At 61.9% G+C, this 55,863-nt stretch carries 53 protein-coding genes, 1 tRNA gene and 1 pseudogene (1 of these 55 only partly in view); 27 read left to right on the plus strand and 28 right to left on the minus strand.

Annotated elements, in window-relative coordinates:
* Positions 1-311: 311 nt before the first annotated feature.
* Positions 312-1,073, plus strand: coding sequence for a nickel pincer cofactor biosynthesis protein LarB (gene larB, locus CAY53_RS11550; protein ID WP_104937222.1), 762 nt, complete (start codon positions 312-314; stop codon positions 1,071-1,073).
* Positions 1,074-1,188: 115 nt separating this feature from the next.
* A complete protein-coding gene (locus tag CAY53_RS11555) occupies positions 1,189-2,796 on the plus strand; it encodes an NADP-dependent glyceraldehyde-3-phosphate dehydrogenase (RefSeq protein ID WP_104937223.1) in 1,608 nt (535 codons plus the stop codon).
* Between the two features lie 258 nt (positions 2,797-3,054).
* Here CAY53_RS11555 and CAY53_RS11560 read toward each other — a convergent pair whose 3' ends face one another.
* The 8 genes from CAY53_RS11560 to CAY53_RS11595 form a co-directional block, all read right to left on the minus strand.
* Entirely contained in the window at positions 3,055-5,685 is a 2,631-nt protein-coding gene (locus CAY53_RS11560) for a PEP/pyruvate-binding domain-containing protein (RefSeq protein WP_104937224.1), read from the minus strand.
* A gap of 61 nt (positions 5,686-5,746) precedes the next feature.
* Positions 5,747-6,133, minus strand: a complete 387-nt coding sequence (locus tag CAY53_RS11565; protein ID WP_104937225.1) for a response regulator — start codon at positions 6,131-6,133, stop codon at positions 5,747-5,749.
* An 8-nt stretch (positions 6,134-6,141) separates the two neighbouring features.
* Complete coding sequence (locus CAY53_RS11570) at positions 6,142-7,833, minus strand: sensor histidine kinase (protein WP_104937226.1); 1,692 nt, start codon at positions 7,831-7,833, stop codon at positions 6,142-6,144.
* A gap of 83 nt (positions 7,834-7,916) precedes the next feature.
* Entirely contained in the window at positions 7,917-8,765 is an 849-nt protein-coding gene (locus tag CAY53_RS11575; protein WP_104937227.1) for a hypothetical protein, read from the minus strand.
* A complete protein-coding gene (locus CAY53_RS11580) occupies positions 8,762-8,983 on the minus strand; it encodes a hypothetical protein (protein WP_104937228.1) in 222 nt (73 codons plus the stop codon). Before CAY53_RS11580 ends, CAY53_RS11575 begins: the two co-directional genes overlap by 4 nt.
* A gap of 55 nt (positions 8,984-9,038) precedes the next feature.
* Positions 9,039-9,665, minus strand: coding sequence for a DUF4881 domain-containing protein (locus CAY53_RS11585; RefSeq protein WP_104937229.1), 627 nt, complete (start codon positions 9,663-9,665; stop codon positions 9,039-9,041).
* Between the two features lie 29 nt (positions 9,666-9,694).
* Positions 9,695-10,756 (minus strand): sulfite exporter TauE/SafE family protein, encoded by a 1,062-nt coding sequence (locus tag CAY53_RS11590; protein ID WP_104937230.1) that lies wholly within the window; start codon positions 10,754-10,756, stop codon positions 9,695-9,697.
* A gap of 39 nt (positions 10,757-10,795) precedes the next feature.
* Positions 10,796-11,095 (minus strand): DVU0150 family protein, encoded by a 300-nt coding sequence (locus CAY53_RS11595; protein ID WP_104937231.1) that lies wholly within the window; start codon positions 11,093-11,095, stop codon positions 10,796-10,798.
* A gap of 384 nt (positions 11,096-11,479) precedes the next feature.
* Here CAY53_RS11595 and CAY53_RS11600 point away from each other — a divergent pair, with 384 nt between their 5' ends.
* Positions 11,480-14,008, plus strand: coding sequence for a sigma 54-interacting transcriptional regulator (locus tag CAY53_RS11600; RefSeq protein ID WP_104937232.1), 2,529 nt, complete (start codon positions 11,480-11,482; stop codon positions 14,006-14,008).
* A gap of 367 nt (positions 14,009-14,375) precedes the next feature.
* Here the strand turns inward: CAY53_RS11600 and CAY53_RS11605 are convergent.
* The 9 genes and pseudogenes from CAY53_RS11605 to CAY53_RS11645 all read right to left on the minus strand — a co-directional run bounded on the left by CAY53_RS11605 (position 14,376) and on the right by CAY53_RS11645 (position 23,396).
* Positions 14,376-15,521, minus strand: a pseudogene (locus CAY53_RS11605) (IS4 family transposase).
* Positions 15,522-15,643: 122 nt separating this feature from the next.
* On the minus strand, positions 15,644-15,823 hold the full coding sequence (locus tag CAY53_RS12795; RefSeq protein ID WP_146106514.1) for a hypothetical protein: 180 nt from the start codon (positions 15,821-15,823) through the stop codon (positions 15,644-15,646).
* A gap of 177 nt (positions 15,824-16,000) precedes the next feature.
* Positions 16,001-16,588: a hypothetical protein gene (locus CAY53_RS11610; protein ID WP_104937233.1), complete on the minus strand. Its 588-nt coding sequence runs from the start codon at positions 16,586-16,588 to the stop codon at positions 16,001-16,003.
* 502 nt (positions 16,589-17,090) lie between these two features.
* Entirely contained in the window at positions 17,091-18,791 is a 1,701-nt protein-coding gene (locus CAY53_RS11615; protein WP_104937234.1) for an ABC1 kinase family protein, read from the minus strand.
* Positions 18,792-18,809: 18 nt separating this feature from the next.
* Entirely contained in the window at positions 18,810-19,124 is a 315-nt protein-coding gene (locus CAY53_RS11620; RefSeq protein ID WP_104937235.1) for a phasin family protein, read from the minus strand.
* A 21-nt stretch (positions 19,125-19,145) separates the two neighbouring features.
* Complete coding sequence (locus CAY53_RS11625; RefSeq protein ID WP_104937236.1) at positions 19,146-19,523, minus strand: RapZ C-terminal domain-containing protein; 378 nt, start codon at positions 19,521-19,523, stop codon at positions 19,146-19,148.
* Positions 19,524-19,538: 15 nt separating this feature from the next.
* On the minus strand, positions 19,539-21,326 hold the full coding sequence (locus CAY53_RS11630; RefSeq protein ID WP_104937237.1) for a chloride channel protein: 1,788 nt from the start codon (positions 21,324-21,326) through the stop codon (positions 19,539-19,541).
* Between the two features lie 337 nt (positions 21,327-21,663).
* Positions 21,664-22,965, minus strand: coding sequence for a radical SAM family protein (locus CAY53_RS11640; RefSeq protein ID WP_104937239.1), 1,302 nt, complete (start codon positions 22,963-22,965; stop codon positions 21,664-21,666).
* An 8-nt stretch (positions 22,966-22,973) separates the two neighbouring features.
* Entirely contained in the window at positions 22,974-23,396 is a 423-nt protein-coding gene (locus CAY53_RS11645) for a hypothetical protein (protein ID WP_104937240.1), read from the minus strand.
* Positions 23,397-23,643: 247 nt separating this feature from the next.
* Between CAY53_RS11645 and pal the strand changes: the two genes are divergently transcribed.
* From pal to CAY53_RS11695, 10 genes are all read left to right on the plus strand, one after another.
* The gene (gene pal, locus CAY53_RS11650) at positions 23,644-24,168 is read left to right on the plus strand and encodes a peptidoglycan-associated lipoprotein Pal (RefSeq protein ID WP_245874820.1); all 525 of its coding nucleotides are present in this window, start codon (positions 23,644-23,646) and stop codon (positions 24,166-24,168) included.
* A 146-nt stretch (positions 24,169-24,314) separates the two neighbouring features.
* Positions 24,315-24,845 carry an OmpH/Skp family outer membrane protein gene (locus tag CAY53_RS11655; RefSeq protein WP_104937242.1) on the plus strand — a complete coding sequence of 177 codons (531 nt, stop codon included), beginning with the start codon at positions 24,315-24,317 and terminating at the stop codon, positions 24,843-24,845.
* A 15-nt stretch (positions 24,846-24,860) separates the two neighbouring features.
* Positions 24,861-25,850, plus strand: a complete 990-nt coding sequence (locus tag CAY53_RS11660) for a bifunctional heptose 7-phosphate kinase/heptose 1-phosphate adenyltransferase (protein WP_104937243.1) — start codon at positions 24,861-24,863, stop codon at positions 25,848-25,850.
* A 21-nt stretch (positions 25,851-25,871) separates the two neighbouring features.
* Positions 25,872-26,753 carry a YicC/YloC family endoribonuclease gene (locus tag CAY53_RS11665; RefSeq protein ID WP_104937244.1) on the plus strand — a complete coding sequence of 294 codons (882 nt, stop codon included), beginning with the start codon at positions 25,872-25,874 and terminating at the stop codon, positions 26,751-26,753.
* Positions 26,754-26,875: 122 nt separating this feature from the next.
* The gene (locus CAY53_RS11670) at positions 26,876-27,172 is read left to right on the plus strand and encodes an extracellular matrix/biofilm biosynthesis regulator RemA family protein (RefSeq protein ID WP_104937245.1); all 297 of its coding nucleotides are present in this window, start codon (positions 26,876-26,878) and stop codon (positions 27,170-27,172) included.
* 38 nt (positions 27,173-27,210) lie between these two features.
* The gene (gene gmk, locus CAY53_RS11675; RefSeq protein ID WP_104937246.1) at positions 27,211-27,822 is read left to right on the plus strand and encodes a guanylate kinase; all 612 of its coding nucleotides are present in this window, start codon (positions 27,211-27,213) and stop codon (positions 27,820-27,822) included.
* Positions 27,816-28,700, plus strand: a complete 885-nt coding sequence (gene rlmB, locus CAY53_RS11680) for a 23S rRNA (guanosine(2251)-2'-O)-methyltransferase RlmB (protein ID WP_104937247.1) — start codon at positions 27,816-27,818, stop codon at positions 28,698-28,700. The genes gmk and rlmB overlap by 7 nt, the downstream gene beginning before the upstream one ends.
* A gap of 138 nt (positions 28,701-28,838) precedes the next feature.
* Entirely contained in the window at positions 28,839-29,312 is a 474-nt protein-coding gene (locus tag CAY53_RS13265; RefSeq protein ID WP_219842674.1) for a twin-arginine translocase TatA/TatE family subunit, read from the plus strand.
* Positions 29,309-30,037, plus strand: coding sequence for a twin-arginine translocase subunit TatC (tatC, locus tag CAY53_RS11690; RefSeq protein WP_104937248.1), 729 nt, complete (start codon positions 29,309-29,311; stop codon positions 30,035-30,037). Before CAY53_RS13265 ends, tatC begins: the two co-directional genes overlap by 4 nt.
* 165 nt (positions 30,038-30,202) lie before the next feature.
* Positions 30,203-30,279: transfer RNA gene (locus CAY53_RS11695), tRNA-Pro, on the plus strand.
* Between the two features lie 78 nt (positions 30,280-30,357).
* Here CAY53_RS11695 and CAY53_RS11700 read toward each other — a convergent pair.
* Genes CAY53_RS11700 through CAY53_RS11745 form a run of 10 tightly spaced genes read right to left on the minus strand, consistent with a single transcriptional unit; the run spans position 30,358 to position 39,288 of the window.
* Entirely contained in the window at positions 30,358-30,729 is a 372-nt protein-coding gene (locus CAY53_RS11700) for an ankyrin repeat domain-containing protein (protein WP_104937249.1), read from the minus strand.
* 8 nt (positions 30,730-30,737) lie between these two features.
* A complete protein-coding gene (locus tag CAY53_RS11705; protein ID WP_104937250.1) occupies positions 30,738-31,667 on the minus strand; it encodes a lysophospholipid acyltransferase family protein in 930 nt (309 codons plus the stop codon).
* Positions 31,664-32,380, minus strand: a complete 717-nt coding sequence (locus CAY53_RS11710; RefSeq protein ID WP_104937251.1) for a glycosyltransferase family 2 protein — start codon at positions 32,378-32,380, stop codon at positions 31,664-31,666. The genes CAY53_RS11705 and CAY53_RS11710 overlap by 4 nt, the downstream gene beginning before the upstream one ends.
* Positions 32,380-34,059, minus strand: a complete 1,680-nt coding sequence (locus CAY53_RS11715) for a DegV family protein (protein ID WP_104937252.1) — start codon at positions 34,057-34,059, stop codon at positions 32,380-32,382. The genes CAY53_RS11710 and CAY53_RS11715 overlap by 1 nt, the downstream gene beginning before the upstream one ends.
* Entirely contained in the window at positions 34,056-35,420 is a 1,365-nt protein-coding gene (locus tag CAY53_RS11720) for a class I adenylate-forming enzyme family protein (RefSeq protein WP_104937253.1), read from the minus strand. The genes CAY53_RS11715 and CAY53_RS11720 overlap by 4 nt, the downstream gene beginning before the upstream one ends.
* Positions 35,417-36,679 (minus strand): B12-binding domain-containing radical SAM protein, encoded by a 1,263-nt coding sequence (locus CAY53_RS11725; protein ID WP_104937254.1) that lies wholly within the window; start codon positions 36,677-36,679, stop codon positions 35,417-35,419. Before CAY53_RS11725 ends, CAY53_RS11720 begins: the two co-directional genes overlap by 4 nt.
* A 1-nt stretch (position 36,680) precedes the next feature.
* Entirely contained in the window at positions 36,681-37,352 is a 672-nt protein-coding gene (locus CAY53_RS11730; protein ID WP_104937255.1) for a hypothetical protein, read from the minus strand.
* Positions 37,349-37,951, minus strand: a complete 603-nt coding sequence (locus tag CAY53_RS11735; protein WP_104937256.1) for an outer membrane lipoprotein carrier protein LolA — start codon at positions 37,949-37,951, stop codon at positions 37,349-37,351. Before CAY53_RS11735 ends, CAY53_RS11730 begins: the two co-directional genes overlap by 4 nt.
* Positions 37,948-38,682: a 3-oxoacyl-ACP reductase FabG gene (gene fabG, locus CAY53_RS11740; RefSeq protein ID WP_104937257.1), complete on the minus strand. Its 735-nt coding sequence runs from the start codon at positions 38,680-38,682 to the stop codon at positions 37,948-37,950. Before fabG ends, CAY53_RS11735 begins: the two co-directional genes overlap by 4 nt.
* Positions 38,683-39,288: a hotdog family protein gene (locus tag CAY53_RS11745; RefSeq protein WP_104937258.1), complete on the minus strand. Its 606-nt coding sequence runs from the start codon at positions 39,286-39,288 to the stop codon at positions 38,683-38,685.
* A 42-nt stretch (positions 39,289-39,330) separates the two neighbouring features.
* On the opposite strand from CAY53_RS11745, the gene CAY53_RS11750 reads away from it, so the two are divergent.
* From CAY53_RS11750 to CAY53_RS11805, 12 genes are all read left to right on the plus strand, one after another.
* Complete coding sequence (locus tag CAY53_RS11750) at positions 39,331-39,600, plus strand: phosphopantetheine-binding protein (RefSeq protein ID WP_146106516.1); 270 nt, start codon at positions 39,331-39,333, stop codon at positions 39,598-39,600.
* Between the two features lie 11 nt (positions 39,601-39,611).
* Entirely contained in the window at positions 39,612-41,756 is a 2,145-nt protein-coding gene (locus CAY53_RS11755) for a beta-ketoacyl synthase N-terminal-like domain-containing protein (RefSeq protein ID WP_219842675.1), read from the plus strand.
* Positions 41,753-43,099 (plus strand): B12-binding domain-containing radical SAM protein, encoded by a 1,347-nt coding sequence (locus CAY53_RS11760; protein WP_104937260.1) that lies wholly within the window; start codon positions 41,753-41,755, stop codon positions 43,097-43,099. Before CAY53_RS11755 ends, CAY53_RS11760 begins: the two co-directional genes overlap by 4 nt.
* 91 nt (positions 43,100-43,190) lie before the next feature.
* The gene (locus CAY53_RS11765) at positions 43,191-44,381 is read left to right on the plus strand and encodes an AAA family ATPase (protein ID WP_104937261.1); all 1,191 of its coding nucleotides are present in this window, start codon (positions 43,191-43,193) and stop codon (positions 44,379-44,381) included.
* Positions 44,378-44,815, plus strand: a complete 438-nt coding sequence (locus tag CAY53_RS11770) for a DUF4276 family protein (protein ID WP_219842676.1) — start codon at positions 44,378-44,380, stop codon at positions 44,813-44,815. The genes CAY53_RS11765 and CAY53_RS11770 overlap by 4 nt, the downstream gene beginning before the upstream one ends.
* Before the next feature lie 257 nt (positions 44,816-45,072).
* Positions 45,073-45,696 carry an ApeI family dehydratase gene (locus CAY53_RS11775; RefSeq protein ID WP_104937262.1) on the plus strand — a complete coding sequence of 208 codons (624 nt, stop codon included), beginning with the start codon at positions 45,073-45,075 and terminating at the stop codon, positions 45,694-45,696.
* Positions 45,693-46,739: a radical SAM protein gene (locus tag CAY53_RS11780; RefSeq protein WP_104937263.1), complete on the plus strand. Its 1,047-nt coding sequence runs from the start codon at positions 45,693-45,695 to the stop codon at positions 46,737-46,739. The genes CAY53_RS11775 and CAY53_RS11780 overlap by 4 nt, the downstream gene beginning before the upstream one ends.
* 4 nt (positions 46,740-46,743) lie before the next feature.
* Entirely contained in the window at positions 46,744-47,742 is a 999-nt protein-coding gene (locus CAY53_RS11785; protein WP_104937264.1) for a radical SAM protein, read from the plus strand.
* 3 nt (positions 47,743-47,745) lie between these two features.
* Positions 47,746-48,996 (plus strand): beta-ketoacyl-[acyl-carrier-protein] synthase family protein, encoded by a 1,251-nt coding sequence (locus CAY53_RS11790; protein WP_104937265.1) that lies wholly within the window; start codon positions 47,746-47,748, stop codon positions 48,994-48,996.
* 9 nt (positions 48,997-49,005) lie between these two features.
* Positions 49,006-50,271 (plus strand): beta-ketoacyl-[acyl-carrier-protein] synthase family protein, encoded by a 1,266-nt coding sequence (locus tag CAY53_RS11795; protein ID WP_104937266.1) that lies wholly within the window; start codon positions 49,006-49,008, stop codon positions 50,269-50,271.
* The gene (locus CAY53_RS11800; RefSeq protein ID WP_104937267.1) at positions 50,271-50,753 is read left to right on the plus strand and encodes an acyl-CoA thioesterase; all 483 of its coding nucleotides are present in this window, start codon (positions 50,271-50,273) and stop codon (positions 50,751-50,753) included. The genes CAY53_RS11795 and CAY53_RS11800 overlap by 1 nt, the downstream gene beginning before the upstream one ends.
* Before the next feature lie 2 nt (positions 50,754-50,755).
* Positions 50,756-51,646, plus strand: a complete 891-nt coding sequence (locus CAY53_RS11805; RefSeq protein ID WP_181040298.1) for a polyketide synthase dehydratase domain-containing protein — start codon at positions 50,756-50,758, stop codon at positions 51,644-51,646.
* 47 nt (positions 51,647-51,693) lie between these two features.
* Here CAY53_RS11805 and CAY53_RS11810 read toward each other — a convergent pair whose 3' ends face one another.
* A complete protein-coding gene (locus CAY53_RS11810) occupies positions 51,694-52,059 on the minus strand; it encodes a hypothetical protein (protein ID WP_104937269.1) in 366 nt (121 codons plus the stop codon).
* Between the two features lie 104 nt (positions 52,060-52,163).
* On the opposite strand from CAY53_RS11810, the gene CAY53_RS11815 reads away from it, so the two are divergent.
* Together CAY53_RS11815 and CAY53_RS11820 are read left to right on the plus strand one after the other, a co-directional pair.
* Positions 52,164-55,220 carry a methyltransferase domain-containing protein gene (locus CAY53_RS11815; protein ID WP_104937270.1) on the plus strand — a complete coding sequence of 1,019 codons (3,057 nt, stop codon included), beginning with the start codon at positions 52,164-52,166 and terminating at the stop codon, positions 55,218-55,220.
* 153 nt (positions 55,221-55,373) lie between these two features.
* Positions 55,374-55,863, plus strand: partial view of an efflux RND transporter periplasmic adaptor subunit gene (locus CAY53_RS11820; RefSeq protein WP_104937271.1) — the start only. Its footprint extends 701 nt past the window's final position; 490 of the gene's 1,191 nt are visible here — the first part of the coding sequence; its start codon is at positions 55,374-55,376; the stop codon falls past the right edge of the window.

The raw sequence follows: 55,863 nt of genomic DNA on the forward strand, positions 1-55,863 counted from the left end.
GGTGTGAAGCCAGTGGCGGGTACAAGGCAGCAACAGCACGGCAGATGCCAGCAGGAAGTGCCCTGCACTTCGCCTGGGTCTGAGTCTCGGTCGCGCTTTGCCGAGGGATCCCATGCGTGGCCTCGCGTCAAGTCCTGCGGGCCGCGCCGCAGCTTGCGGATTCCAGGAAAAACTGGACAAGGGCCGGAAAATTCCTGTGTCGTCATCGCCTGCCTCGCCTTGCCAGGGAGGCACAGCGCACCGGGCCGGCCCGTTTCGTAAACCGGCAGCCTGTAGTACAGTGCCGGGGAGCCCTGACAGAGGAGAACAACATGAACGAGGCATCCCTGCTGACCCTGCTGACCCAGGTACGGGCTGGCGCGCTCAGCCCCGATGAGGCCCTGGCGCGGCTGCGCCTTTTGCCGGTGCAGGAACTGGACGGCGTCCGGCTGGACCATCACCGCCGCCTGCGTACCGGCCTGCCCGAGGCGGTATTGGGCGCATCCAAGACCGTAGCCCAACTGGTGCGCATCCTGCGCGCCATGCTGGCACAACAGGATGTGGCGCTGGCCACGAGAGTCGCCCCAGAAAAGGCGGAGGCGGTCTGTCGCGAGCTCAGCGGGCTCTCGTACCACGCGGAGGCCCGCATCCTGAGCGGCAATGAGCAGTACGTCAAAGCAGCGGGCGAGGGCCTTATTACCATCGTCACCGCCGGCACCTCGGACATTCCGGTGGCCGAGGAGGCGCGGGTGACACTGAGTCTGTTCGGCCACGAGACGCAGTGCGTGTATGACGCCGGCGTGGCGGGCATCCACCGCATTCTGGCCCAGGCGGATCTCCTGCAGGAAAGCCGGGTGGTCATCGTGATAGCGGGGATGGAAGGCGCGCTGCCTTCGGTGGTGGCAGGTCTCACGCCGGCCCCGGTCATCGCCGTGCCGACCAGCGTGGGCTATGGCGCAGGCGCAGGCGGCGCTGCCGCGCTTCTGGGCATGCTCAACAGTTGCGCACCGGGACTTGCGGTCGTGAACATCGACAACGGCTTCGGGGCGGCCTGCATGGCAGCCGCCATCAACCGGCCGGCAAAGCGGCGCTAACCCGGCCGCTGCCCAGTGCCGCGAAAAGGCAAAAAAATCCGGCCGCATTGCAGCAGTCCGGTCGTGCCGACAGCAATGGCCGGGCCTTCAACACAAATCCAGCAAGGAGCAAAGCATGGACGACATGAACAAGCTTTTCCCGGCCGGGCCGGAAGCCGTGCCGGCGGCGTATCGGCTGCCGGACCTAGTGGAGCAGCGAGAGTATCTGGTGGCTGGCAAGCTGCGCAACTGGAACGGCCCCTTTCAGGAGGTTCTCTCACCCATCGGCGTGCAGGGGCAGCCCACGGTTATCGGCCGCTATCCGCTGCAAGGCGAAGAGGAGGCATTGGCAGCTCTGGACGCCGCGGCCCGGGCCTATGACCACGGCCGTGGTTCCTGGCCGACCTGCGGCGTGGAGGAACGGATCCGCTGCATGGCCGGATTTGCCGCGGGCATGAAGGAGCGGCGGGAGGAAATCGTGCGGCTCATCATGTGGGAAATCGGCAAAAGCCTAGAGGATGCGGGCAAGGAATTCGACCGCACGGTGGACTACATCGTGGCGACCATCGATGCGCTGAAAAACCTGGACCGCCTGTCCTCCCGCTTTGTGATCGAGGAAGGCGTGGTGGGCCAGATCCGCCGTGCCCCCCTGGGCGTGGTGCTCTGCATGGGGCCCTTCAACTATCCTCTGAACGAGACCTTTACCACCCTGATTCCGGCGCTCATCATGGGCAACACCGTGGTTTTCAAGCCGCCGAAACTGGGTGTTCTGCTGCACCGGCCCCTTCTGGAGCTGTTCCAAAGCTGCTTCCCGGCAGGGGTGGTCAACACGGTCTACGGCAGCGGCCGGCAGGTCGTCGGCCCGCTCATGGCCTCGGGGCGGGTGGATGTGTTGGCTTTTATCGGCAGCAGCAAGGCCGCGGACGCCATCAAAAAGCAGCATCCGAAACCGCACCGGCTGCGCTGTGCGCTGGGACTGGAGGCGAAAAATCCGGCCATCGTGCTGCCGGACGCGGATCTGGAGGCCACGGTCAGGGAATGTGTGCAGGGGGCGCTGTCCTTCAATGGCCAGCGCTGCACTGCGCTCAAGATGCTCTTTGTGCACAGGAGCATTGCAGACCTTTTTGTCGGCAGACTCTGCACTGCGGTAAACAGCCTGAAGCCTGGCATGCCCTGGGATGAGGGCGTGCAGATTACGCCGCTGCCGGAGCCCGACAAATGCGGCTGGCTCACCGAACTGATCGAGGATGCCAAAGCCCATGGGGCCAGGGTGATGAATGCGGGCGGCGGCGAGGTGGCCGGCACTTTGCTGCGACCCGCGGTGCTGTATCCGGTGAACGATGCAATGCAGTTGTACCGCGTGGAGCAGTTCGGGCCCCTGGTGCCGGTTGCGGTCTTCGACGACCTGGAGGAACCGCTGGACTATGTGGTGGCCTCGGACTACGGTCAGCAGCTCAGCATCTTTGGCCGCGATCCCAGACAACTGGCCGGGCTGATCGACCGCCTGACCAATCAGGTCTGCCGGGTGAACCTGAACAGCCAGTGCCAGCGGGGGCCGGATTCGTTTCCGTTTACCGGTCGCAAGGATTCGGCGGAAGGCACGCTCTCGGTCTCCGATGCACTCAGGGTCTTCAGCATCCGCACCCTGGTGGCTGCCAAGGGCACGGAGGCCAACCGGGAAATCCTCTCCCGTATCGTCCGCGGACGGGAATCCACCTTCCTGTCCACGGATTTTATTCTCTAGGCCCGGGGGCCTTTTGCCCGCCGGAGAGAGGCGCAGGCTTAAACGCTGCCCTGCCGCCCGGCACCCAGGAGGTACCGCGCCTGCCGGCAGCCGTTTCATGCAGACTGCCGGCAGCGCCTGTGGCGTCCACGCTCTATTGACCCTGCCGCTTTTTCCGGTCGCGCAGGCGGCGGAGCCGGTTGCCAAGCACCGCGCCGATAAGCAGAGAACCCACGATGATCAGAAAGGTATAAAAAAGGCCAAACACCCTGCCCTCCTTCAATCCGGTGTCTGTTCGGACATGGCTTCGAGTTTGTAATTACCCGCGATAAAATTTTCGGCTGCCCACTGGATGCTCCGCTCGCTGGTCATCAGCATGTCGAGCTGGCGGGTAAAGATGAGCAGCCGCCCCAGCATGTCCACCCGCTCCATAATGTAGGCCCTGGGATACTTCTGGAGGCGGGCATGCACCCGGTCGGACTTGACATCGACCTTGAAGCCCTGGCGCTCCAGAATCAGGGCAATGGCCCGCACCCGCCGGTTTTTCCGCACCGAATCCGCAGCCCCGCCCTTGAAGGTAAAGGTGATGTAGTTCTTGTTGACCGTCTCCCCGCAGTAGACATCCACCACACTGTAGTGGTAGCCCACACGGGAGCTGAAGTTGAGGTACTTGTCCGCGATAATGACATAGCTGCGGTCGCCGAAGCGCTCGCCCACATGGCCGGCTTCCAGACCCTGCTGCATCATGACCGACATGAAGCCACGGAAATTGACCGGCCGGGGCTCCAGGTTGTGCACATCCCGGTTGAGCATGCCGGTGAACAGGGCGCGGCCAGGCGCCGAATCGATGTGCTCCAGCTTCACCGACTGCCAGTTGTCCTGCACCACGCTGGACAGGCCGCCGCCCAGATCGATCAGGTGAATGTCCATGGGCAGGGTGGCGTCGAGGCGATACGACCAGCCGTGCAGCTTCGAGGCCATATCGCTGATCCGAAACATTTCCTGATAGGACAGCTCGTGGCAGAAACGGGCGAGGTCATGCAAGGTCTTGCAGTGCTCCGGAGTGAACTCCGGAGATAAAGGATTGGTGAGATTCAGGGGCACAACATGTTTGGCGATGCGCTGCAGTTGTTCGTGCACCGGCGTGCCGATGATGTGGGTCGTTTTGGTTTTGGCGCCGGCATTGAGGAGTTCCTGCACCAGCCCGCCATATACCCGGCCCGCATAGGCGTCCACCGTAACGACGGTACCCGCCGCAATGCGGCTCATGACCGGCTCCGGGCTGATCAGGGTGGGCACGTCGAATTCCCTGGCCAGAGCCGCCATGTGCCCGCTGACGCTGCCGGCCTCCACCACAATGGCGCTGCAAGTCCGCATGACCGCCACAAATTCCGGCGACGAATGGTGGGCGATGAGTACGCCCTTTTCCGGAAAGTTCTCCAGATCGTCCAGAGCATTGACCAGCACCGCCGGTCCTGCACCCACGCCCTGCGAGGCAATGTCGCAACCGTCGAGCAGCAGTTCGCGGCCCGGCAGGGGCGCTGCTCCCAACTGGCCAAAATGCCTGGCGTTTTCGATTCTGAGCGGCCGCGACTGCAAAATCAGGAGTTCGCCCTGCCCTGTCAGCGCCCATTCCACATCCTGCGGGCACTGGTAGTGTTCCTCCAGCGCCTGCCCGTAGGCGGCGAGTTCGAGGATCTGCGCATCGCTCAGGCAGGGCTGGTCCTGCTCGCCTGCGGGCACCGGTCGCTCCTCGGTGCCGCCCCCGGCCTTGAGTTTCAGTTGCACCGTCTTGCTGGTGACGGTTTTCTCCAGAATGAGCGGCGGCTCGCCCTTGCTGACCGAATAGGAATCGGGAATGATGACGCCGTCCACCGCATAGGGACCAAGGCCCCACACCGCGTTGATCAGAATATTCTCATCCACGATGTTGTAGGGATGCCGCGTGTAGAGCACGCCGCTGGCCAGGGAATCCACCATTTCGAGGCAGGCCACGGCCATGGCCAGATGCTCGTCCAGCACGCCCTTGGCGCTGCGGTAGACCAGTGAACGGGTGGAGTACAGACTCGCAATCACCTGCTTGTAGGCCTCGCCCAGTTCCGAAAAGCGCACGCCCAGCACGGTGAGATACTGGCCGGCGTAGGACAGCTCCCCATCCTCGCCCACGGCGCTGCTCCGCATGGCCAGGAGGCAGTCCTGCTCATCGCCCCAGATCTCCTGACAGCAGGCCGCAAATTCCCGCGTCAACTCGGGCGGCATGGGTTTGGAGCGGATGAGCTGGCCAGCCTCCGCACTGAAGCGGTTCAGGTGCTCGAGCTCGTTCGCGTACACCACGTTTTTCCGGCCGGCGATAGCCTCATCCAGCCCGTTGTAGTCAAAAAAGGTTTGGAAGGCCCTGGTGGTGATGGCAAAGCCGCGCGGTACCGGAATGCCCAGCCTGTTCCTGATTTCACCCAGGTTGGCATTCTTGCCGCCAGCCCAGTCGGCATCCCTGAGGGTGATCTGCGCATAGGGCACCACGTTGGCCGGCGCCTGCACGGCCTGGTGCTCGGCCATGATGGCCTTGATGCTTTCGTTGATCTGCTCCAAGGCCGTATACAGTGCCCGGTACCTGGAGCCGGACATGACATCCAGGCTTTTCACCATCACAAAGGCCTGCCGCATGGCCTTGTCCATCTGGTTCTTGAGATAGGGAAAGCCAAAGACCTGCTCGCCCTTGAGCTTGAGGTCGATGTCGGCCAGAATGTTGAGCAGTTCGGTGTTGGCATTCAGGAGATCCTTGAACAGGGCGTAGCGAAAGCGGAACTGCTCGTTCATGCTTGTGGCCGGGTTGCCCTCGACGGAATCCTGGCTGCGCCGGTTGCGCAGAGACAGGAACAGACTTTTCAGATTGCCAAGAATGGTGGACATAGACGACAGGACCTATGGAGGAGGAGTGGGGCTGCAGACGGAACAATCGGCCGCACGGCACTCAGGTCGGGGCGCCGCTTTTCTTGCGATAGGCCTGGCCGATGGTGTTCAGCAACTCGTTGATGGGGGCTGGCTTCATGATGTAGTCAAAGGCGCCCAGTTGCATGCCCTTCAGGCCGAACTCCACGGCAGCATGGCCGGTCAGCATGATGACTTCCGGACTGGACGACCTCTGCTTCATGAGACGCAGGGTCTCGATGCCGTCCAAACCGGGCATTTTGACATCCAGCACCACGACATCGAATTCCTGTGCCTGCAGCACTTCCAGGGCGCGGGTTCCGCTCTCGACGCCTGCCGCCTGGAGTTTGCGGGCATTGAGTCGTTTGACGACCGTTTCCCGGAAGTCGTCTTCGTCATCAACGACAAGCACCCGAATGGCCTTTTCCATGGCAGACCTCAGTTTTTGGGCAAGGTGATGGTAAAGGTCGTGCCCTTGCCGACAGCACTTTGCACCCGAATCGTCCCGCCCAGCTTTTCGATAATGCTGTACGAAATCGACAGGCCCAGTCCGGTTCCCTTGCCAATGGCCTTGGTGGTGAAGAAGGGATCGAAAATTTTGCTCAACTCGGCTTCCGACATGCCCTTGCCCGTATCGGCCACCCAGAGTTCCACCTGCCCGCTTTTGGCCAGATAACGCGAACCCACGGTAATGATACCGTCCTTGCCAATGGCATCAATGGCGTTATTGAGCAGATTCAGCACCACCTGCTGAATCTGGGAAAGATCGCTGGTAATGACCGGCACATCGTCGGCATATGCCTTCTCTATTTTGATATTGACATAGCGGGCTTCATTATCCAGAAAGCCCGTGGTTTCATCCAGCAGGTTGTTGATATTGATCTTCTCCTTGGCCGGTTCCATTCTGCGGGCAAAACCCAGCAAATTCTGAATGACCTTGCGCGCCCGCACAACGTGGTGCTCGATCTTGTCAATGGCAGTGCTGAACTCCTGAAAGTTCGGACTGGCGGCCAGTTCCTCTTCCTGCAAAAGGTCTTTCATCCATCCGGCATTTTCGGCAATGGAAGCCAAAGGATTGTTGACCTCATGGGCGACACCGGCCGCCATCTTGCTCAGGGCTATCATCTTGTTGGCCTGCATCAGCATATCCGACTGGTTCGCGTTCTCCCGGTCCATCTGCTTCATACGATTGACAAGCACATTGGTGAACAGGGCCGCTCCGGTACAGATCGCCAGCAGGCCCAGGGCGGTAAACAGAATCATCCATGCCCGGCCCTTGGCCAGCGGAGAAAGAATCTCGTCCGGGTCTTCCTTGATCACCAGAATCCACTTGGTATTGCGGATCGGCGCGGCAGCGAGAAACACATCGTGCCCGCCAATGGTGCGCCGGTCAACCCGGGTTTTGACGACTGAACTGAATTCGGGATAGGGGTCCGGCTCCGCCCTGTTATTGGGATCATGGACGAAAACAGGCTTACTGAGGTACTCGCCGCCAAAGCGGGGCAGGGTCTGCAGGAGATTGTTGCGGGTAATGATAAAAGAATCGCTATGGGTGCCGGTCCAGGCTTTCTGAACAATATCATCCAGATTTTCCAGATTGATGGTCAGGCGGAGAATATAGGGTTCTTTGTTAGTCTGAATCAATACTGCAATGATAAAATGGGGAAAATTGCGATACCCCATGAAGATGTCGCTGATGAATATACCGTGAGCAATGACGGCATTGAACCACTTTTCATTTTTATAGTTGGCTGACTTCAAAACTTCATAATATGGCCCGACATAGGCCAAATGATTGCCCTCTTTGTCAATCAGGCCAATATCCACATAAGAATCGGATTTGGTGTGCATGATCGAAAAGATCCGATTCAGATAGGCCTCGTCGGCAAGATCCTGAACCTTGTTGGTCTGCGCTACGGTATAGATCTGCGCAACCCGTTCATTCAGGAACAGATCTACAGTATCACGCCGGCCCTCGACCCGGTTCTGCAAATTCTCCGAAACCTTGTCCGTGTAAATCCGGTTGAAGAGCAAGAAGAGGGCAATATTGACGATCAGCAGTGGAATGACGGAAAAGCCAATAATGGCCAGGCAGTGCTGCCACCAGATTTTCGTGTAGTTTCTTTCCATTGCAGGTCCTCTGGTTGATTCTGCACAGGTCTTTGTTGCTCTTGCAGGCTGCCGGGATAATACCGTAAAAGACCGGGGATTGTCTACCCCGGATGCGGCGCCTGTCCGCCGCCCTGCCCTGGCTCTCCCGCCCTTTCGCCCAGACAGACGACATCGCCCAAACCTGCCCTGGCATCGTGTTCCGCAACCAGCACGAGATCTTTGGCCTGCACGGCAAGCACCGTTGCGCGGCCCACTGCTTCGCCGGTGTACCGGTACAAGCGGCACTCCTGACCGACACGCACATCTGGCCAGGCGGGCCGTTCACACATGAGCCTGAGTCCCTGCTCGCTGTGTTCCAGCCTGTAGATTTCAGCGCATGCCGCCTCGCTCAGGACCAGCGCCCAATACCGCCCCAGTACAAAAGTCACCCCGCCGGCCATCAAACCGCAGAGTGCAAAAGCGGCAACGAAAAAGGAGGGCTTGTACCCGGTTTGCCGGGTCAGCCAGGAAGGGGCATGGGCATCCCGGGTCTTCTGATCGGGCCAGATCTGGATGGTGAAGACCAGCGCGGGATTCTGCTTCGCCCCGATGCGATCTTTAACTGTCACCGTATACCGCGCCTCCCGGGCTGTGGGGGCGACCTCCACAGAGCCGCGCCACATGGCTCCGCCAAACCAGAATCCGGAAAAAACCTTCCTGGGCACGAGACGCACCGAAGCGTCTTCCGGCTCGCCTTCTATGCGCATGTCCGCAATGCCTGTGGCCCCCTGGGGCAAGGGGCCGCTGATGGCGTAGCTGCTGCCCGGAAGCAGGGTAATGATCCCCTGATTGCCCAGAAAGCCGCCCTTCAGCAGGTCAAACAGTGCGAGGCAGGCGAGGCAGAAACAGAGCGCGGCCAGCCAACCCGTCCGGGTCTGCCAGCCGCGGACTCTACGGCACCGGGCATTCACGGCTCAGGCGGGCGATAACGGTTGAGGAGGCGTCTGCCTCCCAGAAAAAGGGTCAGGATGACAGCGATAAGCGAAAAAACTGTTTTGAAGAAGGTGATGTTGAAATTTTCCGGCGTGAGCGAGGCACGGTACATGGCCACAAAGAGCGAGGCCAGGAGCATGAGGTTCATGCCCACGGTCAGAAGACTGCGCAAGAAGGAAAACTTATATTCCGACATGTGCCCCCCATAAGTGGGCCTGCGGGCGGAAACCCGCCCGCAGGGATGGATAGCTCTATTTCTTGTAGATGTTGGTCTGAGTGATATTCATGAAGCGCCGTGCCTGGAACGGGGATTCCCGGGTTCCGGCCTGACCGCTTTCGGGCTTGAAGTAGATGCGCACTTCGTCGCCGGTGGTCCAGGTTTCGGGCGGATAGTTCTCGTAGCCGGCCGGGATACCGAAGGTGCAGAGCGCCTTCAAACGGCCGGAATACACTGTGATCGTGCCCTTTTCGCTGTCAATCTTCGGGAAGCTCTGATCTTTCACCAGCGCGTGTTCCTTGCCGATGTCCTTCTGCACATCGGCGTCCGGGATGTCGATATATACCAGAGTCTGTTTCTGGGCATCATATATTTCCAGCTTCTTTTCCTCCAGGTTCAGCTGCAGGCGCTGACCGACCTTGGGCAGCGGGCCGATTTCCTTGGGGTTGGCGGGCAGCTTGAAGACCACAGGCGGCATCTTGTCATATTTCGGGTTGCTGGGGTCAATGTTGGTGTCGTGCACCACGGTCACAATCTGGGCGTCTTTGTCAAAGGCAATGACCTTGCCCTGTTCCACCTGACCATATTTGGAAGTGTCGCAGCCTGCAACGCCCAGCATGAGAGCAGCGGCGGCAATCAGCAGTACGGGTTTCATGTTCATGGGGATTCTCCTTGTACGTCGTGGAATGATCATTGCCGCTGACTCTGTTTCTTCTGGGCCAGTTCCTCACGCGCGCCCTGCACCATACGGACAAAGATGTACAGGGACATCAGGCTGACCAGGGCCAGAACCAGAACCGTGGCGCAGTTGCCAAGAATGGCCTTCGCTGCGGGGAATTGACCCTGGAGAAGCTTCAGGATGATAGAGAGCATGCAGCCGATAACCGCCAGGCCAAAGGCGATGCGGATGCCATAGCCCTTGATGTACTTGGTGGCCACTGCGCCGATCTGTGCTCCAACCGCAGCGCCAACCAGCATGATCAGGGCGGCGACCAGCTCGGTGCGGCCCTTGAAGGTGTAGGAGGCTGCGCCGTACAGACCGGAGATAGCCACCTCGAAGAGGTCGGTGCCGACGGCCACGTGGGTCGGGCAGCCAACCAGGTAAACCAGAGCGGGCATACGGATGAGACCGCCGCCAATGCCCAGAATGCCTGCGAGCACGCCGGTGAAAAAGCTGACCAGAACGGGCACCCACGCAGAGCAGGTGATGCCGGCGGCCTTGAAGTGCATCATCGGCGGAATCTTCATCTTGTGCAGGGTCTTGTGCCACTCGATGCCGGTGGCGCCAGCGTCAAGCTGTTCGCCCTTGGCAGCGGCTGCGGCTTCCTTTCTCTTGCGTTTGGCCACATCCGCAAAGACTGTCCAGGCGATGAAGGCCAAAAGCGCGATGTAGATCCAGCGGACCACCTTTTCCAGGTTGCCGATGCGCTCGAGCTGCAACACGATCTGCGCGCCCACCTCAAAGCCCAGGATGGTGCCGACCAGCATAATCAGACCCAAGGTGTAGTCCACGTTGCCGAATTTGCCGTGGCGCATTGTGGAGATGAGCGACTTGCCGGCCATGTGGGAAATGTCGGTGCCAATGGCAAAGGCCATGGGGAAGCCAAGGATGTTGAGGCCGGGGGTCACCATCCATGCGCCACCCATGCCGAAGAAACCGCCGATAATGCCCACGCCTACGCCCAGAATAACAAGACCGGGCCAGAAGATCGTCACGCCCGAGATGGGCATAAGGATATATAACCAATCCATGGATTGCTCCTTTGATGAAGTGAAAGGTGCGGAGGCATCTCAGCCTTCGGAGGTTTTGCGGGTTTTCAGATCAATACCGATATGGCTCATGACGGCATCGGCCAGAATGCCGAAGATCAGGCCGGTCACCGGAATGATGATGATGGTCAGAATGGTGAATTCCAGGTGACTTTCGTTGTACATGTTTGCCCACCAGGCCATGATGCCGTCCAGCTTGCGGGTGTCAGCCACAATCACTACGTTGCCCCCCCCGCCTTTGGCCGCAGCCAGCGCCCAGCCCGGGGCAAAGAGAACGAGTGCCGTGAGTGCCCACCAGATTCGTGACAAGCGTTGCTTCATCGTGATCTCCTCCACGTGTTAATATTGCGGCTTTGCAGTGCTTCTGCGAAAGCCAGGCTCCCTGGCAACCGGTACGCTCCGATGCCATGCCATTTTGGCAATTACGTAAAAAGCAGTGTTAAAAAAACCGGCGCCCTGGAGCGCTTCCATCCCATCTTTTTAGCACAGACTGTGCCATTGCACAGCCGAGCACAGGGTTGCGTGATTTATTTTTCTTCTTAGCCGTTTGTTTTCATGTTCCTTTTCCATTTTCAAAAAATTTGTGCTACGCTATCATAATTAATGAAAAGCAATTGCGCAAAGCCTGGAGCATAATCCGCTTGCGCGCTTACCTCAATCCGGCAGGACAGCCCTGCCCTGTTTCCGCAGGTCACTGGAGGCACCATGCGTTTGTTTTTCCCGCTCCAACCCACTTCCCTGCTGGGCCCGGACAGCCTTTTCGGCCGTTGGACCATCGGCAGGTTTCAGGCCTTTCTGGGCGCAGGCGGGCTGCTCTGCATCCTGGGCTTTTCCTTTGCACTCATCTACCAGATGGTCACATCCAGCCTGAGCGAAGCTTTCGCGCGAAACGCGCAATTGCGCGCAATGGCCCAGGCCAACGCGATCAGCCGTTTGCTGGATGACGCCTATCTCGAACTGGAATATCTGGCGCAACGACCCCTTTCCGAGGCAGGCGTCATAGCGCATTTTAATGCCATGCCTGCAGAAAAACGAAATCGTTATGGCGAGGTGGCCTTCCAGGGCAGGACAAGCGGTGAGTATTTTGTCCTGGTCAATGTCGCCAATACCTTTGTTTCGCTGCCAGCCGGACAGGTTCACGGGAATAATGGCGGCATCTTTTCCAGCATCGGCAGCGGGAGCAAGGCCAAAGAAGGCGAGGTACGGGTAGGAGAACCGGTCGAGGCTGCCTATGTGGCCCTGCCGGCTCCAGGCGGCGCCCGCAGCGTCGCCATGCACGTCATCCGGCTGAGCATGCCGGTGCTTGGGCCGGATCAACAATATCAGGGGCAGTTGGTACTGTCGGTCAATTTGCAGGACATGCGCAATATTCTTTCCCTATACACCTCGGACCAGTCGCCGCTCTACCTGCTGCCGCAGAACAACCTCCATAAAAAAAGTTTCATGTTCGACCTTGCCGGTTGGCTGCTGTTTGAATCGGCCAATGTGGAGGAGCCGGGCATGCCGCTGGCAGTGGACAGGCTGCGCGCGGGTTTGCGGGGCGACGTCGGCCGGCCCGGGTTTCAGGAAGCCTTCCGGCCGGCCTCCGACTATCATCTGTACTGGACTCTGGTGGCCGATGTGCAGGCCGGGCATGCAGGAAAGATGTTGAGCTCGGAAGTTTTTGGCAAACCTGATGGCAACAAGCAGGAGTTCTTCCTCAATTACGCCCCCATCGTCTTTCACGGCCACGAGCGTACAGAAAAAATTGTGGGTGGTATCGGCTGTTTTGACAGCAGCTCTGTACTTGCTGCCGTAAAAGGCAAAATAGTCGTTCATCTCTTCCTGATTTTTCTGGGCATATTTTTTGTTTTAGTTTTCGTTCTCTACCTTATGGGGCGGCGTATCAGTAAAATTATTGGGAAAATGGCGGGTGAACTGGAAAATAAGATTCACTCCGATGACAGTACGCCCTTTGCTCCTGCATCGCCTTATGCAGAATTGAACCGTTTTCAGAAATCGATCAATATTCTGCTCTTACAGTTGTATATGATACGACGGGAAATTCGTCGGCGGGATACCACAGATGCCGACGAAAGAATGCGGGAAAAGGTCAATCTCGACAAGGTGATTGCCAAAGATCCTGCGCTGAACCCGGTCATGGCGGCCTCCCCCCTGCACGGTCTGGTGGGTGCGGGACCAGCCATTGCCGAGCTGCGCCAGCAACTCCGCAAGGCGGCAGGCGTTCTGGCCGATGTCCTCATAATTGGTGAAACAGGCACGGGCAAGGAGCTGACCGCCAGCGCAGTGCACGCCATGAGTTACCGTGCCAAGGGGCCCTTTATTTCCATCAGCTGCGGCGCCCTGGATGAAAATCTCCTGATGGATGCGCTGTTTGGCCACGTGCCGGGCGCTTTTTCCGAGGCGCACGGCGAACGCAAGGGCGCATTCCTCGCCGCTTCGGGCGGCACCCTGCTGCTCGATGAAATCGGCAACGCCTCCCCCAAGGTGCAGCAGGCCCTGCTGCGGGCCCTGTCCGTGCGTCGCATCGTGCCTCTTGGCTCGGATCGGGAAATTGCCTATGACGCCCGCGTTATTGCGGCAACCAATGTGGATCTGCTGCAAACGGCGATTTCAGGCCAGGGCTTCCGCGATGACCTCTATTACCGCCTGGCCGTCATCACCATCAACACGCCACCACTCCGCCGGCGCAAGGAGGATCTGCCCGTGCTGATCCGGCATTTCCTGGAAAAAAACTGCCAGGAGCGTGGCCAGCCCCCAATCGCTGTGAGCCGCGGCGCCCTGGAAAAGATGTTGGCCTATGACTGGCCGGGCAATGTCCGGGAGCTGGAAAACTGCCTGATTCGCTCGCTCACCTTTGTTGAGGGCGATGTACTGCTGGCGCAGCATATTCTCTTCAACGAGGCAATGCCGGAAAACCCGGACAATGCCTCGCTGCAGGGCAAGCGTGCCAGTGGGGAGCTGATCTCCAGACGCCGGCCGGCCGAAGGGGAGGCCACAGTGGCTGCACAGGAAGGGGAGGCGATCGCTCTGAACGAGCGGCAACAGGCGGTATGGCACCTGATTATGCGGCAGGGCAGCATCAGCCGCAGCGAATATCAGGAAGCACTGGATACGCAGATTTCCGTGCGCACTGCGCAGTACGATCTTTACGATCTGGTGGAGCGCGGACTCCTGGTGAAGTCTGGCGCTGGCCCGTCCTGCCGTTACACCACGGTTACGGCTGCAGACTAGGGCGAGTTATGGCGGTGCAGCAAATGGTAGACCGTGGATAAGGGCACAGCGCGGCCCAGATGCCCATCGAGCGCCTGCCTGATATCCCGCACAGGCAACAGCCGCCCTGGGCGGCTCCTTCGCAGAAAGGGTCAGGGAGAGCGCTTCTTCCCGGCTCATATGCTCATGCCATCTGCCACATCCTGCAGGATGGGCACTGTTACATGGGTGATATGAAATTGGCATGAGCGCTACAGGTTTTCTATGGCAAGGCAGGAGTCGCAGCATTTCTGAACGAGTTCGGCATCATGGGTAATGACCAGCACAGTTTTGCCGTGGTCTGCAGCATTCCTAAAGATTTCCGCTATCAACACCCACTGCTGTCCCACTAAATTTGGAATAGCGATAACTGGTTGTTATGTAATGGTATTTTTTGTTTTTCCGGACAAAAAAGTTCGTCTAAATCCCGCCGTTCAAACAAATTGAGCTGAACAAGCCGTAAAATCTGCAGGATAGATTGCCCCAGGCGACTCTGAAATTTGATGAAGGCCACCAGAAGATACGCGCACAACGCGATCCACAGCTGCGTCCGAACCGCGTTCATGCTACCGCCCACGAAGCTCTTCACCTTCAGGTGCTGTTTGATCCACTTGAAGAACAGCTCCACTTGCCACCGCTCCTTGTACAGTGCCGCCACCGTGGTTGCCGCAATATCCAGGGCGTTGGTCAGAAACTCGTATTCCTCACCTCTCGCTTCATCCAGAAAGCGGACTGTCCGGAACACGCCCTCCACTCCTCTGAACCGGATTTCCCGGTCTTCCAGGATACCCGCGCTTTTGCACCCCCGGCGTTTCGCGCCAGGCTGCACCGCAGCACCACGCTTCAGGCGTGTGACGAAATGCACGCCATCCTTCGTCAACTCCTGATACCACTGGTAATCCGTGTAGCCCCGGTCAAAGACCACCCAGGAACCTCGGGGAAGACGCAGTTCACGCGCCTTGTTGATCTCGTGGACTCGCCCTGCCGTCATATCCACGAAGCTGGGCAAATGGCCGTTCGCCGCAAGCCCCACATGCAACTGCATCGCCCCCTTGCTGGCGCGGTACGTGGCCCAGCGAAACAGCGAGAGCGGCAGCTCAATCACCGTGGCATCAAGGAGATAGACCTTGCCGCCGTCTTTGAAGCGGAACTTTTGGTTGGGAGGCGCAAGCGATTGACAACGAGCCAAAAGCGCTACGAACACCTTTTCGAACAGCTAGGCGGGTGTCTTTTCATTAGCCCGCGCCAGACTGGAACGACTGAATGAGCCGAGGCCCAGATGATAAAGTTTGCGACTTTGCGGTGAAAAGGCATCCACAATGCCGCGTAAACTGTCGCGTCCAGCGAGTTGCCCCACCAGCATGGCCACAAACTGCGTCCACCCAGAAAGGGCGCGGCGGTGTTTCTTTGGTTGAACCGCCCGGCGGACTTGCTCAAATTCATGTCTCGGAAAAACTCTAAGCAATTGGCCGACAACCGTGCTACAATATCCCATGGCTTGGACCTCTTTGGTTTTAATGAACTTTTTGCCAAATCCATTATACCACGCCAGGGGCTCCAAGCCTTTATTTTATCCCGAAATCATTGATATTTTGTGGGACAGCAGTGCGCGGCCGGTTATTCAGTTGTTCTGCGGCGTCCGAAACCATCTTTTCCGTGATCTTGTGAAAGCTGCTGCCCCTGGGAAAATACTGCCGCAAAAGCCCGTTGCTGTTTTCGTTCGTCATCATTTGGTATGGATTTGATCCCTTTATACTGCAAATCCACACCAAAGGGCGAGGAGCCTTTCTTTATCACGTTACCTGCTGTATTATTGTTTTCCCCTGTTCGAGCTAAGCAAAACGATAGATTATCAATATAAAAGTAATAGGCAAATTGAAAAAATCCTCACGAGGAGGGAGTATGGAAGCCAAGACAGTGCTCTTGCAATCTGCATGCATTCGCCAGGAAATAAGGTGGAAACCCCGCACTCGCCTATCGCCCAATTCTTCGATGGAGCTTTATTCTTTCTTCCTGCAACATATCTAATATCTTACTTTTGGGCATATAAATTTTATGGAAACCTAAATCTAAAGAAGGAACGGAAAGTTCCCTATATTGTTCCAATGGCATTGTATCGATTTCTTTTATAGCATCATTCAACTCGAATTCTGTTAGCGGACGGATATTAAATCCTTTTACTGACAATAGTATTCGACTTAAACTACTTTTTTCTCGATTTGAAAAATCCTGGAACATTATGTTCTCATTCTTTTCTATAATAAAAATATGATCTTCTATATCGAAAAAATACACAACAAGCATACTATTGTTCTTTTTGTTCGGTAAAAACAAGAGTGGGCGGTCAAAAGAATTATAAAGTATTTTCAGATAATCATCCTTATTTTCAGAGATAATTTCAATTTCAAAGTTATGGAAAAAGCCGACAATAAGGATTGGAGGAATTTTTAATATAATTTCTGGACTATTTCTTGTAAAAGAAATTTCTTTTTTATAAGTAAAAAGATATAAGGGAAAAAATAAGAACAGAATACATACAGAGAAATATAATATTCTTTTCATTATTATCTCCTCATTCACAATGATAACGTTTATATCACATCCTAGCACGACCAAGGACAGCAAAATAATGAAAATTTATTGGAGGCACATTAAACACTATTCTTCTATTTATAACTCTCTTGCTTTTCATAAAAATGAATGATCTGATGGAGCAAAATGCTCTTTATCCGTAAAAATCAAATACGCCGAGTCAAAAGCATGATATTCTTTATGATATTTTCATGCCCTATTAATGATGGCACCGTCACTTGGCACAATTTCCATCATTTATCTGAAAAAATCATATTGCCAACTATATTGAAGCAATCATTCCTGAAATATTCAAGCGATTCATGATCTTCAATAGTTTCATTTTCTACAGAGATCATGGCCCGCACTTTTTCTCCATATCAAATGTATACTTTTTGAGGGAAGCATAATATTTTCAAAGTCATATTTGCAATGGCATATGGGGGCTCTTCAACGATCCGTTTCATCAGATAGCAGCGGGCCTGCCGCACCGCTACATCTTCTTGTGCTTCAGGATGGCGATCAGCAGGCAAAAGCCCATGCAGGCGGCGAGCACAAAGCCGAACAGTCCGATCACCGGCACATTGTGCCAGCGGGGCGGAATGCCTGAGAGCACAATCAGCGAGCTGCCCACAATGAGCGCAGCCAGCACAATGGCAAAGACCAGACGGTTGGTGATGCGTTCGAGCGTCACCTGCAGGGGCATGATGCCCCGGTGCTCGAAGCCTATGTTGAGCTGCCCGCTTTGCAACTGCACAAGAACGCTGCTCAGGTCATCCGGCAGGGCGCGCAGGAGCCGGAAATAACTGAGGCCAAGGGAAGCCGCCTCTTCCATGAGCCGGCCCGGCTTCATCCGCTCCAGTTGCAGGCGCTGCATGAAGGGCTGGGCCAGCGCGAAGAGCCGCAGGTGTGGGTCCAGCATCATGCCCACGCCCTCAAGGGTGCAGAGCGCCTTGATCATCAGATACAGGCTGGGCTTGAAAGACAGATGGTGCCGGTTGACCAGGGTCAGCAGATCCTGGAAGATTCTGGCTGCCTCCAGCTTTTCCAGCGGCTGGTAGAGGTAGCGGTCCATAAAAAAGACCAGGTCGCACTCCAGCCGGTCCCGGTCCACCTCGCCCAACTGAATGGTGGTGCGCAGCACGCCGCCCGCGATTTCATGCTCGTCCCTTTTGACCAGACTCGTCACCAGGGCGGTAAAGTCATCCTGGTCGCGGCGGGACAGGCGGCCCATCTGGCCGAAGTCGATGAAGCACACCACGTTGCCGGGTAGAATGAAGATGTTGCCGGGATGCGGGTCGGCATGAAAAAAGCCGTGGCTGAAGATCTGCTCCATCACGAGATTGGCGCCGCGCCGGGCCAGGAGTGCAAGATCATAGCCCTCGGCCTCGAGCCGTGCCACGTCCGAAGACTTGATGCCCTCAATGTACTCCATCACCAGAATGCAGCTCGAGGACAGCTCGGGATAGACCTCTGGCACGTGGATGTCCGGGTTGCCTTTGAACTGCTGGGCAAAGCGCTGCACGTTCGCGAGTTCGAGGGTGAAATCCAGCTCCCGGTTCAGACTTTCGGCGAATTCTTCCACCACCGTGGTGGGGGAATGGCTGCGCAGCTCCTCCAGATACTGTTCCATCAGGCTGGCAATGTGGCTGAAAATCTCCAGATCCACATTGATCAGCCGGGCAATGCCGGGCCGCCGCACCTTGACCACCACCCGACTGCCATCGGCGAGGCGCGCCCGGTGCACCTGACCGATGGAGGCCGCGGCCATGGCCTCGTGCTCGAATTCCGGAAACAGCGTCTCGGCCGGCGCACCGCATTCCCGCATGAATACAGCGTCTATTTCCGCCCAGGGCACGGGCGGAATTTTATCCTGCAGGCGGGCCAGTTCCTGGATGTAGGGCGGCGGCAGCAGATCCGGCCGGGACGAGAGCAACTGGCCCAGTTTGATGAAGGTCGGCCCCAGCTCCTCAAAGGCCAGCCGGAGCCGCTCCGGCCGGGAGAGCCGCGCCAGCGTGGCTTCGGGCAGGGCGCCGCCCAGCCGCTGCCAACTGGATTCCAGATACTGGTCGATGTGCAAACGGCCAATCAGGTCGCTGAAGCCGTACTTCAAAAGCACCTGCAGGATGCGGTTGTAGCGTTGCAGGTGCCGGTAGGTACGGCCAAAGGCACCCAGCTTGCGCAGGCTGAACATGGCGCTGGCCCGTTTTTCCTACTGGTGGTTCCGGTTCAGCAGCGAGTGCAGCTCGTCGATTTTGCGTTGCAACTCGGCCACATCTTCCCTGGTTGCCAGATCGAGCTTTTTGACCTGCTCCTCCACCCGGCGGGCCACCCACAGATCGAGCTGCTCGCGGGCCTTTTCGGATCTGCGGCGCAGGCCTTCGACAAAATCAAGCCCCTCCTCCCGGGTCATCCTGCCCTTTTCCACGACCTCTTTCTGCAGTTCTTCCAGTTTTTCCTTGGTGAGTGTCGCCACGCCGATGCCAATGTCGAACATGTTCAGCAACAGTTCCTTCATGTCTGCCATAATGCACTCCTTGTGATAAAATTACAGGTGATTTTTTGCCATGTCCCGGTGCCGGCGGCAGACCGCATAGCCCTTGTCCTGCAGCCATGCGGCCAGATGCTCCGTCAGCGCCACCGAGCGATGATAGCCGCCCGTGCAGCCGAGCGCAATCACGAGGCTGTCCTTTTTGCCGTTTATCGCCCAGGCTGCACAGACAAAGGTAAGAAGCCGCTGCAGCAAGGCAAGAAATTCCCGGGTTTCCGGCTGACGCAGCACATAGTCCGCCACCCGCTCGTCGGTGCCGGGATAGGGCTTCAGTTCCGCCACCCAGAAGGGATTGGGCAGAAAGCGCAGGTCAAATACATAGTCGGCCTCCATCGCGCCGTGGCTGAAACCGAAAGAACTCACCGTAATCTGCATGATGCTCGTCTCCTTTTACACCTCGCGGATGATCCGGACCGCCTCGTCGCGCTCGCCTATGCCCCGCCGGATCATCTCATGATTGTAGGCGCTGATCACGTCCTGCCGCTTGAGCATGCCCAGAACCCAGGGTTCGCCCTTGCTTTCCACAACAGGAATTTCGTCGATACCCTTCACGTCGAAGAGCCGGATGGCCTCGTACAGGCTCGCGTCCGGCGTGAGCATGATCACATCACGCGCACAGATGGCGCCCACCAACTGGCCGGCCCGGTCGGCCTCGGGCAGAAGCAGCGCGGTCTTCACATCCTGCATGGAGACGACTCCAACCATGAAGCCACGGTTGTTGATGACCGGAAAATAAAAGTGGTTACTGCTGTCTCTGAACAGCTCCAGGAGCTGGTTCACATTGGCGTTTTCGCTGATAAAGCACACATCTTCGGTGATGGCCTTGCCCACGCGCACGGACTTCATGATGGCCGTCTCCCTGCCTTCGTGGATGTCGATGCCTTCCTGCGAGAGTTCGGCGGTGTCGATGGAATCGTCGTGGAGCCATTTGGCCGTGATGGTGCCCAGCACCGCAGTCAGCATGACCGGGATGATGATCATGTAGTTGCCGGTCATCTCGAAGAGCAGAAAGATTGCGGTCATGGGCGCGTGGGTGGAGGCGGCCAGAAAGGCGCCGATACCCACTGTGGCGTACGCGCCGGGCGAGGCGGTGGCAGTCGGAAAGAGGCTGTGCACCACGATGCCAAAGGAGCCGCCCAGCACGGCGCCGATAAAGAGGGCCGGCGCAAAGACGCCGCCCGCACCGCCGGAACCCAGTGTAATCGCCGTGGCGACCGACTTCAGCACCACCAGCGCCGCCATGCGCCAGAGCAGGGTGTCGCCGTCCAGGGCTTTGGCGATGTAGTCGTAGCCGTCGCCCATGATCTGCGGGAAATAAATGGCAATGGCGCCCACGAGCAAGGCGCCCAGAAGCGGCTTCAACTGCGGGTGCAGCGACAGCCTGGCAAAGCGGTCTTTGACCAGATAGAAGAAGCGGATATGCAGGACCGCCGCAATGCCTGTAATCACGGCCATCAGCGTGTAGAGCGGTATTTCCACGAGTGGATTCACGATGGCATAGGGCGGAATGGGAAAGGCCGGCACCTCGCCGTAATAGGCGCGGGAGACCACGGTGGCCATGGCGGACGAGATGGCGAGCGCCGCAAAGGAGCCAATTTCGTAGGTGCCCAGCAGCACGATTTCCGAGGCAAAGAACATGCCGGCCAGGGGCGCGTTGAAGATACCCGCAATGCCGCCTGCGCAGCCGGCCGCGATATAGACCTTCATGCGCCGGCCGGAAACGCGGAAACGCTGGCCCACCTGCGAGCCTATGGCGCCCCCGATCTGGGCGATCGGGCCTTCGGTGCCGGCCGAGTTGCCGGAGCCGATGCTGAGCGCGGATGACACGATCTTGAGCACAATGGTGCGGGCCTTGAAGACACCGTTTTCCAGATTCACCCGCTTCAGGAATCTGGGCAGGCCATAGCCATTGATCTCGCCAGGGAAGGCCAGGGAAAAGGGGATCAGCAGCGCGGCTCCGACCATGGGCAGAAGCGGCAGCAAGGCCCGCCGCCAGCCACCCTGGTCTATGCCCAGCAGCGATGCACCGTGGTGCAGAATGATGGTTTTCACCAGCTCCATGCTTTCCCGAAAGGCAATGATGACCAGGCCGGCCATGAGCCCGATTGCGGCGGTGATCAGCATCATCCGGGTGCGCTCGCCCGGCAGGAAGCGCTGCAAATGTACAAGTTTGGACATAAAAGGCGATGTTGCAGAAAAAAGCTGAACGCAGTGACAGCAGGCGGCAGAAGCCGGGCCACTATACCCGAAAGCGGCCCGGTGGTGGAGAAAAAAGGGCTGGAGACATTGGTCTTGTGGCAGGGCCTGGACAAAAGACGGCCCGGAAAGCCCGGTCGGCCCCTTGCCCTGTTCGCGCACAATTTTGCAGGCAGCCTCCATTTCCTGGGCTGCATGCAACCTGCAGGAGCACCAGTGAGGGCGTGGTTAAAGCCCCAGGCCGGGCTTATCCTGCCCGTCAACGATCATCCGGGCCCGCGAACAGGCGAAGCCTTTTTCAAAGCCCACCCGGAAAGGCTCAGCCTCTGACCGGCGGATTGTAGTAGCCGAATTTGAGCCAGGGGAAACGACGCTTCAGCGCAGAGAGCCAGCGCCGCATGCCCATAGGCTGTCCCGCGGCCTGAAAAGCGATGACTGCCCGGTACCAGTCCGGGTCCATGTTGAGATTGCGAAGCTGTATGAGGTCTGGCCGGTGCCTTTCGATCAGGGTGGCAAGGGCATCGAACTCCGCCGGGTCGTCGGTGCAACCGGGCAGGATAAAATAGTTCAGCGACACGTGACGGCCTGCCTTTTTCATGATGTCCAGGCTCGCGCATACATCGGAGAGCGAAAATCCTTTGGGCCGGTAGTAGCGACGGTGCCAGTCGGCCTGGGCGCTGTTCATGGACAGCCGGATGGAATCCAGACCGGCGGCGGCCAGACGCTCCACCGCTTCGGGCAAACTGCCGTTGGTGTTGAGATTGATGGTGCCGCGGCCTGTGTGCGCGCGGATCAGACGAATGGCCGCCTCTATGACCCGGGCCTGCAGCAGCGGCTCGCCCTCGCAACCCTGGCCAAAGCTTGCGATGCCGCGTTCGGCTCTTGCCAGATGCGGCCCCGCCACTTCGGCGATTTCCTGCGGCGTGGGCACAAAGCTCAGGCGGTCCTGGGTGGCCGAACAAGTGCCCTCGGGCTGGAAGGAAATGCAGCCCGCGCAACTGGCATTGCAGGCCGGCGAACAGGGCAGCGGCGCCTCCCAGCGGTCCAGAAAATAGTTGCGGGCCGCCGGACAGCCGTAACTGAGGCAGCAGATACCCAGATGCTGGACCAGCCGGTTCTGCCGGCAGGCTTGCAGCCGCTTTCGGGTTCTGCGCTCCAGGGCCGCAAAATCGAACTGGCAAAGATCCTGGCGGATATCGGCATCGCTTCTCAGGGCAGCGACCCAGAAGCGGCCCTCGGCCCAGCCCACCGCGGTGTAGGCGAAGAGGGGCAGCAGCGGCGCCTGCCGGGCAGGCTCCCTTTTGACAAAGGCCGTGGTATAAAGCGCGGTATGCGCCGGGGCCATGAAGGCAGCCACCGCCTGCACCGACTCGCCCTGCCGGTACGGGTTCTCCGCCAGCAGGGCGAAATCGCCCGTGTCCGGCTCGACCCCCACCGGCATTCTGCCGGGCAGAGCAAAGAGTTCGCTGCCTTCAGGCAGGGCGATCAGCTCTTCCGGCTCCGGCGCGTAGAACTCGCCGCCGGCACTCCCGGCCATGGACATGCCGCTGTAGTCGAGAATCGCCCCCTTCCCGTCGGCAAAAACCAGATGGGGGCGCATCCGCGGATGCCGGGCTGGCATGCGTGCCCCTATTGCAGCCGGATGCGGGAGAGAATGGAATCCACCGCATTGTAGATGGCCAGATCGTCGCCGAACACATCCTGAATGTTGTCGTGATCGATCAGGTCTTCGGTGATGTACTGGGTCAGGTAGAGACTCACCAGATTCGGGTCGGGCACCAGATTGCGGATGGGCGAAATCTTGTACTGCATGTCGAACTCGTCCAGCTCGGAGAGGCGCTCCAGTTGCCGCTCCATGACCTCCTTGACGGCCTGGACCGAATTGGTTTCGATAATGTGCTGGTCCATCAGCCGCTGCACCAGCAGGATGGCCAGCTCGGGCGCCATCTCGCGGGAACGCTTCAAAAGGTAGCGCCGCTCGCGCTCGCGCTTGCGATCAATGGCATCAATGGTCTTGTTGGTGGAACTGCCGGGATTCATATGACGCGCCATGGACAATATCCTCATGTTTTATTTGGAGAAACAGCCTCCAACTATATCGTTTTTCCCCCAATACGCAATTTAAACCCTGTGTTCCGCTCAAGCTTTTCTCCATGCCCACCCCTGAAAAAAGATTCACTTTCCTGCTTCTCGCAGTAGAATTTTCTGGAATGATGGTTATTATGAGCACGGCTTCTTTCGCTGCCTGCCGATGGCGAAGAGAGCCCGAATTTCTTATTTTTATCCCCAGGAGGAACCAATGAGAGGGAGAAAAGCACTTGTTATTGTCGCCGCCATGCTGATGGTGTGCAGCCTGGGTCTGACCGGCTGCAGCAAGAAAAAAGCCAAAACCGCTCCGGAACAGCCGAGCGACCTGCCGGAATCCGGCATGATGTCCGAACCGCTTGACAGCACAGGCGACTCCGGCATCATGGAAGGTCGGACTTCCGGCCCCATGGTGCCGGTCTACTTTGCCTTCGACAGCTCCAGCATCGAAGGCGAACAGACGGCCCGCATGGAGACCAACGCCGATTTTCTGAAGAAGAATCCCAATGTCAGCATCCGGGTCGAAGGCAACTGTGACCCGCGCGGTACCAAGGAGTACAATCTGGCTCTGGGCGAGCGTCGCGCCCAAAGCGGCAAGAACTATCTGTCCAGCCTGGGAGTTGATGCCTCCCGGATCACCACCATCAGCTTTGGCGAAGAGAAGCTCCTGCTCTTCGGTCATGACGAAGTGTCCTGGGCCCAGAACCGTCGCGACGATTTCGTTATTACCGACCGCTGAACAGAGCCGTCTTTTGCACAAAAAACCGGATTGGGGCCAGACCCTGTCCGGTTTTTTTTCTTCCCTGCCTTGCCGAGGACCAGGTCAGTCGGTATAGTGGCAGCTTTCATAAACATAAACCAGAAAACTTTTTCAGGAGTTCCCCCATGAAAGGTCTCAAGTGTATCGTGGCCGGTCTGTGCATGGCCGTTCTTTGCTGTTTTTCCGGCCTGAGCGGCCAGGCCGGCGCAGCCGAACTCAAGGTCGGCGTGGTCAACATGCAAAAGGTCTTCAGCAGTTCGAATGCCGGCAGGCGTGCCCAGAACATCATCGAGCAGAAGGCGAAATCCTATGAAGCCAGCTTCAAAAAGGACAAGGACGCCCTCCGCGCCATGCGCGACGAAATCGACAAGAAGAACTCGGCCTGGAGCAACGAGGTGAAGCGGGAAAAAATCACCGCGTTCCAGAAAAAGAGTGCGGAACTGGCCAGCAAGGAGCGGGAAGCCAACATGGAAATCCGCAAGCTGCAGGAGCGCCACGTGCAGCCAGTGCTGAAAAAACTGGAGGAAGTGATTCAGAAAGAGGCCAAGAGTGGCAATTACGACCTGATCCTGCCCAACAACGCCATTCTCTTTGCCGCCAGCCAGCTCGACATCACCGACGATGTGACCAGGGCGCTCGACGCCGCCATGAAGTAGAGCCAAAGCGCTTTCATGTCGGATTTGCGTACCCTTGTGCCCCGATTCACCGGCCTCCATGTGCTGGTGATCGGGGACATCATTCTCGACCACTTCGTCCGGGGCAAGGCCTCCCGCATCTCCCCGGAAGCGCCTGTCCCGGTGGTCAGCGTGCAGCGGGAAGAATACCTGCTGGGCGGCAGTGCCAATGTGCTCAGCAATATTGTGGCGCTGGGCGGCCGGGCCGAAATCTGCGGCATGATCGGCCAGGATCCGATGGGCGACAAGGTGCTGGGGCTCCTGTCCATGGTTGGCGACGTGGGCAAAGGCATTGTCCGCACCGGACGTCCCACCACCCTGAAAACCCGGGTGCTTGCCCAGGGACAGCAGGTCGTGCGCATTGACCGGGAAGAAACCGGCCCCCTGCCGGCTGGGGCCTTGGAGCGCCTCATGGACTGGCTGGGCTGCAACCTCTCCCGCTTCGATGCGGTCCTGGTCAGCGACTACGCCAAGGGCATGGTGAGCGAAAGCACCATGCAGACGCTGCGCCACGCCCTGGACGATGCCCGCCGCACCAGCGGCCGCCCTATTCCCTGGGTGGTCGACCCCAAGCCGGTCAACATGCCCCACTTTGCCGGTGCGAGCATCATCACGCCCAACCACCACGAAGCGGCCCGGATGTCCGGGCTCCCCATCCGCGGCGAAGAAAATCTGCTGGCTGCGGCCCGCGCCATTCAGGACGAACTGGCGCTGCAGGCCGTGCTCATCACCCGGGGCAGCGGCGGCATGGCGCTTCTGGAAAACGACAGGCCCATGCAGCTCATTCCGACAGTCGCCAAGGAGGTTTTTGACGTCACCGGTGCGGGCGACACCGTGGCCGCCACCCTGGCCCTGGGCCTGGCCGCAGGCGGCAGCATGAGCGAAGCGGCCCGGCTGGCCAATCATGCGGCCGGCATCGTGGTGGGCAAGATCGGGACAGCCGCCGTGAGCGTCCCGGAACTCCTGGCAGCCCTGCCCCCTGCCTGAACACGCCTCAAACGAGAACCTATGTCTGCCCGTAGTATGACAGGATTTGGCCATGGCGAAGCCGGTGGCCCGGAGCGGCTCTGGACTGCGGAAATCCGCACGGTCAACCACCGCTTCCTGGATCAGAAAATTTCCCTGCCCCGCGGCTTTGCCCATTTTGAAGAGCCGGTGCGCAAGCTGGTCGCAGCCCGCCTGAGCCGGGGGCATGTGGAGGTGCAGCTCAGTGCGGACGGCGAGAAGGCGGCCAGGGTCCAGCTCACGCTGAATCTGGAACTGGCCCGGCAGTACCACGGGTGTCTGCAGCGGCTGGTGCAGGACTTTGCCCTGGAAGGCGGGATTCGGCTCGCCGATCTGCTGACGCTGCGCGACCTCGTGAGCATCGAGGAAAAATCGCCAGACATGGAGCAGGAATGGCAACTGGCCAGCGCAGCCCTTGACCAGGCCCTGGGCGCCTGCACCCGAATGCGGGAGCAGGAAGGCCGGAGCCTGAAGACGGAACTGTCCGGCCGGCTGCAACTGCTCTCCAGCATGGTGGACAGCGTGGCAGCCCAGTCTCCCGAGCTGTTGCGCCAGCGCCAGAACGAACTGGGCGAGCGCGTACGCAAGCTGCTCGCAGGCGTGGATCTCGATCCCATGCGGCTGGCGCAGGAATGCGCCATCATGGCGGACAAGAGCGACATCACCGAGGAAATCGCCCGGCTCCGCAGCCACATCGGCCAGTTCGGCAACTTTCTGGAGCAGGACGAGGCGGTTGGCCGGCGGCTGGATTTCCTGCTGCAGGAGTTTCTGCGGGAAGTCAACACGCTCTGCTCCAAGTGCACGAACGCGGGCATTGCCCAGTTGGGCGTGGCCATGAAAAACGAGATCGAAAAGCTCCGCGAGCAGGTGCAGAACATCGAATAGAGTGCGCCCGGCCGATCGCCCGGGTTTCGTTCGACAGGCCAAGGCCTCCCGGCCTTCCCCGCTCATACGGGGCGAGAGGCAGCGCAGATCAGCTCAACCCAGCAAAACAACGATTCTCAGGCATGGACAATGGACTTTTACATGTAGGCTTTGGCAATGCGGTCATGATCCGCCGCATTCTGGCGGTCGTCAATCCCGGCTCCGCCCCGGTACGCAAACTCAAGGAAGAGGCGCGAATGGAGAAAAAAATCATCGATGTGACCGAAGGCCGCCGCACCCGCTCCATTCTCATTCTGGACTCCGGCCACCTGATGCTCTCCTCGGTGCAGCCGGACACCATCACCCAGCGGATGGCCCAACTGGCGCGTGAAGAACATAATCCGGCCCTGAAACTGGAACGGCTGACCCAGGAGGCCTGAGACGCCCTCCCTGCCCACTGTTCAACCACAAAACGCCTATGAACCACGGCCTGCTCTTCATTCTCTCCGGCCCTTCGGGCAGCGGCAAATCCACGATCACCCACGCGGTGCTGGACAGCATGCCGGGTCTGGTCTTCTCTGTCTCCCACACGACACGAACGCCGCGTCCGGGCGAAAAGGACGGCGTTGACTATCACTTCATCGACCGGGCCGCCTTTCTGGCCCTGCGCGACCGGCAGCCAGGCGGCTTTCTGGAATGGGCCGAGGTGCATGGCCAGCTCTATGGCACCAGTGTGGCCGAGGTCCAGGGCAAGCTGCGCCAGGGTCTGGACATCCTGCTGGATATAGATGTGCAGGGTGCACGCCAGGTCTTGGCCCGCCATCCCGAGGCCATCAGCATCTTCATCTGTCCGCCATCGGCCCAGGCGCTGGCCGAGCGCCTGCAGCGCCGCGCCACCGAGTCCCCCGAAAGCATGGCGCTCCGGCTCAACAATGCCCGCCAGGAACTGGAGCATGCGGCAGACTACAGGTATCTCATCGTGAATGCGGAGCTGGAAAGCGCCATCACCGCCTTCAAAAGCATCATCATCGCCGAGCGGCTGCAGCAGCGGCGCGCGGCGGACGGCACGCCCCTGAGCCAGTCATGGTAAGAGAAAAAAAGCCGGGCCGCCCGGCGCAAAGGCAGTCTCAAGGCCGGGCAGCGGCAGCGAAGGCCACCACGGAGCAAAAAACCCGGACGCCGCAAACCGTGGAGTCCGGTCAGGCCGCGGCAGAGACGGAAGAGCTGATCTGGGGTCTGAACCCGGTCAGGGAGGCGCTGAGCGGAGCGCAAGCCCTGCACGAGCTGCGGGTTGCGGAGGGCAAGGCCGGGCCGCGCCTGCAGGAACTGATCGCTCTGGCGAGACGCCGTGAGGTGCCGCTCCGTTTTGTGCCCATGGCCCGGCTGGGAGCGCCCAGGGATGCCCGGCATCAGGGGGTCGTGGCCCGCCTGGCCGCCGTGCAGACCGTGGAGCTGGCCGCCCTGTTGCAGGACTATGCCGGCCCGCTTCTGATTCTGGACTGCATTCAGGACCCCCACAATCTGGGTTCCATTCTGCGCTCCGCCCTGGCTGCCGGTTTCGAGCGTGTGATTGTCCCCCGGGAGCGCAGCGCCGTGCTGGGCGGCACGGTGGCCAAAAGCTCGGCGGGCGCGCTGAGCCATCTCAGCATCTGCCGCGTGAAGAATATCGCCGAAACCCTGCAATGCTTAAAAGAGTGCGGCTACTGGATATTCGGCGCCGTGGCCGATCCTTATGCGGCCCCGATCTATGCCACGAATTTTCCGGCTGCCTGCTGCCTGGTCATCGGTGGTGAAGGCAGGGGCATCCGGCCGCTGGTGCAAAAACGCTGTGATCAGCTTTTTACCATTCCCATGGCCAGAGGCTTCGATTCCCTGAACGTCTCCGCGGCCGCAGCGGTCATCCTCTTTGAACTCGCCCGCCGGCGTTCGACCGCACAAGAGCCGGCCTTTGCCGGTCATGACCGGTAAGCGCCCGGCCTGCACGATACATGCCGCGCTGGAAGCCGCATCCTGCCCGTCTTGACAGCATGGGGCAAATCCCGTAAGTTTTGCCGCCGTTCACACGGCTGTTGCGCTCCCCTTCCCTCACCCCACCAGGTATCCGCCATGTTTGGAATCGGCCTGCCGGAAATGATCGTCATCTTCGCAGTCGCCCTGCTTGTCGTCGGCCCGGAGAAACTGCCCGAACTGGCCCGTTCGCTCGCCAAGGGGCTCTTCGAGCTGAAACGCACCGTCAACGAGGTCAAAGGCAGCTTTGCCGAGGAAGAGCAGGCGGTCAACGAGGTCAAGGACAATCTGAAAAACGCCGCGGCGGAGCTGCAGAAGCGGGTCCTGCTGGAAGAAAATCCGCCGCCCCCGCCCTGGCAGAATGCGGCTCGGCAGCAGGCGGCATCGGATTCGGAGGCCAGGGCCGGCGAGCCGGAAGCCCAGGCCGATGCGGAGGCCATCCTGGAGGCGCAGGCAGAGGCCGGCAAAGGGGCCGCGAGTCCGGAATTGGTCATTGACGCCGAGCTGGTGGCAGAGGCAGCGGCGCAGCCTCCGGCAGATGAACCGGACAAGGCGAAAGCCAGGCAGGCATGAGCGGGGAATTCGCCGCCTTCCGGCCCCACTACGCCGAGATGCGCCGCCGGCTGGCGCAGACGGTGATTGCCGTTCTCCTCTGCAGCACCGTTGCCTATGTCTGCAAGGACACGCTCACCGCCTGGTGCATGCAGCCGATCCGGCAGGTCTTTCCGGAGATGGGCCAGCTCGTCTACACCAGCCTGCCCGAGGCATTGGTCAGCTACCTGAAGCTGGCGCTCATTGTGGGGCTGATGGTCAGTTTTCCCTATCTCCTGGCCCAGATCTGGCTCTTTGTGGCCCCGGCCCTGCTGAAACGGGAAAGGCTCCTCGTGCTCAAGGTGCTGCCCCTGGCCACGCTGCTCTTTGTGGGCGGGGCGGCCTTTGCCTTTTTTGTGGCCCTGCCGCAGATGCTCCGCTACTTCATGAGCTATGCCGGGCCCGAGCTCATGCCCATGCTCAGGATGGGCCAGTACCTCACCTTCATTGCCCGTATGACCCTGGCCTTTGCTCTGGCCTTTGAAATCCCCTTCCTCATGGTGGTGACCGTACGCACGAGCCTGACCCGCCGTGACCATTTCAGCACCCGGCGGCTCTGGTTCTACGGCGCCATCGCCGTGCTGGCCTTTCTCCTGGCTGCCGGCGATCTGACCGCCACCGTGCTGCTGGCCGTCCCCCTGTGCCTGCTCTACGAATGCGGCATACTGGCCTGCCGGCTCTTTGGCGGTAAAAAGGCCAAAACCTGAAATCTGAACGACGCGGCGGCTGCAGGCCAAATCCTGCTGCAGGAGCGCCCCCGACGGGTGGCGAAGCGCGAAGTGGTGGCGCTTTCTTGTTGCAAAAATCCGGAAAGTATGCCATTTTGGACGCCGTTTCCTGCGCCCTGGCCGGGGGCAGGATGCAGCGCTTTTCGGAACGTAGCGCAGACTGGTAGCGCACCTGAATGGGGTTCAGGGGGTCGGAGGTTCAAATCCTCTCGTTCCGACCAGAAAATCAGGGGCTTGCGGAGTTTTCCGCAAGCCCTTTTTGTTTTGGCTAACCCTTCGCACGGCACAGGCCAGCCCCTTCAGGGCCTGCAATAGCGCCTGGCTGTGCGCCACCCGCAGTTCTCCGCCTCGGCCTGCGGCAAAGTCCGCATCCAGAAGGCTCCTTTGATAGCCGGCTCAGGAGACTTCCCGACGGCTGCAGCCACCGACATAGGGGCGAGCACCTGCATCAGCGCGGTTTCGCCGTGCTTGTTCGCGGCGTTGGGGTTCGCCCCTTCTTGAAGCGCCCTGCGGACGGCGGCCAGGTCGCCCTCCACGCACAGTTGCACAAATTCCGCATCCGGCATGGCAGCCTGGACGGCGGGGGCCACAAGCAGCCCGAGGCAGAGCAGAAACGCCGCCAGGAAGCCGGATGGGCGGCGCAAAAGGGGCCGGGCAGTCGGAATGGGCATGATCTTCCTCACTTTTCGTGCTGTTCGTGTGTTTCGTGGTCGCTCAATGTTTCCCCGTCGTCTGCCACAAAGTGATCGAAGTGGAACCAGTCGGCGGGATGGCTGCGTAGGGCCTGCTCCAGCAGGGCAGCGTAGTGCTCCGCAGCCTCCTGCAGCGCGAGAGCGCGGTTTTGCCTCTTGCCCTGCGGCCCGGCCGGCGCCAGGAGCGGCGCTGACAGCGTGAAGTGGTAGCTGCCCCGACCAGTGCGGAAGGCGAAAAAGGCGAAAACCGGCGCGCCCGCGAGCCAGGCCATGACAAAGGGCGCGGCCGGGATACGGGCCCGGCCATCCAGAAAGCGCACCGTAAAATGCCGCTGTTCGGGCTTCAGCAGCACATCTCCCGGCATGGACACCACGCCGCCGGACTCCAGAAAGCGGATGCCTTCCACTGCCAGGGCCGGGTTGTTGTCTGCGGCCGCGGCCGCCAGCACCCGCACACCATCGGCCCTGAGCGCCGCCTTCTGCGCCGCCTCCACGCCCTCCCGCTGCTTCTCGCCCATGAAGAGCAGCAGCTTCAGCTCCGGCAGCGCCTGGGGCAGCAGCCTTGCGGCCATCTCCCAGTTGCCCAGGTGGGACATCAACAGCACCGCGCCCCGGGCCTGCAGGCAGCCTTTCAGTTGCTCCAGACCTTCGGTTGTGAAGTCGATGCTATGGCAGCGCGCCCGGAAACGGTCGCTGTGAATGGTGGTAAAGCGCTGATATTGCAGGAAGACAGCCAGTTGCCGACCTGCGGCGGAGCGCTCCGGAAAGAGTCTGCCGTAAAAACGCAGGCCTGCCTCCTTGCGCGGCGAAAAGAAAAAATAGCCGACCGCGACCAGCCGGGCGAATGCAGTCAGCAACCAGGGCCCGGTCACGCGGGCGCAGCTTTCCAGCAGGCGGTACCAGAAGCGACTGTTCATCGCCGCCAGAGGTTGAGGAAAAAGAGCCGGGCAAACACGGCGCTGTTGCGGCAAAAATCGCGCCAGGGCCGGAAGTGGCTGATACGCTCGCCTTTTGGCTGATAGACCACGCTCACCGGCGCTTCAACCAGGGGCAGGCGCGCCCAGTTCGCCCGAACCAGCACTTCCACCTCAAACTGGTAGCGGCTGGACCTCGCGTCCAGGGCCAGCGTTTCCGGCAGCGGACAGAGCCGAAAGCCGGACTGGGTGTCGGCAAGCCAGGGCCCGCCGCAGGCCCAGACCCAGAAGTTGGAAAAGCCGCGGCCCGCCCGGCTGGTCCAGGGCACATGCTCGCCCGCCATGCCGCTCCGCGTGCCGATGACCAGGGGCCGCACGCTGCTGGCCGCGGCCGCTGCCAGAAGCCTGCTGCCGTCCGCCGCCCTGTGCTGGCCGTCGGCATCCATGCAGAGCGCCCAGTCAAAGCCCGCGGCCAGTACCGCGCTGAAAGCGGTTTTCAGGGCCGCGCCCTTGCCCCGGTTTTCCGCATGACGCAGGACGGTGAGATCCGCGTATTCCGGCTGCGACGCGAGTTCCGCCAAAAGGGCCGCCGTCCGGTCGGTCGAGCCATCATCCACCACAAAAAGCGGCAAGCCGAGCTGCCGGGCGTCGGCCAGCACTGCGGCCAGCCGCGAACCGTGGTTATAGGCCGGGATGACCAGGGCTGCCCGCAGCATCACCAATCACCAAGCCTAGGACAAAGGGCCAGCGCCCAGGTGCCCGGCCCCATGTGCACGCCGGAGCTGAGCGAGAGCGGCGCCACCTGCAGCTCGCTGTCCGGCAGGATGGCCCGGATCTGCGGCGCCATTGCCTCGCGCACCCAGGCTTCGTTGTCGCTGTACTCCAGCAGCAGCAGCTCCGGCCGGCCCTGCTTCGCGAGCGCCCGCAAACGCGCCAGCACGAAATCCCGCTGCGCGGCCTGACTGTGCGCCAGGGCCAGCCTGCGCACGCCTTCGGCCTCCGGGCTGATAACGGGCCTGATGCCAAGCAGACCCGAGGCCAGTCCGCTCAGCCTGGAGATGCGGCCACTTCGGGCCAGATAGCGCAAATCGGCAATGCACACGTATTCCTCGCAGACTGCGCACAGCTTCCGGACAAATGCCAGCAGGAGTTCCATGTCCGCCAGCCGGCGCGCCGCCCGGGCCGCCATGAGGGCGATGACCGCCAGGCGGCCGGAAGCCGCGCCGCTGTCCACGGCGAAAAAGGACTGCCCGCCCTGCCCTGCCTGAAAGGCCGCGGCTGCCGCAAAGTTGCCGGTATAGACCGAACCAACCGCAAGATAGAGGACCGGCCCCGGCTGCTCCAGGGCGCTCTGAAAATGCTGCCGCCGCTCGTTCTGCGAGGCCTGCGCCGTGCTGACGCGCTGCCCCGCACGCAGGGCCGCATAGATGGCGGCCGGGTCCCAGAGCGTCTCCGGTCTGGAGATGCCGCCGCAGATGACGTGGCTGTCCAGAAGTACAATGCCTTCCTGCCTGGCCAGCGGCCGGGGCAGCGACCCCGCGGCGTCGCAGAGCAGGCGCACGAAACCCGCCTCAGGCGGCAGGGTCGCGGCCTGCATGCTTTCCGCATGCCAGGCCGTGATTTCGCCCACGCTTTGCAGGGCGGCCCGGGTGGCCTCCGGATCATGACTGTGCAGGTGCAGATGCAGAAGCCCGCCGTCCCGCCGGGCCACCACGCTTTCCCCCAGGGTGGCCAGCAGGGCCGCATCCGCCTGTCCCTGCAGAGTCAGATTGATGCAGGAGGCCGGATCAGCCTCCGCCTCCGGCAGTCTGGCCCTGAGCAGGCCGGGAAAGCGGGCGCCCGGCGCCTGCAGGAGCCCTTCGTCTCCGCTCCAGGCTGCAAAAAAGCCCTCGAAGAAGCAGAACAGGCCCAGCGCCCCCGCGTCCACCACGCCTGCCTGCCGCATTGCCGGCAGCATGTGGGCGGTGGCGCGCACCGCTCCTGCCAGCCTGTCCAGAATATCGGGGATGCTCTGTTCCGGACTACAGGCCGCAAGCCCGGACATGACATCCAGCATGGTGCCGTCCTGGGGCGCGAGCACGGCCCCGCGGGCCAGCCGGCTGCCCGCAGCACAGGCGGCAAGCAGCGCCTCCGGCCCGGCATCCTCTGCAAGCGCCAGAAGCGGCGGAAAAAAGGCCACGGCGATATTGCCCGAATTGCCGGTAGCGCCCTGTTGCAGGAGACTGCGGCACAGTGCGGCCGGACTTGTCGCATCGTGCAGCGGAGCCAGGGAAAGACGCAGATTCACCCCGGTGTCACCGTCTGCCACCGGAAACACATTGATGCGGTCCAGGAGTCCGGCCCGCGCCGCCAGGCGTTCGTAGGCAGCCGCAAAGGCCTGGCGCAGAGCAATCATCTTTCGGCAAACAGGGCCAGCATGGCCTCGCGGTCATACTTGCCGTTGGCCCGCATGGGCAGAGCCCCCAGCACGCGGATGAGCCGGGGCAGCGCATAGGGTTCGAGCCGGCGGGCCAGGGCCTGCCGCAGCGCCTCCGGCGAGGCCGTACCCGCAACCGCCGCGACAATGCGGTTTTCCCGGCTGCCGCTTTCCGGCAGCGCCGCCACAAAGGCGTCCTGCACCCCGGCCTGGGCCAGCAGCAGCCTCTTGACAGCGTCCATATCCACACGCTGGCCGCCCACCTTGACCACCATGTCCGCCCGGCCCAGCATCCTAAACTGCGGCCCGGAGGTGGGCTGAATGCGGTCTGCGGTGTGAAACCAGCCGGCCTCGTCGCGGGGCAGTTCGGGCGAGAGGAAGGCGGAACGCACCATGAGGCGCTCGTCGGCCCCGGCCTGCCAGTCCAGCCCCGGCAGCATGGTGAATTCCCTTTCGCCGCGAAAGCGGTTTCGGGTGGCCAGACCGCCGGTTTCCGTGGAGCCGAAGACTTCGATGATGCCCAGCCGGTTGGCCTGAGCAAAGGCCAGCGCGTCGCGCTCATCCAGCATGCCGGCCGAGGAAAAGGCCAGGCGGAGCGCGCAGGGCGCCAGTCTTTTGTCGCTGGCCGCAAGGGCGTGATAGTGGGCCGGCACGCTGATGAAAACCGTGGCGGCCGTCTCCTCTACGGTCTTGGCCATTTCTTCGGGGAAGACGGGCGTGTGGGCGCAGACCGAGGCCCCGCTGACCAGGGGCAGCACCACGCCGTAGAGCAGGCCGTAAATATGGCAGACCGGCACGGTGGCCAGAATACGGTCACCGGCCCCTATGCCGTAGTGCGCGGCAATGAAGAAGCCCTCGCCCAGAAGATTTTCCGCAGTCTTGCTCCAGATCCGGGGCGAGCCGGTGCTGCCGCCGGTGAACAGGCCCAGTATGCTGCCCTGCGCCGGATTCTGGGGCAGCGGCGGGGCGGATGCGGGCAGGCTGTCCAGGGCAAGCGGCTCCATGCCAGCGGGCAAAGGCCTGCCCGCTTCGGCCAGGGCAAGCCGGCAGCCGGCAGCCTCGTGCAGACTGGAAAGCGCGGGCAGGGACAGGGCATAGGGCAAAAGCAGGGTCGGCCCGCCCGCCAAGGCCGCCAGAATGGCGGCCGCGCACAGGGCCCGGTCCTCGCTGGCCAGACACAGCCCCTTGTGTTCTCCGCGCCGGGCCTGAAAATGCGCATGCAGCCGGGCAGCCAGCCGGTGCAAGTCGCCATGGCTCATGCCGCCCTGCAGAAAGGGCCGCGCAGCATCGGCCGGCCCGGCCAGCAGGGCGCGGCACCGCTCTCCCCCAGTCCCACTCATGCCGTCTCCCCTCTGCCGAAATGCTGGTCGCGCAGTCTCCGGCTCCTGGGCCGGAAGGTATGATCGGCCATTTCCTTCTGAACCACGCGGGCAAAGAGCCTGGCCATCTTCATGTTCTGCGGCTCGTCGGCGTAAAAGCTGGTCCAGGCGTAATCCAGCAGCTCCTGCAGGCGCTCCGCGCTCATGTGCTTCGGCTGATACACCACCTGGTCTGCCGTGTAGCGACTCCAGTCATAGGTCAGAATGCGCCCCTGCCGGTGCAGTTCGTCAAAGGCCCTGGTGTGTGGAAAAGGCGTGAGTACCGTGAATTCAGCCAGATCAAGATCGATTTCCAGAAGAAAATCGATCAGCCGCTTGATGAAATCCTCGTCGTGGTTGTCCAGACCCAGAAGAATCGTGCCCTCCACGCCGATGCCATGGTCGTGGTAGCGCCTGATCCGCTCCCTGATGTAGTCCGAGGTGTCGAAGACCGCCTGATACACGTACCAGGCCCCGGCCCGCGCCGCCAGATCCAGCACCTCGGGCTTGTCCTCGATCGGGTGGGAGCACCACTTTTTCTTGAGCGGAATCATCTCGCGGAACAGATCCAGTTCCCATTCCGTGCTCTGCGCCAGGGAATTGTCCACGATGAAGAGCCTGTTGTTGTCGATGGCCGCCATTTCGGCAATGGCCTTGTCAATGGGCCGGGGCCGGAATCTGCGGCCGCCCAGATAGGCCACGGCGCAGGGATAGCAGTGAAAGCGGCAGCCGCGGGAGGCGTGCACCAGATCCACCATCTGCACGCCGCGGTAATTGTAGAGGTCACGCTTCAAAAGGTCGCGCCGGGCCGTGCCCACGAGGGCGATGTCAGGCTGCTGGTCGAGATGGTTGTACACCGGCTTGAGCGCGCCTTTTCTGAAATCGGCCAGCACCTCTTCCATGCGGCCCTCGGCCTCGCCCAGAAAAACCGTGCCGTGCGCCATGCACTCTTCCGCGTGCAGCATGGTGGCAATGCCGCCGAACATGACCCTGACCCCGCGCTTCCGGTACTCGTCGGCAATGGCCCAGCCCCGCTGCACCTGCACGGTCAGCATCATGCTGATGCCCACAAAATCCGTGGCCGCGTCAAAGTCGATGGCCTCCAGATTCTCGTCGATAAAGGTGACATCCACATAGTCGGGCAGGGCTGCGGCAAAGACCACCGGGCCGTGCGGCGGCAGGTGGAATTCGGTCTGGCGGCCCAGTTTGTGCCACTTGGGGTAAATCAGGGTGAAACGCATGCTATTGCCGATCCAGGCGCTGGGCGGAGATGAGCCGCAGATTCAGGGTGTAGCCGCTGCTGCCCGGCGCGATCAGCTCCAACTGCGAGGGCATGAGGCCGGACTCGCTCGTGTATTCGCAGGAGTAGGCGCGCACCGAGCGGTTGCGGGAAGGGTCGGGATTGTAGGTGTGCAGCCGCCAGCAGCCGTCCCGGGTTTCCATGAGGTCGGCGGTTCCCCCATTGGCCGTTTCGTAGCGGCAGACCCGGGCCCTGTCGGCCAGCTGGCCCTGCTTCACGATACCCAGGGGCGGAATGAACAGGAGCCGGATGTCTTTCAGCAGGTTTTCGGCAAAGTGCGGGCTGTCAAAGGGCGGCAGCGCCCGCACGACCTGGATCCCTCCCCTGCTGTCGGCCCGGGCCTCAAAGAGGGTCAGGCCTTCCACCGTGGTCAGGGCGGACTGAATGCTCTGGCCGTGCAGAATCACGATGCCGATGACCGAACCGCCGCCAATGCCGCTGGCCAATCGGAAACGGATGGCGTGCACATACTGCCAGTCGCCCTGGGGGAAAAAATCATTGCAGGTGAGCGGCGCGGAAACAGGCTGCAGAGGCGCGAGCGCCGGCGGGCGCCGGGGCTCCCGGGCGCAGGCGGCCAGCACGAGCAGGCAGGACAGCAGCACAAGACGCTTCATGGTCTGGTGAACAGATGTTCGTCGAGCTGACGGTTCAGCACGGCGTCCGAAAAGGTGATTTTGGTGTAGGCGTCCTGGCCCTCGTTGATAATCACGGAGTCGAGCAGCCCCTCGCTGCCGGAAAGGTGCAGCTCGATACTGCTGATAATCGCGGCCAGGCCCTTTTCCCGGGGCCGCAGGATGATGCGTTTCCGGTCAGGAAATTCGGCGCTGAAGGCCGGGTTCTCGGTGAAACGGCCGGCCAGCCAGTTGGTGATTTCCTCCAGGGCCAGATTCATCGCATCCAGGGAGGCGCCTTTCTCTTCGACCAGCTTGCCATCGTGGTCCACCAGCTTTCTGATGTCGCTGCCGTGCACCAAGAGCAGGGTGTGCAGGGGATAGAGGTATTCCCACCTGAGGGAGCGCGGGGCCTGGAAGGCAAAAACGCCGCGGGCCGAGATCGGCTGGGCCAGAATCTTCAGGTGTTTTTCCTGAAAAAAATTCGCCTGTACCGAGCGCAGCGAGACTTTCGGCGCTTCCTGCGGGGCCTGGGCCGCGCCAAGCGGAGCCGCGCCCACGATGCCCAGCAGGAAGAGCAGCGGGAAAAGCGCTGCCTTCATATCATGCCCCCATTCACGGAAAGCACCTGCCCGGTCATGTAGGAAGCGGCCTCGGAGCAGAGGAAGGCCACCACGGCGGCCACCTCTTCCGGCTGGCCTATGCGGGCCATGGGAATGAGCTGTTTGATGTGTTCCTTGGGCGCGTTCTGGATCATGTCGGTTGCAATGAGCCCGGGCGCGACCACGTTGACGCGGATGCCCAGCCGCGCCACCTCGGCGGCCAGCGAGCGGCTGGCCGCGTTCAGCCCGGCCTTGGCCGCGGCATAGTTGCTCTGGCCGCGATTGGGCACCAGCGCGGCGGCCGAGGAAATCGACACCACGGAACCCGACTTCTGCCGGGCCATCTGCTCGATGGCGGGCCGGGTCAGGTTATAAAAGCCGTCCAGGGTGGTGGCAATGACCCGGTGCCAGTTGTCGGAGGACATGGTCATGAAGAGCCCATCCGCAATCAGGCCCGCATTGTTGACCAGAATGTCGAGCCGGCCGTGCCGGTCGACGAGATCGGCAACGGCTGCGGCGGAGGCTTCGGCGTCGCGCACGTCAAAGGGGTAGAGCGCACCGCTGCCGCCGGCCGCTGCAACCGCCTGAAGCGTCTCTTCGGCACGGGCGCGGCTCTTGTTGTAGTTGATGCCCACAAAGGCGCCGCCAGCGGCCAGGGCCACACTGACGGCCCGGCCGATGCCGCCCGAGGCCCCGCTGACCAGGGCGATTTTCTTCGTTTCTTCCTGCATTTATCCTGCTTCCTGCGGCTGATAGAGCTGCAAAAGGACCTCAGCCACCCTTGCCCCTCCGGCAAAAAGGGTGGCTGCCACTTCCTGAAATCCGCCGTAATTGATCGTCTTCCGGGCCTCCGCCCGGATGCGCGTGCCAAAAGGCAGGACAGAGGCGACAAGCCGGCTCTTCTTGATGGCCACGATCCAGCCGGTCTGGGTCGAATCCAGGCCCTTGGCCCGGATGCGCTGCCAACTGCAGCACACACCCGCGGTCTGGGCCGCGATTTCGATGAGCAGCAGCGCCTCCACGCCGGCTTCGCCTGCCAGCGGCCAGGTGGGCTGCACCACGCTTTCCGTGGCCGCACTGAGGGCATCGCCCCGCAGCACCCGATCCAGCAGCAGCATGGGACGGCGCTGGGGCAACAGCGCCTCCAGCGGCAATTCGGTCAGATTCGGGATATGGGAGCCGGTTTCGGACATGCTGTGGTGAACGGGATCAAATGGCCAAAAATTCGTACCGATGCCTATATACTCCATGCCTGCCGAAAAGTAACGCCCCTTTTTCCCGCGGAGCGTGACAAGGCGACCGCTTTTGGTGTACAAAAGCCGGGTCGCTGCAAGCACGCGGCCGGACAGGGAATTTCTGCGGAACCACGGAAGGAAGTCATGGAAGACGAGCTGATGGAAGAACTGAAGGGCAAACTGATTGCCCTGTTGAATTTGCAGGATGTGCAGCCGGAAGATTTCGACCCGGACGCCCGGCTGGTAGGCGGCGATTTGGGCATTGACTCCATCGATGTTCTGGAGATGGTGGTCATGGTGGAAAAGGACTACGGCGTGACCATCAACAACCAGGAAATGGGGCAGCAGGTCTTTGCCAGCCTGAGGCAACTGGCCGACTACATCCGCCGGCACAGGGTGGCGGACCTGCCTTGAGCGGCAGCGGCATGCGAGTCCGCGTGATCGGCCTGGGCCTGATCAGCGCGCTGGGCGATGGCCCCAGGGCGAGCGAAGCGGCCCTGCGCGCGGGCCGGCCCCATCTGGGCCGGGTCAGGCTCTTTCCCCTGGCGCGGGGCGCCAGCCTGCCCGTCGGCGAGGCGGATTTTCCGGACGACGCCGCAAACCCGCTGCCGCGCTGCCACCAACTGGCCCTGCATGCGGCCAGGCAGGCGCTGGCCGGCAGCGGCCCGGCTCCGGATGCCGTGGTGCTGGGCACCACCACCGGCGGCATGCTGACAACCGAGCGGTTTCTGGCCGCCCACGAAGCACGGCCCGGGGCGAATCCGTATCACAGCCTGCACACGGTGACCGCCGCGGTGGCCGAACTGGCCGGATGCAGGGGGCCGGCGCTCACGGTGTCCACGGCCTGCTCCTCGGGGGCCCTGGCCCTGGCCCTGGCCCTGCGTCTTTTGAGAAGCGGCCGGGCCAGGCGCGTGCTGGCGGGCGGCGTGGACAGCCTCTGCCGGCTCACCTATTTTGGCTTTCATGCCCTGCAGCTGGTGGACGCGGACAGGCCCAAGCCTTTCGACCGGCGCCGCGGCGGCATGGCCGTGGCCGAGGGCGCGGCCTTTCTGCTGCTGACCAGCGGCCGGGAAGGCAGGAGCCTGGCCGAGCTGGCAGGCGCAGGCCTGTCCTGCGACGCCTTTCACGAGACCAGGCCCCATCCGGAAGGCGAAGGCGCACTGGCCGCCATGCAGGACGCCCTGGACGACGCCGGCCTGCAGCCGGAAGCCATCGATTATATCAGCCTGCACGGCACCGCAACCGTGGACAATGACCGGGCCGAGGCCCGGGCCCTGCACCGTCTCCTGGGCCCCCTGGTCCAGGGACCGCCGCTTGCCTCCATCAAGGGCGCGTGTGGCCACAGTCTGGCCGCAGCCGGCGCCCTCTCGGCCGCTGTCGGCGCCCTGGCCCTGCAGCACGGTTTTGTGCCGGCAAATACCGGCTTTGCCGAGGCAGACCCCGAACTGGCTTTCGTCCCGCAAATCGGAGCCGAGCCCCGGAGGCTGCGCGCGGCGCTTGTCAATGCCTTTGGCTTTGGCGGCAACAACGGCGCCCTGGTGCTGACAGCTCCGGAGGCCTTCCCGCCCCGTCCGGCAGACCGTCCCGGTCTGCCGCTGACCATCAGGGCCGTGGCCTGCCTCTCCGGCGCGGGCGACCTGAACGCGAGTCTGGCCCGCCTGGACAGCGGCCGGGGCTGCGCCGGGCTGGTGGATGAAAAGAGCGCCTTTATGAATTTGCCGCCCCGGCAGATTCGCCGCCTGAAACGACTGGCCCGGCTGGGTCTGGCCCTGAGTCTGGCTGCCCGGCCTGCCGCCGCCCGGACGCAGGAGGCCGCGGTCTTTTTCGGCACCGGCTGGGGCGCCCTGTCGGAAACCGCGGATTTCCTGGGCAAGCTCCAGGCCAGCCAGCAGCAGTTTGCAAGCCCTACGGACTTTGTCGGCTCGGTGCACAACGCGCCGGCCAGCCAGATTGCCCTGCTTCTGGGCGCCAGGGGCCCCAATATAACCACGAGCGGCGGCAGCCGCTCCTTTGCCGAGGCCGCCTTTGCGGCCACCCTGCTGGCCGGCCGGCATGAGGGCTGGGCCCTGCTGGCCGGTGCGGACGAGTATCATGCGCAGTGGTCGCCCATGCTGGATGCCGGAATCGACAGCAAGGCGGGCGCAGAAGGCGGCGGCGCGCTCTGGCTGGGGCATGCGGGGGATGACGCGCTGGCCCTGCTGCGCCACTGCGAACTGTATGGCGACAGCAGCGCCCTGCCCGCTTTGCTGGCGGATCTGGGCGGCGCTGCGGCGGTGCAGAACCGCGTGGGCCTGATTCTGGCCGACACGCCGGACATGGCGGCAGAGGCCCAGCTTGCCGAACTGAAGGCGCTGCTGCCAATCGTCCCGGTCTGGGCATTCCGGGAGCATCTGGGCCGCTTCGCCTCCGCTGCCGCGCTGGCAGCGGCCCTGGCCGTGGCCTTTCTCCACCGTGGTCATGCGCCGGCGCTGACCACCGGCAGCGCGCAAAACCTGCCGCTTGCCGGCAGGTCGGCACTCCTCGTGGGTTTGGGTCACACGCTGAGCGCCATGGAATTTGCCCGGCCATGAGGGTTCTGCTCATCTCGCCCAACACGCTGACCGTGCCCTATCCGGTCTATCCCCTGGGGCTGGACTACGTGGCCGGTTCCATCGGCCCTGAACACGAGCTGGCGCGCTTTGATCTGAACTGCGCTTCCCTGGACGAGCTGGCCCGGCTGATCGCGGATTTCTCTCCCGAAGTCATTGGGCTGGCCTGCCGCAATATCGACAACACCGAGGCCGGAGCGCCCAAATATTTTCTGGAGCAGTTGCACGAGCTGGTCCTGTGGCTGCGGGCGCGCTGCCAGGCGGTGATCGTGTGCGGCGGCAGCGGCTTCACCATCATGCCCGAGGCCGTGCTTGCGGCCCTGGAAGCGGATTTCGGCATCATCGGCGAGGGCGAACGCTTTGGCCTCCTGGTGGAGGCCCTGGCCTGCGGCGACGACCCCGCAGCCCTGCCGGGCGTGCTGCGGCCCAACGGCCCGGTGCGGATCCCGCCGCCGTGGCCGGGTCTGCGGCAGCGCCGCATGGCCCCGCTGCCGCAGGTTGCCTTTTACGCGCAGCAGCATGGCGGCATGCTGAATCTGCAAACCAAGCGCGGCTGCTCCTTTCGCTGCGTCTACTGCCCCTACCCGCACATCGAGGGCCGCAGCCACCGGCTCATCCCCCCGGAAAGCGTGGCGCAGACAGCGCTCGAACTGGAAGCGGCCGGAGCGCGTTACATCTTCATCACCGACTCGGCCTTCAATTCCCACCCGGGTCACAGCAGGGCCGTGGCCAGGGCCTTCAGGGCAAGCGGACTGCGGATTCCCTGGGGTGCGTTCTTTGCGCCGCTTGCGCCCGAAAGCGGCTACTTCGCCCTCATGGCCGAAGCCGGCTGCAAGCACGTGGAATTCGGCACCGAGTCGATGAGCGGCGCCATCCTCAGGAACTACCGCAAGCCCTTTCAGCCGGCCGATGTTTTTGCGGCGCACCGGGCAGCCCGGGCAGCGGGCCTGCATGTGGCCCACTATTTTCTTTTGGGCGGGCCCGGAGAAAACGCGGCCACGGTGCAGGAAAGCCTGACTGCGATCGAAGAGCTGACAGGCGCGGCTTTTTTCTTTTTTATCGGCATCCGCATCTATCCGGGCACGGAAATCTGCGAAATGGCGATCCAGCGCGGGCAAATCACGGCAGACACCGATCTGAGGCAGCCGGTGTTTTACAAAAACAGCGCCATCACCCGGGATGAGATGGAAGCCCTGGTTGTGCGCCAGGCACGGGGCCGCCTGAACTGGCTGGTGGGTGCGGGCGTCGATCAGGTGGCGGCCCTGGTGGCCCGGATGCATGCCAAAGGCATGGTCGGGCCGCTCTGGGAGTATTTGGCAAGGTGAGGCAAGTCAGGTATAATCAAGTCCCCCCTGCAACAAAAAAATGGAGTGTCTTATAAGTTGGACTTTTCATAACTGGACAGAGGGGGTGAAGATGAAACTTGAAAAAATCCATCTGGAAAACTTCAAGACTTTCAAGGAGATGACCATCAAAGACCTGCCGGCCCTTTGCGTATTTGTGGGCGCAAACGGGGCAGGGAAAAGCACGCTTTTTGATGTCTTTTCCTTTCTCAAGGATTGCCTGGAAAGCAATGTGGGCAAGGCCCTACGGCAGAGGGGCGATTTTCGCGAGGTCGTTTCCCGTGGAGAGCATGAAAGAAACATTTGTATTGAGATTCAGTACCGCACGGAGATAACCAAACGCAAACGTCTGGTGACGTATCACCTGGAGATCGGCCGGGAACAAGGCAAGGTCTGCGTGGTAGAGGAGTTCCTGCGTTACAAGCGTGGCTCTTCCGGTTCGCCTTATTATTTTTTTAGATTTTCCAAAGGTAAGGGTTCTGCGGTCACCAACGAAGAGGACTTCAGCAAGACTGATGAAAAATTGAATCGAGAGACACAAGACTTGGGTTCCAGTGAAATTCTTGCGTTGAAGGGGCTGGGGCAGTTTGAGAAATTCAAGGCAGCAAACGAGCTTCGGGCCTTTATTGAAAACTGGCATGTGTCCAATTTCCATGTGGAGGCGTCGCGTGGACTCAAGGACGCAGCCATGTATGCCGAACATCTCTCGGAAACGGGTGACAATCTGCAGGCAGTGGCCAAGAATATTCACGAACATCATTCTGAGATTTTTGCTGCAATCGTCCGCAAGATGCAGAGGCGCGTACCAGGCGTTTCCGGCATTGAAACAAAAGATACCGAAGATGGCCGGCTTTTGCTGAAATTTCGGAACGGAGACTTCAGAGATCCCTTTATTGATCGCTATGTCTCTGACGGCACCATGAAAATGTTTGCCTATCTGGTGCTCCTGCACGATCCGGCACCGCATCAGTTCCTGTGCATTGAAGAGCCGGAAAACCAGCTCTACCCCACGCTTCTGCATGAACTGGCCGAGGAATTCCGGGACTACGCCCAGCGCGGTGGCCAGGTCTTTGTGTCCACCCATTCGCCGGATTTTTTGAATGCGGTGGAGCTGGATGAGGTTTTTTGGCTGGAAAAGGAGAACGGATTTACTGTGGTCAAACGCGCCAGGGATGACCAGCAGATTGCCGCCTACATGGCCGATGGCGACCAGATGGGCTCTCTCTGGAAACAGGGGCTGATGGGCAAGGTGGATCCCAGATGAAAACCCTTGTTTGTCTGGTGGAGGAACGGTCGGCCAAAGCGATGCTGGAGCGGATACTGCCAAAGCTTTTGCCGGAAAGGGCTGCTTTCCAGGTGCTGCCATTTGAGGGCAAGAAGGATCTGGAAGATCAACTGAAAAGGAAAATTTGTCAGTGGCAAAAACCGGACTCTGTATTTTTGGTAATGCGCGATCAGGACAGGGCGGATTGCCGAGACGTCAAGGCACGTCTGCAGGATCTGGTCAGAGCAACGGGCAAACAGGACAAAACGCTGATTCGTATTGCCTGCCATGAGCTGGAAAGTTTCTATCTTGGCGACCTTGAAGCCGTGGAAAAAAGCAGGCTTGGCATGCGGGGCTTGCCAACCGACAGCGCAAGAAAAAATACAGAAATCCGGACAAACTTGCCAACGCCGCGGACGAACTCAGACAGTTGACCGGTCAAAGGTACCAGAAAATAGCGGGGTCAAGGATAATTGCCGAGCACCTCAGTCTGGATGGTTCGAACCGTTCCGCCAGTTTCAATGCACTCATTCGGGGCATAGAAAAACTTATGCTGCTATCAGACGAGCCTTGAGCGCACGCTGCCGCCGCAAAGAGGGACTCGTTCTCTGTAAACCGGGACTGTCTGCCAATGACGATGAGAAATACTCCTGCCAGGACCTGACAGTATGGGCAATTTTCGTGGACAGCGATGAAAAAATTGTGGTATGCAATGGCTGCGCCCATGCGGGCCGAGTCCGGAGAAATCACGGCAAAGGCCACGGTGCCCGGGGATTCGCCCTGGTTTGCCGGCCATTTTCCGGATGCTCCGGTGCTGCCGGCTGTGGCGCAGTTGAATCTTTTGGTGCAGATGCTGGCCCAGGCCAGCGGCCGGCCGCTTTGTCTGCGGCAGGCCAGCCGCTTCAAGTTCAGGCAGCAGGTTTTGCCGGGTGCGGAGCTTGAGCTCAGCGCCCGCCCGGACGGAGCGGATCGGTATATCTGCCATATTACGGAGAACGGACAGGAAGTGTCGGGCGGCACGCTGGTTCTGGCCGACAAACAACAGGATGGCAACATGAGCGAGCAAAGTCCCACGACCCGCCGGGTCGCGGAAATTGTGATTAACGAGCTGAAACTTGAGGACGTGACGCCAGACAGCTTTGATCCGGACCTGGATCTGGTGGACGAGGTGGGCATCGACAGCATGGATCTGGCCACCATCGCGCTGGTTATCCGCGACGAGTTCGGCATCCGCATCGACGAGGACGACTACCCCAAACTGACCACGCTCCGGATCATCGCGGACTATATCGATCAGAAGCGGGCCGGGGCATGAGCGCTGCCTGCAAGTTCGGCGACATTCTGGCCGACCCGCAGATCCGTCCCCGCTGGGAAAAGGTGCGCCGTTACTTTTTCCTGCGGGAATCCACCTACGACATGACAAAGCGTTGCAACATCCATTGCGACGGCTGCTACTACTTCGAAGGCGAAAAGCATCTGGCGGCGGAGAACCGGGATCCCGCGGCCTGGCGGGAGCTGATGGCCGCGGAAAAGGCCCGGGGCATCACCTTTGCCGTCCTGGCCGGGGCTGAACCTTCGCTCGTGCCGGAGCTCTGCCGGGTCTGCTCCGAACACATTCCTCTGGGCGCAATCGCCACCAATGGGCTGAAGCCGATTCCCGGGGATATCGCCTACCGCATCCACGTGTCCGTGTGGGGCACGGACGAGACGAGCCTGGCGGTGCGGGGGGCGGCCGACATGCTGGCGCGGCAGTTGGAGAACTACCGGGAGGACCCGCGCGCCATCTTCATCTACACCTTCACGCCCTACAACATCGAAGAGGCGGACACGGTGGCCGGCATCCTGGCCAAGGCGGGGCAGAAGATGAGCTTCAACATGTTCTCCGCGCCCCTGGGCTACAGCGGCCGGCTCAGGCATACGCCGGAGAGCCTGAAGGCCACGGCCGAAATGATGGCGGCCCTCCTGAACCGCTATCCGGAAACCGTGCTCTACTCGCCCTACAACATCACCGTGCATACCAACGCGCTGGGGCTGGACGCTCTCTTCTCCTGCCCCTATCCGCGCCGGAATCCGTCCACCGCCGTGGGCCTGGGCCGGACTTTCCGCCAGTACCGGACCGATCTGAACTGGGATCGGGCCGCGGCCTGCTGCGTGCCGGACACCGACTGCGCCGACTGCCGTCACTATGCGGCGGGCAGCGCCGTGGTCACCGCCCGCATGTACCGCCATGCGAACGACCGCGAAAGCTTCGTCGCCTGGCTGGACTACGTGGACAGCTACCTCGCGGTCTGGGTGCACGGCTACGAGAAAGGCCCGAATCTGGGCAGAGCCGGCACCGCGGTGCCGGCAAAGGATTGATCCCATGAAAACCGTCAGTTCCCTGCTGGACGCCGCCTGGTACGAGCGCTACCGGCGTATCTCCAGGCTGAATATCCGCAGCTCCATCTACGATGTCACCGACCGCTGCAACCTGCGCTGCAAGGGCTGCTTCTTCTTTTCCTCCGGCGAGCAGAACGCGGCGCACGAGGAAAAGGACATTGCCAGGTGGCACGGCTTTGTCGATGCGGAGATGGCCAGGGGCGTCAATCTGGCCATCCTGATTGGCGGCGAGCCGACCCTCTGCCTGGACCGTATCGAGGCCTTTTATAAAAGGCTGCCCACCTTCTGTGCCACCAACGGGCTGATCAAGGTGCCCCGGGACCGCTTTCCGGACATGATGGTGGGGCTCTCGCTCTGGGGCGACGAGGCGGACGAGACCATTCTGCGCGGCCGGGACGTGTTCAAAGTCTCCAGCGCCAACTATGCGGGCGATCCCCACGCCTATTACCTCTTCACCATCACCCCGAAACAACTCGGCAAGTGCGATAAAATCGTCCGCAAGATCCGGGATGTGGGCCTGAAGGTGCACATGCAGCTGCTGTCCAACGACGAGGGCGTGGACGGCTTTTCCTGGACGCCTGAAGAGTTGACGGCGGTGCGCGCCGAGATGGACGCCATGCTGGACAGCTATCCGGAGACCGTGGTGTCCTGCAAATATTACCACGAGGTCATCACCTCGGGCCGCATGCTGGGCCGGCCCTTCGGCTGGCTGGAGTGCCCCTCGGTCACCATTTTTGCCGACCAGCGGGAGCCCCGGCCCAAAAGGCTCATCAACTTCGTGCGCTGGGCCTCGGATCTGAAAACCACCCACCGCTGCTGCACCTCGGAAACCCGGGACTGCTCCACCTGCAAGGACGGGGCTGCCCACATGAGCTGGATCATGGTGAACAAGCGGGCGCACATGAACACGACCCAGGACCTGCAGAACTGGATCGAGGTCTATGAGATGTTCGCCAAGCTCTACCAATTCATCCCCTGGTGAGCCATGCAGGGCCGGGGGCCGCTGATTGTCGGCTATGACTGCGTAACGCCTCTGGGCCTCGAGCTGGAAGACCAGTGGCAGGCGGCCCTTGCCGGCAAGAGCGGCATCGGCCCGCTGACCCGCTTCGATGCCGGCCCGGATTTTCCGGTGCGCATTGCCGGGCAACTGCCGGACACCGGGCATCTGGACTACCCCTTTTTGAGCCCCCGGCAGCAGGCCATGTGGTCTTCGCCGGTCTTCAGGTATGCGCTGCTGGTGGTGACCCGCGCCCTGGAAAAAAGCGGCATCGAGATCGACGCCCGGCTCGGGCCCCGGGTGGCCGTGACCTTCAGTTCCGCGGTGGGCGGGCTGGACGCCGTGCTTGTGGCCGACCGCAACCTGCAGGCTGCGGGCAGACTGCCGCATCCCTATGCCAATCCCAATTCCTGCATCAACATGGTGAGCGGCAAGGTGGCCATGCATACCGGCGCCACCGGGCCGATCATGTCCACCATCACCGCCTGCGCGACCGGCCTGAGCTCGCTCCTGACCGGCGCGATGCTGATCGCGTTGCAGCGCGCGGATCTGGCCATCTGCGGGGCCGTGGACTGTGCCGTGGTCGCGCCGATTACGGCCGGCTTCCACACCATGAACGGCATTTTCCACCCCAAGGACGAGGCGGAAAACGGAGCGCCCGAAGCGGCCAGCCGGCCCTTTGCCCTGCATCGCCGGGGCTTTGTGCTCTCGGAAGGCGCAGGGGCGCTGATTCTGTGCAGCCGCGACTTTGCCCGGGCCCACGGCCTCGGAGGCCTGGCCGAGCTGGCCGGCTGGGGCATGAGTTCAGACGCGCACCATCCGGTTCTGCCCCATGCGCCCACCATCGAGCAGTGCATCAGAGGCGCGCTCGCCGACGCGGCCGTGCCCCCGGAGCGGATCGATGTGGTCAACGCCCATGCCACCGCCACCAAGGCAGGCGATCTGGCCGAGTACACGGCGCTGCGCGCTGTCTTCGGCCGGCATCTGCCGCCGCTCTGCGCCAACAAGTCGCTCTTTGGTCATGCCATGGGCGCAGGCAGCGCGGTGGAAACGGTTTTTGCCCTGCACGGCATGCTTGAGGCCCGGGTGCCGCCCACCATCAACTACCGGCCCGATCCGGAGATGGAACTGGACTGCGTGGCCCAGGGCGCGCGGGCGATCAGCCAGGAATTCGTGATGAAAAACGCCTTTGGCTTCGGCGGCTGCAACGCCTGCGCCATTTTCCGGCAATGCCGGTGAGGAAGGAAGATGCGTCCACCACAAAACAGACGGGTTTTTGTAGTCGGCTATGCGGCGGCGACTGCCCTGGGCAGGGATTTTGCCACGACCTGGCGACGGGCCCTGGCCGGCGAGGCCGGTTTCCGGCGGCTCAGCCGCTGCGTGGTGGAGACGAGAAGCAATGTGGTCGGCGAAATCCCGGACTGGGACCCGGCAGCCCTCCCCGGCGTGAGCGCCAAGGAGGCCCTGGTCTGGAACGCGGGCTACATCTTCCTGACCGTGGAGATGTGCCGGCAGGCGCTTGCCGATGCCGGGCTCGAGATGGATGCCGGCAGCGGCCCGCGCACCGCCTGCCTGATCGGCTCGGCCCTGAACGGCTCCGACGCCTACCGCATTGCCATGGACAATTACACGAAGCTGGGGCCGCTCAAGGTGAGTCCCTACCTCCTGCCCAATCTCTGTGCCAATGTGCCGGCCGGCAAGGCGGGCATGAGCCTGGGCTTCACCGGGCCGATCATCGCGCCGGAGGGGGCCTGCGCCACGGGCAATCACGCCATTGCGCTGGCCGCCCGCATGATTCAGGGCGGAGATGCGGACTTTGCCCTGGCAGGCGGCGTGGAGAGCTGTCTGATCCCTGAAATCATTCTGGGCTTTACCAACATGCTGGCCACGATCAAGGTGGGCGAAAGGGACCGGGCCTATAACGACCCCGGCCAGGCCAGCCGCCCCTTCAGCCTGGACCGGAAGGGCTTTGTGCTCGCCGAAGGCGCAGGGGTTTTGCTGCTCGCCGCCGAGGACTGCGTGCGGGAGCGCGGCCTCAGGGCCAGGGCCGAAATCGCGGGCCTGGGCTGGAACTCCGACGCCCACCACATTACGCGGCCCAGGGCGGACACCGTGGTCGCCTGCATGCAGGCCGCCATCGCCGATGCCGGGCTCAGGCCGGAAGACATCGGCTGCGTGAGCGCCCACGGCACCTCCACCAAGGCTGGCGACAGCACCGAGGCCCAGTGCCTGCGTGCGGTCTTTGGCCCCCATCTGCCCCAGGTGCCCATAACGGCCGCCAAGTCGCAGATCGGCCACAGTCTGGGCGCGGCGGCGGCCATCGAGGCGGCGCTGGCCATAGAATCCATGCAGCAGGGCCTGATGCTGCCCACGATCAATCATATTCCCGACCCGGAGCTGGCGGATCTGGACTTGGTCGCGAATCAGGCGCGCCGCCAGCACTGCGAGCATGTGCTTTCCAATGCCTTTGGCTTTGGCGGCACCAACTGCTGTCTTGTCCTGCGAGGTCTCTGATGCGGCCCAAACCTTTTCGTCCCGAAACCATCCCCGGCCTGGACTCCTGCTATGTACGCGACGCGGCCACCTCTTTGGTCTGGCACCGCTCGACAGGCCGGGCGCTCTACGTGGACACCGACCGCTCGCAGGTGGTCTATCACGCCAACTATCTGCGCTATTTCGAAATCGGCCGCGCCGAACTGATGCGGCAGGCGCAGTACACCTACCGGCAGATCGAGGAAAGCGGCTACATCTATCCCATCATCAGGACCGAGCTGAACTACTACACGCCGCTCTACTACGACGACCTCTTCCATATCCACACCCGGCCCGCCAGGCTGGAGCTGGTCAAGGCGCAGTTCGACTATCTGATTACCCGGGCCGCTGACGGCGAAATCATCTGCACCGGTTTTACCCTGCACTGCGCCACCAACAGCAGGGGCATTCCCGTGGAAATCGACGCCAAAACCATTGCCCTCTGGCAGGGTTTTCCGGTCTGAACGTGCTGGCCTTTTCCTATCCCCTGAGTCCGTGGCTGCACGATCACCGCTTTGCCGGCCGTACCGTTTTCCCGGCGGTGGAAAGCATGCGGGTGCTCCTGGCCGCCTATGCCGGGATGCAGGACAAGGACGGCCCGAGGCTGCCGCTGGTTGTGAGCGGGGCCCGTTTTCCGCACCTGATTGCCGTGGACAGGGCCGCGCGCAGGCTGGACTTTCAGGTCACGGCAGAGCCGGAGCCTGTTCCGGCCGAAGGGGCCGGGCTGGCAGCCTGTCCTGCGACCGCCACGGTTCTGACCCTGTTCTGGCGGAAGCCGCTCAAGGCCATGACCCGGCTGCTTCGGGTGGCTGAGCTGAAAATCAACGGCACGGGAACGACGGCCGGACCGCCGCCCCCATGCCCGGATGGCACCCTGGCGGCAGATGCACGGCGCATTCCCGCGGAACGCATCTACCGGGAACTGGTGCCTTTCGGCCCGGCCTTCCACAGTTTGCAGGGCGATTTGCTGCTGGCCGGCAGGGAGGCTCTTGGCCGGCTGCAGGCCCTGCCCGCCCCGGAGCTGCCCGGCGCCGACTGGCTGGGCACGCCCCTGCCGCTGGACGGGGCCATGCACGCGGCCTGCGTCCACGGCCAGCAGCTTGCGGACTTTGTGCCCTTTCCGGTTGCCCTTGGCAGGCGCCGGATCTGCCGGCCCCTCCGGATCGGAGCGGATGTGCAGGTACGGGCGCGGCAGACAGGGCGCACGGCAGAGGCGCTGTTCTACGACCTTTGGCTTTTCCAAAGCGGCGAACTTGCCGAAGAGATCAGGGGGCTTGAGATGCGGGACCTGAGCGGCGGTGCCATCCGGCCGCCCGCCTGGCTGGCTGACGCCCCTAACCGGCAGGATTCGCCATGAATGCCGTGCGTTTTATGCCGTTATGCAGGGAGCCCAGGGGGAGCCGTCTAGCCGCGTTCCTGCCATTTGAGCAGCCTTTCCACGCTCACGCGGGTAAGCCAGCGCAGAAAGATGGCCGTGTACTCCGCACCGGAAAGGTACATGCCGGCCAGAAAGACCAGGTGCGACAGGCCGTACACCACCGGCCCCAGCGCCGCCAGCCAGGGCAGGCCCAGATAGAAGGCCAGCGCGCAGAGGCCTGCCACCGCGGGCCAGCCCAGGGGAAAGCTGAGGAGGATGAGCAAGACCCCCCCAAGAATGCGCAGGGTGGGCCTTTTTCTGAAGGCGCTCAAATCCGCCTGTTCGGCAATCGCCCGCTGCACATAGGGCCGGGCGGCGAGGCGGGCGACGAGGCAATGGACAGGGCGGTTCATGACGTTTCCTTGATTTGACATGCGGGCACTATACCGCCGCACCTTTCCTACGGCAAGGCATAGCCCCCGGTTTTTTCACCGCTTTTTGTCCGAAAGGATGTGTGATGCGTTTACCTCTTGCTCCCAGAGCCTGCCTTCTGCTGCTCCTCTCGCTTGCCGCCGCCGCCGCTCTGAGCTGGGCCGCGCTGACCCGGCTCCAGGTGGATACGGACATTGTCCATGCCATGCCCAGAACCGAGGCGGTTCTCAGGGATGCCATGACCATCTTTGCCAGCCACCCGGTGCATGACCAGATTGCCGTGGACCTGGCCCTGGACGAGGCCGCACCGGACAGGCTGCTGGCGCTGGGCCAGGCGCTGGAGGCCAGGATGCGGGCCAGCGGCCTCTTTGCCCAGGTGGGCAACCAGGAATGGGGGGACCTGCTGCCGGAGCTGGTGGCCGGGCTGCCGGAGCGGCTGCCCCATCTCCTCGGCAGGGAGGAGCTTGAGCGCGAGGTGGCGCCCAGACTGGAAGCGCAGGCCCTGAGCGCGCAGGTGGCGGCATGCGCCCGCACGCTTGCCGGCATGGAGGGCATCGGTCAGGCGCGGCTGATTGCCGGCGATCCCCTGAATCTGCGGGAACTGCTGCTCGCGAAAATGGCTCCGCTGGCGCCCGTGCAGGGAGCCGTGCTGTATCGCGGCGCCCTGCTGAGCCGCGATCAAAAACATCTTCTGGTGACTGCCCGGCCCAGACTTCCGGGTTCGGACACCGGGCAGGCCCGCGCCCTCGCCGCCTTTTTTGCAGATGTCGAGGCCGGGCTGCTGGCCCCGCTCCGGGCCCAGGGCCTGAACCCGCAGTGCACGCCGATGGGCGCCTACCGGGCTGCCCTGGACAACGAAGAGGTGGTGCGCCACGATGTGGCCTTTGCCCTCCTGCTCTCGACCTTTGGCATTGCGCTTCTGCTGCTCTTCACCTTTCCCAGACCCTGGCTGGGCCTGCTTTCGCTGGTGCCGTCGCTTGTGGGCACGGCGGCCGCGCTCTTCGTGTACTCCCTCATTTTCCGCTCCGTTTCCATTCTGGTTCTGGGCTTTGGCGGAGCGCTGATTTCAATCACCGTGGATTACGGCATCAGCTATCTGCTGCTGCTGGACCGCAGGCACGAGACCCATGGCAAGGCCGTGGCACGGGAGCTGCAATCCATCGGCGGCCGCATTGCGCTGCTGACCACGGTCGGCGCCTTTCTGGCGCTTGCCCTGAGCGGTTTTCCCCTGTTCGCCGAGCTGGGCCTGTTCACCGCCCTGGGTTTTCTGGGCACCTATCTCTTTGTGATGCTGGTGTTCCCGAAAATCTTCCCCGTCCTGCCGCCCGGCCCGGCCCGGCCCCTGCCGCTCAGAACGCTCGTGCGCTGGCTGGGTTCACGCGGCAGAGCGGGCGCGGTGCTGGCGGCCCTGCTCCTGCTCTTGCTGCTGCCCTTTGCCAAGCCGGTTTTTCACATCAGCCTGCAGGAGATGAACTCGGTTCGGCCGGCCACCCAGGCGGCCGAGGCCCGTTTCACCAAGATCTGGGGCGACATGGGCAGCCAGGTGGCGCTGATGCTGCGGGCAGACAGCCTGGAGCGCATGCAGTCCGAAAACGACCGGCTGCTCCGGCAACTCGCCGAAGACCGGCGGGCTGAGCGCATCGGGCCATACTTTGCACCGGCCATGCTCTTTCCGGGCGAGGAGCTGGCGCGGCAGCATCTGGCGGACTGGCGCGCCTTCTGGACGCCGGAACGGGTACAATCAGTGCAGGAGGGCCTTGCCGAGGCCGGCCGCAAGGCCGGTTTCGCCCCTGACGCCTTTGCCCCCTTTCTGCGGCTTCTGCACACCGAAAAGCTGCCGGAAAACATGGCGCCGCCACCGGGCCTGCTGCCGCTGCTGGGCATACGCGGCGGAAACGGACAGGGCTATGCCCAGTTCATCAGCGTACGGCCCGGCCCGGCCTACGAAGCCGCCGCCTTCTTTGCACGCTACCATGGCCTCGCGCACATCTTTGACGGCCCCTATTTCGCCGAGCGTCTGGGCCACCTGCTCTGCACAAACTTTATACAGGGTCTGGCTCTGGTGGTGGCGCTGGTGTTCTTTTTTCATCTCGTCTTTTCCCTGAACCTGCGGCTGAGCCTGCTCACCATGCTGCCCCCGTTCTTCGCCTTTGTCTGCACCCTGGGCACCCTGAAGCTGCTGGGCCATCCGCTGGACATTCCGGCCCTGATGCTGGCCATTGTCATCTTCGGCATGGGCGACGACTACGCCGTCTATACGGTCTATGGCTTTCAGCGCTACCTAGACAGCGACCATCCCTCGTATCTGCTGGCCCGCACCACGGTGTTCATGTCCGCCGCCTCCACCCTGATCGGCTTTGGCGTGCTCTGCTGTGCCGAGCACCCTCTGCTGAAAAGCGTGGGACTGACCTCGCTCCTGGGCGTGGGCTATTCGCTGCTGGGCGCCTCATTGCTGCTGCCGCCGCTTCTGCGGCATGCCTTCCGGGAAAAGCCGCTGCCCGCGGACAGCCCCCTGCGACCGCGGGTTCTGCAGCACTTCCGTCTGCTGGAGGCCTATCCCCGCGTGTTCGCCCGCTGCAAGCTGGCCCTTGATCCCATGTTCCGCGATCTGCCGGAGCTTTTGGCGGAGAAACGCGACATCCACACCATTTACGACATCGGCTGCGGTTTCGGCGTGCCTGCCTGCTGGGCGCTGGAACGCTGGCCCGGGGCGCGTATCTACGGCGTGGATCCGGACCCGGAGCGGGTGCACGTGGCCTCGCGGGCCGTAGGCGAGCGGGGCGAAATCCGGTGCGGCTGGGCCACGGACAGGCCATTTTTTACGGACAGGGCCGATCTCGTGCTCCTGCTCGACATGCTGCACTATCTGGACGGGGCCGCACTGGAAAAAACGCTGGATCAGGCGCTGAAGGCCTTGGCCCCGGGCGGTCTCCTGCTCATTCGCCACTCCCAGAAGCCGGCGGGCCCGCGCAGTTGGCGCTGGCATCTGGAAGAACGTCGCGTGCGCCTGGCCGGACACGCCACCTTCTACCGCAGCGCGGACGAACTGGCCGCCCTCCTCCGGCGCCGGAACTGCTCCGTGCTGCACAGCGGGCCCACGGCGGGCGACCCGGAACTCGCCTGGCTGCTCTGCCAAAGGTGACCGTGAAAAGGCGACCCTGAGAGCCGGTTGAGCGGGCGTAAAAAATAATTGCATACATTCATGCTTGTATATATATTCCTCCGCCTTTCCGGGATGGAAATCCCCTGCCCGGTGCGGGCCCTCGCGCCGGGAACCATGCAATGCAGGTAACTTATGAAGAAAACAGTGCAAAACAGAAATGTGACCCGAGCCGGCGTGCTGTGCTGCGCCCTGTTGCTGACGCTCGCGTCGGCGTGCAAAAGAGACGGGGGACAGGATGCGGCCGCAAGGGCCGGCTTTGCCCCGGAGGTCGAAGTCTATCGGGTGACCGAGCAGATGCTCAAACCCCAGGTGGAGCTGCCCGGCCGCACGGCCGCCTATCGGGTGGCCGAGGTACGGCCCCAGGTGAGCGGCATCCTGCAGAAGCGGCTCTTCACCGAGGGCAGCGAGGTCAGGGAGGGTCAGGTGCTCTACCAGATCGACCCGGCCCTGTTCCAGGCCGCGGTGAAGAGCGCCGAAGCGCGGCTGGCCCAGGCCCAGGCCCAGGAATACTCCACCCGCCAGAAGGCCGAGCGCTACCGGACCCTGGTGAAAACCAGGGCGGTCAGCGCCCAGGACCAGGTGGAGATGGAGGCGACCTGGAAGGAGGCCCAGGCCTCGGTGG

Source organism: Desulfobulbus oralis (genome assembly GCF_002952055.1).
Lineage (GTDB): Bacteria > Desulfobacterota > Desulfobulbia > Desulfobulbales > Desulfobulbaceae > Desulfobulbus > Desulfobulbus oralis.

What these genes read in the sequence shown, in the direction of transcription:
- CAY53_RS11800 (WP_104937267.1), top strand. Translation starts at nt 50,271, where the DNA reads ATGCGGCCCAAACCTTTTCGTCCCGAAACCATCCCCGGCCTGGACTCC.
- CAY53_RS11585 (WP_104937229.1), bottom strand. Translation starts at nt 9,665, where the DNA reads ATGAACATGAAACCCGTACTGCTGATTGCCGCCGCTGCTCTCATGCTG.
- CAY53_RS11775 (WP_104937262.1), top strand. Translation starts at nt 45,073, where the DNA reads ATGAAAAAATTGTGGTATGCAATGGCTGCGCCCATGCGGGCCGAGTCC.
- CAY53_RS11645 (WP_104937240.1), bottom strand. Translation starts at nt 23,396, where the DNA reads ATGGCGCGTCATATGAATCCCGGCAGTTCCACCAACAAGACCATTGAT.
- gmk (WP_104937246.1), top strand. Translation starts at nt 27,211, where the DNA reads ATGAACCACGGCCTGCTCTTCATTCTCTCCGGCCCTTCGGGCAGCGGC.
- CAY53_RS13265 (WP_219842674.1), top strand. Translation starts at nt 28,839, where the DNA reads ATGTTTGGAATCGGCCTGCCGGAAATGATCGTCATCTTCGCAGTCGCC.
- CAY53_RS11780 (WP_104937263.1), top strand. Translation starts at nt 45,693, where the DNA reads ATGAGCGCTGCCTGCAAGTTCGGCGACATTCTGGCCGACCCGCAGATC.
- larB (WP_104937222.1), top strand. Translation starts at nt 312, where the DNA reads ATGAACGAGGCATCCCTGCTGACCCTGCTGACCCAGGTACGGGCTGGC.
- CAY53_RS11580 (WP_104937228.1), bottom strand. Translation starts at nt 8,983, where the DNA reads ATGTCGGAATATAAGTTTTCCTTCTTGCGCAGTCTTCTGACCGTGGGC.
- CAY53_RS11630 (WP_104937237.1), bottom strand. Translation starts at nt 21,326, where the DNA reads ATGTCCAAACTTGTACATTTGCAGCGCTTCCTGCCGGGCGAGCGCACC.
- CAY53_RS11765 (WP_104937261.1), top strand. Translation starts at nt 43,191, where the DNA reads ATGAAACTTGAAAAAATCCATCTGGAAAACTTCAAGACTTTCAAGGAG.
- CAY53_RS11665 (WP_104937244.1), top strand. Translation starts at nt 25,872, where the DNA reads ATGTCTGCCCGTAGTATGACAGGATTTGGCCATGGCGAAGCCGGTGGC.
- CAY53_RS11730 (WP_104937255.1), bottom strand. Translation starts at nt 37,352, where the DNA reads ATGAAGCGTCTTGTGCTGCTGTCCTGCCTGCTCGTGCTGGCCGCCTGC.
- CAY53_RS11770 (WP_219842676.1), top strand. Translation starts at nt 44,378, where the DNA reads ATGAAAACCCTTGTTTGTCTGGTGGAGGAACGGTCGGCCAAAGCGATG.
- CAY53_RS11755 (WP_219842675.1), top strand. Translation starts at nt 39,612, where the DNA reads ATGCGAGTCCGCGTGATCGGCCTGGGCCTGATCAGCGCGCTGGGCGAT.
- tatC (WP_104937248.1), top strand. Translation starts at nt 29,309, where the DNA reads ATGAGCGGGGAATTCGCCGCCTTCCGGCCCCACTACGCCGAGATGCGC.
- CAY53_RS11620 (WP_104937235.1), bottom strand. Translation starts at nt 19,124, where the DNA reads ATGGCAGACATGAAGGAACTGTTGCTGAACATGTTCGACATTGGCATC.
- CAY53_RS11810 (WP_104937269.1), bottom strand. Translation starts at nt 52,059, where the DNA reads ATGAACCGCCCTGTCCATTGCCTCGTCGCCCGCCTCGCCGCCCGGCCC.
- CAY53_RS11615 (WP_104937234.1), bottom strand. Translation starts at nt 18,791, where the DNA reads ATGTTCAGCCTGCGCAAGCTGGGTGCCTTTGGCCGTACCTACCGGCAC.
- CAY53_RS11640 (WP_104937239.1), bottom strand. Translation starts at nt 22,965, where the DNA reads ATGCCAGCCCGGCATCCGCGGATGCGCCCCCATCTGGTTTTTGCCGAC.
- CAY53_RS11710 (WP_104937251.1), bottom strand. Translation starts at nt 32,380, where the DNA reads ATGCTGCGGGCAGCCCTGGTCATCCCGGCCTATAACCACGGTTCGCGG.
- CAY53_RS11655 (WP_104937242.1), top strand. Translation starts at nt 24,315, where the DNA reads ATGAAAGGTCTCAAGTGTATCGTGGCCGGTCTGTGCATGGCCGTTCTT.
- CAY53_RS11570 (WP_104937226.1), bottom strand. Translation starts at nt 7,833, where the DNA reads ATGGAAAGAAACTACACGAAAATCTGGTGGCAGCACTGCCTGGCCATT.
- CAY53_RS11760 (WP_104937260.1), top strand. Translation starts at nt 41,753, where the DNA reads ATGAGGGTTCTGCTCATCTCGCCCAACACGCTGACCGTGCCCTATCCG.
- CAY53_RS11725 (WP_104937254.1), bottom strand. Translation starts at nt 36,679, where the DNA reads ATGCGTTTCACCCTGATTTACCCCAAGTGGCACAAACTGGGCCGCCAG.
- CAY53_RS11610 (WP_104937233.1), bottom strand. Translation starts at nt 16,588, where the DNA reads ATGAAAAGAATATTATATTTCTCTGTATGTATTCTGTTCTTATTTTTT.
- CAY53_RS11750 (WP_146106516.1), top strand. Translation starts at nt 39,331, where the DNA reads ATGGAAGACGAGCTGATGGAAGAACTGAAGGGCAAACTGATTGCCCTG.
- CAY53_RS11670 (WP_104937245.1), top strand. Translation starts at nt 26,876, where the DNA reads ATGGACAATGGACTTTTACATGTAGGCTTTGGCAATGCGGTCATGATC.
- CAY53_RS11735 (WP_104937256.1), bottom strand. Translation starts at nt 37,951, where the DNA reads ATGAAGGCAGCGCTTTTCCCGCTGCTCTTCCTGCTGGGCATCGTGGGC.
- CAY53_RS11715 (WP_104937252.1), bottom strand. Translation starts at nt 34,059, where the DNA reads ATGATTGCTCTGCGCCAGGCCTTTGCGGCTGCCTACGAACGCCTGGCG.
- CAY53_RS11700 (WP_104937249.1), bottom strand. Translation starts at nt 30,729, where the DNA reads ATGCCCATTCCGACTGCCCGGCCCCTTTTGCGCCGCCCATCCGGCTTC.
- CAY53_RS11565 (WP_104937225.1), bottom strand. Translation starts at nt 6,133, where the DNA reads ATGGAAAAGGCCATTCGGGTGCTTGTCGTTGATGACGAAGACGACTTC.
- CAY53_RS11720 (WP_104937253.1), bottom strand. Translation starts at nt 35,420, where the DNA reads ATGAGTGGGACTGGGGGAGAGCGGTGCCGCGCCCTGCTGGCCGGGCCG.
- CAY53_RS11660 (WP_104937243.1), top strand. Translation starts at nt 24,861, where the DNA reads ATGTCGGATTTGCGTACCCTTGTGCCCCGATTCACCGGCCTCCATGTG.
- fabG (WP_104937257.1), bottom strand. Translation starts at nt 38,682, where the DNA reads ATGCAGGAAGAAACGAAGAAAATCGCCCTGGTCAGCGGGGCCTCGGGC.
- CAY53_RS11600 (WP_104937232.1), top strand. Translation starts at nt 11,480, where the DNA reads ATGCGTTTGTTTTTCCCGCTCCAACCCACTTCCCTGCTGGGCCCGGAC.
- CAY53_RS11795 (WP_104937266.1), top strand. Translation starts at nt 49,006, where the DNA reads ATGCGTCCACCACAAAACAGACGGGTTTTTGTAGTCGGCTATGCGGCG.
- pal (WP_245874820.1), top strand. Translation starts at nt 23,644, where the DNA reads ATGAGAGGGAGAAAAGCACTTGTTATTGTCGCCGCCATGCTGATGGTG.
- CAY53_RS11790 (WP_104937265.1), top strand. Translation starts at nt 47,746, where the DNA reads ATGCAGGGCCGGGGGCCGCTGATTGTCGGCTATGACTGCGTAACGCCT.
- CAY53_RS11590 (WP_104937230.1), bottom strand. Translation starts at nt 10,756, where the DNA reads ATGGATTGGTTATATATCCTTATGCCCATCTCGGGCGTGACGATCTTC.
- rlmB (WP_104937247.1), top strand. Translation starts at nt 27,816, where the DNA reads ATGGTAAGAGAAAAAAAGCCGGGCCGCCCGGCGCAAAGGCAGTCTCAA.
- CAY53_RS11560 (WP_104937224.1), bottom strand. Translation starts at nt 5,685, where the DNA reads ATGTCCACCATTCTTGGCAATCTGAAAAGTCTGTTCCTGTCTCTGCGC.
- CAY53_RS11785 (WP_104937264.1), top strand. Translation starts at nt 46,744, where the DNA reads ATGAAAACCGTCAGTTCCCTGCTGGACGCCGCCTGGTACGAGCGCTAC.
- CAY53_RS11815 (WP_104937270.1), top strand. Translation starts at nt 52,164, where the DNA reads ATGCGTTTACCTCTTGCTCCCAGAGCCTGCCTTCTGCTGCTCCTCTCG.
- CAY53_RS11625 (WP_104937236.1), bottom strand. Translation starts at nt 19,523, where the DNA reads ATGCAGATTACGGTGAGTTCTTTCGGTTTCAGCCACGGCGCGATGGAG.
- CAY53_RS11595 (WP_104937231.1), bottom strand. Translation starts at nt 11,095, where the DNA reads ATGAAGCAACGCTTGTCACGAATCTGGTGGGCACTCACGGCACTCGTT.
- CAY53_RS11555 (WP_104937223.1), top strand. Translation starts at nt 1,189, where the DNA reads ATGGACGACATGAACAAGCTTTTCCCGGCCGGGCCGGAAGCCGTGCCG.
- CAY53_RS11705 (WP_104937250.1), bottom strand. Translation starts at nt 31,667, where the DNA reads ATGAACAGTCGCTTCTGGTACCGCCTGCTGGAAAGCTGCGCCCGCGTG.